The organism is Empedobacter sp. GD03865, assembly GCF_029840775.1.
GTDB lineage: Bacteria > Bacteroidota > Bacteroidia > Flavobacteriales > Weeksellaceae > Empedobacter > Empedobacter falsenii_B.
On the sequence record NZ_JAOCDF010000006.1, the window covers coordinates 1 to 57671 of the forward strand.

At 32.6% G+C, this 57671-nt stretch carries 55 protein-coding genes, 4 tRNA genes and 1 riboswitch (1 of these 60 running past the window's edge); of the genes, 28 read left to right on the forward strand and 31 right to left on the reverse strand.

Annotation, left to right across the window (positions count from 1 at the left end):
- Positions 1–292 (forward strand): hypothetical protein (locus N5D46_RS03595; protein WP_280038177.1); only part of this gene is annotated, 292 nt, incomplete at its 5' end.
- 58 nt (positions 293–350) lie between these two features.
- Here N5D46_RS03595 and N5D46_RS03600 read toward each other — a convergent pair.
- Entirely contained in the window at positions 351–620 is a 270-nt protein-coding gene (locus N5D46_RS03600) for a hypothetical protein (RefSeq protein WP_038334819.1), read from the reverse strand.
- A gap of 222 nt (positions 621–842) precedes the next feature.
- Between N5D46_RS03600 and era the strand changes: the two genes are divergently transcribed.
- The 3 genes from era to N5D46_RS03615 all read left to right on the forward strand — a co-directional run bounded on the left by era (position 843) and on the right by N5D46_RS03615 (position 3955).
- On the forward strand, positions 843–1730 hold the full coding sequence (gene era / locus N5D46_RS03605) for a GTPase Era (RefSeq protein ID WP_038334822.1): 888 nt from the start codon (positions 843–845) through the stop codon (positions 1728–1730).
- A 108-nt stretch (positions 1731–1838) separates the two neighbouring features.
- Positions 1839–2627 carry a universal stress protein gene (locus tag N5D46_RS03610; protein ID WP_125350660.1) on the forward strand — a complete coding sequence of 263 codons (789 nt, stop codon included), beginning with the start codon at positions 1839–1841 and terminating at the stop codon, positions 2625–2627.
- An 83-nt stretch (positions 2628–2710) separates the two neighbouring features.
- Entirely contained in the window at positions 2711–3955 is a 1245-nt protein-coding gene (locus N5D46_RS03615; RefSeq protein ID WP_280038174.1) for a DUF445 domain-containing protein, read from the forward strand.
- A 52-nt stretch (positions 3956–4007) separates the two neighbouring features.
- Here the strand turns inward: N5D46_RS03615 and N5D46_RS03620 are convergent, their stop codons facing one another.
- Positions 4008–4478 carry an ecotin family protein gene (locus N5D46_RS03620; protein ID WP_221854429.1) on the reverse strand — a complete coding sequence of 157 codons (471 nt, stop codon included), beginning with the start codon at positions 4476–4478 and terminating at the stop codon, positions 4008–4010.
- Positions 4479–4522: 44 nt separating this feature from the next.
- Here N5D46_RS03620 and N5D46_RS03625 point away from each other — a divergent pair, with 44 nt between their 5' ends.
- The 6 genes from N5D46_RS03625 to N5D46_RS03650 all read left to right on the forward strand — a co-directional run bounded on the left by N5D46_RS03625 (position 4523) and on the right by N5D46_RS03650 (position 11414).
- Complete coding sequence (locus tag N5D46_RS03625; protein ID WP_280038173.1) at positions 4523–4942, forward strand: hypothetical protein; 420 nt, start codon at positions 4523–4525, stop codon at positions 4940–4942.
- Between the two features lie 445 nt (positions 4943–5387).
- Positions 5388–7061: a helix-turn-helix domain-containing protein gene (locus tag N5D46_RS03630; protein WP_125350657.1), complete on the forward strand. Its 1674-nt coding sequence runs from the start codon at positions 5388–5390 to the stop codon at positions 7059–7061.
- 280 nt (positions 7062–7341) lie between these two features.
- Complete coding sequence (locus tag N5D46_RS03635) at positions 7342–7857, forward strand: hypothetical protein (protein ID WP_280038171.1); 516 nt, start codon at positions 7342–7344, stop codon at positions 7855–7857.
- Positions 7858–8192: 335 nt separating this feature from the next.
- Entirely contained in the window at positions 8193–10625 is a 2433-nt protein-coding gene (locus N5D46_RS03640; protein ID WP_280049207.1) for a hypothetical protein, read from the forward strand.
- 58 nt (positions 10626–10683) lie between these two features.
- Entirely contained in the window at positions 10684–11109 is a 426-nt protein-coding gene (locus N5D46_RS03645; RefSeq protein ID WP_125349900.1) for a transposase, read from the forward strand.
- Complete coding sequence (locus N5D46_RS03650; RefSeq protein ID WP_280049208.1) at positions 11088–11414, forward strand: helix-turn-helix domain-containing protein; 327 nt, start codon at positions 11088–11090, stop codon at positions 11412–11414. Before N5D46_RS03645 ends, N5D46_RS03650 begins: the two co-directional genes overlap by 22 nt.
- Positions 11415–11893: 479 nt before the next feature.
- Here N5D46_RS03650 and N5D46_RS03655 read toward each other — a convergent pair.
- The 6 genes from N5D46_RS03655 to mutY form a co-directional block, all read right to left on the reverse strand.
- Positions 11894–11967: transfer RNA gene (locus N5D46_RS03655), tRNA-Asn, on the reverse strand.
- Positions 11968–12025: 58 nt separating this feature from the next.
- A tRNA-Asn gene (locus N5D46_RS03660) sits at positions 12026–12099 on the reverse strand.
- 65 nt (positions 12100–12164) lie between these two features.
- Complete coding sequence (gene rseP / locus N5D46_RS03665; RefSeq protein ID WP_280049209.1) at positions 12165–13475, reverse strand: RIP metalloprotease RseP; 1311 nt, start codon at positions 13473–13475, stop codon at positions 12165–12167.
- 75 nt (positions 13476–13550) lie between these two features.
- Positions 13551–14159, reverse strand: a complete 609-nt coding sequence (locus N5D46_RS03670) for a gliding motility lipoprotein GldD (protein ID WP_280049210.1) — start codon at positions 14157–14159, stop codon at positions 13551–13553.
- A gap of 15 nt (positions 14160–14174) precedes the next feature.
- Complete coding sequence (gene ssb / locus N5D46_RS03675; RefSeq protein ID WP_038334855.1) at positions 14175–14627, reverse strand: single-stranded DNA-binding protein; 453 nt, start codon at positions 14625–14627, stop codon at positions 14175–14177.
- A 38-nt stretch (positions 14628–14665) separates the two neighbouring features.
- Positions 14666–15685 carry an A/G-specific adenine glycosylase gene (gene mutY, locus N5D46_RS03680; RefSeq protein ID WP_280049211.1) on the reverse strand — a complete coding sequence of 340 codons (1020 nt, stop codon included), beginning with the start codon at positions 15683–15685 and terminating at the stop codon, positions 14666–14668.
- A 104-nt stretch (positions 15686–15789) separates the two neighbouring features.
- Between mutY and N5D46_RS03685 the strand changes: the two genes are divergently transcribed.
- On the forward strand, positions 15790–16086 hold the full coding sequence (locus N5D46_RS03685) for an integration host factor subunit beta (protein WP_280049212.1): 297 nt from the start codon (positions 15790–15792) through the stop codon (positions 16084–16086).
- A 213-nt stretch (positions 16087–16299) separates the two neighbouring features.
- Entirely contained in the window at positions 16300–17871 is a 1572-nt protein-coding gene (locus N5D46_RS03690) for an Rne/Rng family ribonuclease (protein ID WP_280037955.1), read from the forward strand.
- A gap of 35 nt (positions 17872–17906) precedes the next feature.
- On the opposite strand, the gene N5D46_RS03695 is transcribed toward N5D46_RS03690, so the two are convergent.
- Positions 17907–18305, reverse strand: coding sequence for a GLPGLI family protein (locus N5D46_RS03695; protein WP_280049213.1), 399 nt, complete (start codon positions 18303–18305; stop codon positions 17907–17909).
- A 3-nt stretch (positions 18306–18308) separates the two neighbouring features.
- Entirely contained in the window at positions 18309–18629 is a 321-nt protein-coding gene (locus N5D46_RS03700) for a hypothetical protein (RefSeq protein ID WP_280049214.1), read from the reverse strand.
- 98 nt (positions 18630–18727) lie between these two features.
- On the opposite strand from N5D46_RS03700, the gene N5D46_RS03705 reads away from it, so the two are divergent.
- From N5D46_RS03705 to N5D46_RS03715, 3 genes are all read left to right on the forward strand, one after another.
- Positions 18728–19402: a TIGR02117 family protein gene (locus tag N5D46_RS03705; RefSeq protein ID WP_280049215.1), complete on the forward strand. Its 675-nt coding sequence runs from the start codon at positions 18728–18730 to the stop codon at positions 19400–19402.
- Between the two features lie 136 nt (positions 19403–19538).
- Positions 19539–19612 (forward strand) — tRNA-Asn (locus N5D46_RS03710).
- 247 nt (positions 19613–19859) lie between these two features.
- Positions 19860–20285, forward strand: a complete 426-nt coding sequence (locus tag N5D46_RS03715) for a lipocalin family protein (RefSeq protein ID WP_125349906.1) — start codon at positions 19860–19862, stop codon at positions 20283–20285.
- Positions 20286–20341: 56 nt separating this feature from the next.
- Here N5D46_RS03715 and recA read toward each other — a convergent pair whose 3' ends face one another.
- Complete coding sequence (recA, locus tag N5D46_RS03720) at positions 20342–21403, reverse strand: recombinase RecA (RefSeq protein WP_038333157.1); 1062 nt, start codon at positions 21401–21403, stop codon at positions 20342–20344.
- A gap of 11 nt (positions 21404–21414) precedes the next feature.
- Positions 21415–21870 carry a thioredoxin-dependent thiol peroxidase gene (gene bcp / locus N5D46_RS03725; RefSeq protein WP_125349907.1) on the reverse strand — a complete coding sequence of 152 codons (456 nt, stop codon included), beginning with the start codon at positions 21868–21870 and terminating at the stop codon, positions 21415–21417.
- 221 nt (positions 21871–22091) lie between these two features.
- Between bcp and nth the strand changes: the two genes are divergently transcribed.
- On the forward strand, positions 22092–22712 hold the full coding sequence (nth, locus tag N5D46_RS03730) for an endonuclease III (RefSeq protein ID WP_038333161.1): 621 nt from the start codon (positions 22092–22094) through the stop codon (positions 22710–22712).
- A gap of 34 nt (positions 22713–22746) precedes the next feature.
- Here the strand turns inward: nth and N5D46_RS03735 are convergent, their stop codons facing one another.
- Positions 22747–23199, reverse strand: a complete 453-nt coding sequence (locus N5D46_RS03735) for a lipocalin family protein (protein ID WP_219034255.1) — start codon at positions 23197–23199, stop codon at positions 22747–22749.
- 88 nt (positions 23200–23287) lie between these two features.
- The gene (locus N5D46_RS03740) at positions 23288–23734 is read right to left on the reverse strand and encodes a lipocalin family protein (RefSeq protein ID WP_219034256.1); all 447 of its coding nucleotides are present in this window, start codon (positions 23732–23734) and stop codon (positions 23288–23290) included.
- Between the two features lie 52 nt (positions 23735–23786).
- Here N5D46_RS03740 and N5D46_RS03745 point away from each other — a divergent pair, with 52 nt between their 5' ends.
- Positions 23787–24632: an alpha/beta fold hydrolase gene (locus N5D46_RS03745; RefSeq protein ID WP_280049216.1), complete on the forward strand. Its 846-nt coding sequence runs from the start codon at positions 23787–23789 to the stop codon at positions 24630–24632.
- 35 nt (positions 24633–24667) lie between these two features.
- Here N5D46_RS03745 and N5D46_RS03750 read toward each other — a convergent pair whose 3' ends face one another.
- A complete protein-coding gene (locus N5D46_RS03750) occupies positions 24668–26806 on the reverse strand; it encodes a TonB-dependent receptor (protein ID WP_115002157.1) in 2139 nt (712 codons plus the stop codon).
- Between the two features lie 66 nt (positions 26807–26872).
- A riboswitch (TPP riboswitch) is annotated at positions 26873–26967 on the reverse strand.
- A 47-nt stretch (positions 26968–27014) separates the two neighbouring features.
- Positions 27015–27956, reverse strand: a complete 942-nt coding sequence (locus N5D46_RS03755) for an endonuclease/exonuclease/phosphatase family protein (RefSeq protein ID WP_280049217.1) — start codon at positions 27954–27956, stop codon at positions 27015–27017.
- Between the two features lie 62 nt (positions 27957–28018).
- Here N5D46_RS03755 and N5D46_RS03760 point away from each other — a divergent pair, with 62 nt between their 5' ends.
- The 3 genes from N5D46_RS03760 to N5D46_RS03770 are packed head-to-tail and all read left to right on the forward strand — an operon-like array spanning position 28019 to position 29973.
- Complete coding sequence (locus N5D46_RS03760; RefSeq protein ID WP_280049218.1) at positions 28019–29149, forward strand: 5-(carboxyamino)imidazole ribonucleotide synthase; 1131 nt, start codon at positions 28019–28021, stop codon at positions 29147–29149.
- A 5-nt stretch (positions 29150–29154) separates the two neighbouring features.
- Complete coding sequence (gene purE, locus N5D46_RS03765) at positions 29155–29658, forward strand: 5-(carboxyamino)imidazole ribonucleotide mutase (RefSeq protein ID WP_280049219.1); 504 nt, start codon at positions 29155–29157, stop codon at positions 29656–29658.
- A 12-nt stretch (positions 29659–29670) separates the two neighbouring features.
- Entirely contained in the window at positions 29671–29973 is a 303-nt protein-coding gene (locus N5D46_RS03770) for a hypothetical protein (protein ID WP_280049220.1), read from the forward strand.
- 164 nt (positions 29974–30137) lie between these two features.
- On the opposite strand, the gene N5D46_RS03775 is transcribed toward N5D46_RS03770, so the two are convergent.
- From N5D46_RS03775 to N5D46_RS03790, 4 genes are all read right to left on the reverse strand, one after another.
- A complete protein-coding gene (locus N5D46_RS03775) occupies positions 30138–30578 on the reverse strand; it encodes a hypothetical protein (RefSeq protein WP_280049221.1) in 441 nt (146 codons plus the stop codon).
- A 90-nt stretch (positions 30579–30668) separates the two neighbouring features.
- The gene (locus N5D46_RS03780) at positions 30669–32828 is read right to left on the reverse strand and encodes a SurA N-terminal domain-containing protein (RefSeq protein ID WP_280049222.1); all 2160 of its coding nucleotides are present in this window, start codon (positions 32826–32828) and stop codon (positions 30669–30671) included.
- A 114-nt stretch (positions 32829–32942) separates the two neighbouring features.
- Complete coding sequence (lptC, locus tag N5D46_RS03785; RefSeq protein ID WP_115002176.1) at positions 32943–33542, reverse strand: LPS export ABC transporter periplasmic protein LptC; 600 nt, start codon at positions 33540–33542, stop codon at positions 32943–32945.
- A 2-nt stretch (positions 33543–33544) separates the two neighbouring features.
- On the reverse strand, positions 33545–34828 hold the full coding sequence (locus N5D46_RS03790; protein WP_257468088.1) for an aromatic hydrocarbon degradation protein: 1284 nt from the start codon (positions 34826–34828) through the stop codon (positions 33545–33547).
- Positions 34829–35075: 247 nt separating this feature from the next.
- Between N5D46_RS03790 and N5D46_RS03795 the strand changes: the two genes are divergently transcribed.
- A tRNA-Phe gene (locus N5D46_RS03795) sits at positions 35076–35148 on the forward strand.
- Between the two features lie 142 nt (positions 35149–35290).
- On the opposite strand, the gene N5D46_RS03800 is transcribed toward N5D46_RS03795, so the two are convergent.
- Positions 35291–37555, reverse strand: a complete 2265-nt coding sequence (locus N5D46_RS03800) for an aconitate hydratase (RefSeq protein WP_280049224.1) — start codon at positions 37553–37555, stop codon at positions 35291–35293.
- A gap of 204 nt (positions 37556–37759) precedes the next feature.
- The gene (locus tag N5D46_RS03805; protein ID WP_280049225.1) at positions 37760–40522 is read right to left on the reverse strand and encodes a bifunctional aconitate hydratase 2/2-methylisocitrate dehydratase; all 2763 of its coding nucleotides are present in this window, start codon (positions 40520–40522) and stop codon (positions 37760–37762) included.
- 718 nt (positions 40523–41240) lie between these two features.
- Here N5D46_RS03805 and argH point away from each other — a divergent pair.
- The gene (argH, locus tag N5D46_RS03810) at positions 41241–42542 is read left to right on the forward strand and encodes an argininosuccinate lyase (RefSeq protein WP_219034266.1); all 1302 of its coding nucleotides are present in this window, start codon (positions 41241–41243) and stop codon (positions 42540–42542) included.
- A 225-nt stretch (positions 42543–42767) separates the two neighbouring features.
- Complete coding sequence (locus N5D46_RS03815) at positions 42768–42986, forward strand: hypothetical protein (protein ID WP_219034267.1); 219 nt, start codon at positions 42768–42770, stop codon at positions 42984–42986.
- A 76-nt stretch (positions 42987–43062) separates the two neighbouring features.
- On the opposite strand, the gene N5D46_RS03820 is transcribed toward N5D46_RS03815, so the two are convergent.
- Both N5D46_RS03820 and N5D46_RS03825 read right to left on the reverse strand, forming a co-directional pair.
- Positions 43063–44928 carry a lysophospholipid acyltransferase family protein gene (locus N5D46_RS03820; protein WP_280049226.1) on the reverse strand — a complete coding sequence of 622 codons (1866 nt, stop codon included), beginning with the start codon at positions 44926–44928 and terminating at the stop codon, positions 43063–43065.
- Positions 44929–46170 (reverse strand): aspartate kinase, encoded by a 1242-nt coding sequence (locus N5D46_RS03825; protein WP_114998303.1) that lies wholly within the window; start codon positions 46168–46170, stop codon positions 44929–44931.
- Between the two features lie 193 nt (positions 46171–46363).
- On the opposite strand from N5D46_RS03825, the gene fbp reads away from it, so the two are divergent.
- On the forward strand, positions 46364–47380 hold the full coding sequence (fbp, locus tag N5D46_RS03830) for a class 1 fructose-bisphosphatase (protein WP_038334934.1): 1017 nt from the start codon (positions 46364–46366) through the stop codon (positions 47378–47380).
- 71 nt (positions 47381–47451) lie between these two features.
- On the opposite strand, the gene N5D46_RS03835 is transcribed toward fbp, so the two are convergent.
- The 5 genes from N5D46_RS03835 to N5D46_RS03855 all read right to left on the reverse strand — a co-directional run bounded on the left by N5D46_RS03835 (position 47452) and on the right by N5D46_RS03855 (position 53453).
- Positions 47452–49020, reverse strand: coding sequence for a G-D-S-L family lipolytic protein (locus N5D46_RS03835; protein WP_280049227.1), 1569 nt, complete (start codon positions 49018–49020; stop codon positions 47452–47454).
- A 9-nt stretch (positions 49021–49029) separates the two neighbouring features.
- Positions 49030–50262, reverse strand: coding sequence for an outer membrane protein transport protein (locus tag N5D46_RS03840; protein WP_280049228.1), 1233 nt, complete (start codon positions 50260–50262; stop codon positions 49030–49032).
- A gap of 138 nt (positions 50263–50400) precedes the next feature.
- The gene (locus N5D46_RS03845; protein ID WP_125349925.1) at positions 50401–51612 is read right to left on the reverse strand and encodes an NAD(P)/FAD-dependent oxidoreductase; all 1212 of its coding nucleotides are present in this window, start codon (positions 51610–51612) and stop codon (positions 50401–50403) included.
- A 69-nt stretch (positions 51613–51681) separates the two neighbouring features.
- On the reverse strand, positions 51682–52518 hold the full coding sequence (locus N5D46_RS03850) for a universal stress protein (protein WP_125349926.1): 837 nt from the start codon (positions 52516–52518) through the stop codon (positions 51682–51684).
- 107 nt (positions 52519–52625) lie between these two features.
- Positions 52626–53453: a universal stress protein gene (locus N5D46_RS03855; RefSeq protein WP_114998314.1), complete on the reverse strand. Its 828-nt coding sequence runs from the start codon at positions 53451–53453 to the stop codon at positions 52626–52628.
- A 165-nt stretch (positions 53454–53618) separates the two neighbouring features.
- Between N5D46_RS03855 and N5D46_RS03860 the strand changes: the two genes are divergently transcribed.
- A complete protein-coding gene (locus tag N5D46_RS03860; protein ID WP_114998316.1) occupies positions 53619–54125 on the forward strand; it encodes an acyl-CoA thioesterase in 507 nt (168 codons plus the stop codon).
- A gap of 4 nt (positions 54126–54129) precedes the next feature.
- Complete coding sequence (gene thiL / locus N5D46_RS03865; protein WP_280049229.1) at positions 54130–55200, forward strand: thiamine-phosphate kinase; 1071 nt, start codon at positions 54130–54132, stop codon at positions 55198–55200.
- A gap of 394 nt (positions 55201–55594) precedes the next feature.
- Here thiL and rpmA read toward each other — a convergent pair whose 3' ends face one another.
- Together rpmA and rplU are read right to left on the reverse strand one after the other, a co-directional pair.
- A complete protein-coding gene (rpmA, locus tag N5D46_RS03870; protein ID WP_038334883.1) occupies positions 55595–55852 on the reverse strand; it encodes a 50S ribosomal protein L27 in 258 nt (85 codons plus the stop codon).
- Between the two features lie 43 nt (positions 55853–55895).
- Complete coding sequence (rplU, locus tag N5D46_RS03875) at positions 55896–56201, reverse strand: 50S ribosomal protein L21 (RefSeq protein ID WP_019975660.1); 306 nt, start codon at positions 56199–56201, stop codon at positions 55896–55898.
- A 177-nt stretch (positions 56202–56378) separates the two neighbouring features.
- Here rplU and N5D46_RS03880 point away from each other — a divergent pair, with 177 nt between their 5' ends.
- The gene (locus N5D46_RS03880; RefSeq protein ID WP_114998322.1) at positions 56379–56618 is read left to right on the forward strand and encodes a FeoA family protein; all 240 of its coding nucleotides are present in this window, start codon (positions 56379–56381) and stop codon (positions 56616–56618) included.
- Positions 56618–57671, forward strand: partial view of a ferrous iron transport protein B gene (gene feoB, locus N5D46_RS03885; RefSeq protein ID WP_280049230.1) — the 5' portion only. Its footprint extends 1046 nt past the window's final position; 1054 of the gene's 2100 nt are visible here — the first part of the coding sequence; it begins with the start codon at positions 56618–56620; its stop codon lies beyond the right edge, outside the window. Before N5D46_RS03880 ends, feoB begins: the two co-directional genes overlap by 1 nt.

A 57671-nucleotide genomic window follows, 5' to 3' on the forward strand; every position in this document is an offset into this window, starting at 1 on the left:
GAATGGGAAAGATGTGGTGAATTTAGAATTGATTGAAGAAAAATTAAAACCATATATCGATTATAACTTTATTGTGATTGCTTTTCCGAAAAAAGGATCTACAGAAGATGTAATTTCTTTGGTAATAGAAAGTCGATTTGCTGAACATGTTGATATTCCAAAAAGTGAATTAGAACCTTATGAAGTTCCGCAACAAACATTTTTTATAGGAGATTTCCCGAAAAGTAATGATAAAGCTGCTATACGTGCAGAGTTAATTAGATTGTTGAAAGAATCCAACAAAAATAATTAATTAAAAAAGGGATACGACATCGTCGTATCCCTTTTTTAATTTAAGCAATAAACAATTTTTAGTATTGAATATCAATTAAAGATTTTAACGGAATCAAAACTCCATTCTTAATTTGTAAAAATTTATCCGTAACAGACCAAACAGTCGTCTCAATTTTCTTAGGACCTTGATCTGTTTGAAATGTAATATATGCTTTAGATTTGAATTCGTTTCCTAATCTTACTGCACCATTCAATTTGTTTGCCTCTACCGTTACTTCGTCTTTTGGCGCGTCTAAAAATTTATAGTTTCTTACTTCTTCTTTTTCGATAAGTTCTGCTTTCATCATTTTTTTAAATTTTGGTTAATTTAATCTTCCATAACACATGTATGAAATTAATCATATTTTTCAATAAACCATAACTTTCGTCATATTTTTTTGAACTTAATTAGAATTATTCAAAATACAGACCAAAATCAATTTTATGAAATTAAAATTGGATTAGAATATTAATCTTTTCTTCAACATATTAATCTGAAATAATATTATAGAAATCACTAAATTTGCAGAATGTCAGACGAAAAGAAATTTAAATCCGGTTTTGTAAATATCATAGGAAATCCAAATGTTGGAAAATCTACTTTGATGAATATGTTGATGAAAGAGCGTTTGGTTATCGCAACACACAAAGCGCAAACTACACGTCATCGTATCAAAGGTATTTTAACAGGAGAAGATTATCAGATTGTATTTTCGGATACGCCTGGTGTTTTGGATCCTGCTTATGAACTGCAAACAAAAATGATGGATGCAGTAAATGAATCGTTGGTGGATGCTGATGTGATTCTTTATGTTGTAGAAATTGGAGAAAAACGATTGAAAAATGAACAAGTTTTCGAACGTCTGCAAAAAACATCTACACCAATTATTTTATTATTGAATAAAATTGATACAGCTACGCCAGATCGATTAAATGAAGCAGTAGAATATTGGCACGAATTATTACCAAAAGCAGAGATTTTACCTATTTCGGCAAAAGAAAACGTGAATGTAGATTTGTTGATTAATAAGATCAAAGCAATTATTCCAGAAGGTCCGCAATATTATCCAGAAGATCAATTAACAGACCGTTCGGAGCGTTTTATTGTAAATGAAGTAATTCGCGAAAAGATTTTATTAAACTATCAAAAAGAGATTCCATATTCTGTTGAGGTAGTAACAGAACGTTTCAAAGAAGATTTGAATTTAATTTCTATCGAAGCTGAAATTTTTGTTGAGCGTGACTCTCAGAAAGGAATTATTATTGGACATAAAGGAGAGTCTTTATCGAAAGTAGGAAAAGAAGCAAGAGAAGAGTTAGAGAAATTCTTTGATAAAAAAGTATTCTTGAAACTTTTCGTGAAAGTGCGAAAAGACTGGAGAAGCAAAGAGAATGATTTGCGTCGTTTTGGTTATTAAAAACGGTTAAAAAATAGATAAGTCTTGAGAAATCAAGACTTTTTTTGTGGCTTTACCTAAATTTTAGTTGTAAATTTATAGAACAATCTATTCTAGAATTTAATTATTATGGCTAAAATATTATTTCCAACCGATTTTTCGGAAACAGCGAACAATGCTTTTTTGTATGCGTTAAACCTTGCAAAAGTTCTCAAAACTAATATTAAGTTAGTCTCGGTACAATCAAATCTTAAAAATTATCTTGAAGTTACAGAAGAAAACTTCGAAAATTATATCAATAAACTTAAAAATATTGCAAAAGAAAATAATCTTGAACACGTTAAAATAGAGAGTTCTTTGGTTGTTGGCGATTTGTTGTTGATGATTTTGGATATTATCAACAAAGAAGATATACAATACGTGGTGATGGGAACGAATGGACAAAATAGTTTAGGCAAAAAGTTTTTTGGTTCTAACACGGTAAATGTCATTAACAATTCGCCTGCACCTGTGTTGGTTGTTCCAAATAATGTGAAATTTAAAGAAGAAAGAAATTTTGCTTACGCTACATTGTTCAATCAAAAAGAAGCAAAAGCTTTATCGCAAATGGAAGAAGTGACAAAACGTTACGATAAATTGTTGAACATTGTACATGTTGATGATAAATCGATTACTCCACAAATGTTAAGCGTGAAAAAAGAATGGGAAGAAGAATATCCTGAAGCGATGATTACAATTGAACCGAGTAAAGATGTAGAAGATGGTTTAATCAATTATTGTACAAAAAACAACATCGATGTTTTAGGTGTTGTTCACCGTGAATTATCGTCTTTCGAAAGATTATTTACAATCAATCATAGCCAACGATTATTATCGAGTGCAAATGTTGCATTATTGGTTTTTCAGGAAAGTAAATAAATCAAAAACACAAAAATTTGAGCGGAGAATTCTCCGCTTTTTTGATTGGCTAAATTTTTGCAACAAATTTTCAAAACACTTTTATGACGGAACTTCAGAAAATACAAAACCTCAAAAAACATAAAGCTATTGCGACAGGATTATTCATTTTGATGGCTTTTATTTACTTTTTGATGGTTTATCTAAGTCAACATTCACCTGTGAAATGGATCGGATATGTGGAAGCATTTGCCGAAGCAGCGATGGTTGGTGCGCTTGCCGATTGGTTTGCGGTTACAGCTTTGTTCAAATATCCGCTTGGACTTAAAATTCCGCATACAAATCTGATTGAAAATAGTAAAAATGCAATCGGAGATAATTTGGGACAGTTTGTAACTGAGAATTTTTTGACGCCATCTACAATTCGTCCATATATCGAGAAATTAGAAGTTGTAAAATACGCAGCAGATTGGTTGAATAAACCTACGAATCAAGAAATGTTGCAAGAAGAGTTGATTAATTTCTCCAAGAAAATTGTCAAAGACTTAGATGATAAAGATGTCGTTGATTTTATAACCTTGAAAGGTGATGAAATTTTAAAACAATTTGATTTACCTGAATTAGTATCATCAAGTTTAGAGTATATTTTAGAAAAGGAAAAACACGACGAAATTTTAGAAGCAATTATTCCAAAAGCAAAAGAATATATCTTAGAAAGTGATTTGATTATTAAAGATAAATTAAACGAAAAACATCCTGTGATTTCATTTTTTGCTGGTAAAAAAATATCGAAAGGAGTAGTAGAAGGCGTGGTGAGTTTTTTGGATGAGGTTGAAGAAGATAAAGAACATCCAGTTCGTCATAATATCGAACGAATTATCCGAGAAAACATTCAGAATATAAAAGAATCTCCCGATTGGAAATTTAGGTTAGAATCGCTTCGAGATGATTTTATCACAAAAGAACGATTGAATGATTATGCTTTGGATTTGTGGTTGGCGATTAAACAAAATCTGACCGAAAGTTTTGATGATGAAAATTCTGCAATGCAAGTTTACATTAAGAAAAACATTAAAAAGTTAACCGAAAATTTGAACGATAACCAAGAAATGATTGATAAGATTAATGGTTGGGTGCGTCATTTTATTTACCGTATGATTTTACGAAATGTCAAAGAAGTGGAAAGCTTGATTAGTAATACGGTTGATAAATGGGAAGGAAAAGAATTGAGCGAAAAGCTAGAATTGGAAGTTGGAAAAGATTTGCAATTTATTCGGATTAACGGGACGTTGGTTGGTGGACTTGTTGGTTTGGTTATTTACACGATTACGCAATTAGTATTTCATTAAAATATAAAAGCTCGAGAATTTCTCGAGCTTTTTCAATTAACAACTATAAATATTACTTAACTATGTTAAGTTTTTCATCTGCTTTCCAAATTCTATATTCTAATGTATAGCCTTTTGGTACGTAAACTACGATTGGTAATTTGCTATTGTAACGCGTCTGCAAAGATTGAGCGTGTACAATTTTTTCGACAGATTTATTGTCAAAACATCCCATTAAAGTTCCTGCTATATTTCCATCAGTTTCGAAATTAAAATAATCATAACCCCAACTATCAACAGTTTTTTGATCAAAACTTCCACTTAAGAAAAATTGATTACAAGAATCAACCTTTGTTTTTTTCCCAGCAAATATTTCAACTAAATAGTTTTCTTCATTGGCTTGTGGTTTTAAAGTGATAATTTTCTGTTCATATCCATCTTTTGCTTTTGGATACATTGAATAATCTATTTTCATATTTTTTTGTGCGAATGTTACCATAACCATTAATAATGCTAAAACGCTAAATACTTTTCTAAGTTTCATACTAATTTGATTTTATTTGTTTTTCTATTAGTAAGATGCGAAAGTTGGGTGAATGGTTGTGTGAGGGAATGTTAAATATTTGTGAAATAAAAAAAGAGGATTATTTAAGAAACCGTTTAGTTGATGATTATCTTGAAAATGAGCTTTGTTTGTTTGAACATGAAACAGATCATTTTACAGTTAATAAGGAAGTTTCTGAGGAGTACAGGGGTTTGGTAGATGATAAATTACATAATGATCCTATTGATATTCATATCATAGATAAAGCACAAAAAAATTCGTGGGGTAAAAACACCAAACCATATTTTGCAATTGAATGCAAAAGATTAACATCTTCATCAGTTACGGAATATGTTACAGACACAAAAAAATTTACTGAAAGGAATTATACAAAATCCTTCTTTAACTCATATAATGCTATTCGGAAAAATAAATCAAAAACTTTCTTCAAATTCGGATATTGAAACTATTAAACAGCTAGAAAATCTAATGATTAAAAATGGTTTTGATGCATCGTATTTATCAGAACACAAGAAAAAAGATCGTTCTTTATTTTCTATTTTTCATTTGTTTTTTGATTATTCCAAAATAATACAAAACTAGCAGTAACTACAGATTATTGAAGGAGTAATCTTAAAGAATTGTAAGTTTTCAATAAAACATGGACATCTAATACCTAAATTTGAATTGTGAAACAGAAACTTTTAGATTTGAAAAAGAACCCAAGCATCATGTATATTTAATGCTGAGACTTTCCAAATAAGAATTCTCTCACTAAAATTCATTCTTTTTCCAACCGCTTTTTTCCAATACACATTCAGTACACTTGCAAAAAAAACTGATTTTCCTGCTTCTTTTAATTCACACTATATTTTCGTATTTTCGTTTTATATATAACCTAAACTAAATATGACAAAATGCTACTATTCATTTAAAACTTCTAAACTCGGAAAATTTAAAAATTTATTTTCTGGAGTTTTCGGAATATTGAAAAAAAAGCAATTAAATGCCTGCGCATTTCTATTATTATTTAGTTTAGGTTTTGGGCAGTTCAATTATAAAAATTATTCTAATTTATTTAAAGATAACCCCAATGAAATCCTCAATCGTTGGCAAAAAGATTACAAAATAGAAAAAGATGCAAGCAATAGAGCCGATCTATTAATATTTGTTTCTGAAGTGTACAGAATACAGGGAGATTACAACAATATGATTGTTTTTATAGACAAGGCTGCAGAAGAAGCAGAAAATGTAGATGATAAGCTCTTACACGCAGACCTTAATTCGTATCGTGCTTATGCCTATTTTCTTATTGATGCACTTACAAAATCGGAGGAACTTACACTCAAACAGATTGAATTAGCCAAAGGTTTGAATAACGAAAAAGATCGTAATTTATTGATTTTAGATGCTTACAACCAATTGGGGAGCATAAAAAAGAAACAGAAAAAATATCCGGAAGCTATAGAAAATTATAAAAAAGGGTTATCCATTTTAAAAAGGATTGAAAATCTAGATACTTATAATTATGCTGATCGGTATGGTGGACTCAATAACAATATTTCTGCAACATTTACACAACAAGGAAACCTTGATTCGGCAAAATTTTATATAAAGAAAGTAGAAGCCATTCCCAATCTCCATAATGAAATACCTAGATTATATGGTATTTCCCAACTTGCATTAGGCGAATTGTCATATCAAAATAACAAATTGGAAGAAGCTCAAATGTATTTTCAGAACGCTTTACCTATTTTTGAGAAAGACAAATATTCAGACAAGTTATTAAAACTCTATCGTATATTAAATAATCTTTACACCAAACGAGGAGATCGAGAGAAAGCTTTGAAATATGAAAAACTGCAAATGCTGCAAACCCAGCAGTTGGACTATAACAAAGTGGAAGCGGTAGACGTAATTGTAAACAATCTGGAAAAAGACAGAGAAAAAGCAGAGAAAAAAGCAGAAACAAGAATTGCTGTCATTTGGTGTTTAATTGCTTTTTCTCTATCTGCTTTAGTTGGATTATACGTTTATCTAAAAAGAAAAAAAGAAAAACAGAAACTGCTTTACCAACAGATCATTTCCAAACTCGAATTACAATTAAATGAAAAAAATACCATTACCGATATTAATTTTCTGAAGGAAAATCAATACCAAAAATCCAATAAGCAACCCATTTATCAAAATGATGAAGCCCCAAAAACCAGTTTTATATCTGACACTACGGAGCAGGAACTCATCAAAAAACTTCAAAAATTTGAAAAGTCTGAGAAATTCACCAACAAAGAGCTCAGCATTTCCCTGTTGGCAATTCAATTAGGAACCAATACCAAATATCTTTCCGAGGTTATCAGTAAACACTATAATAAAAATTATAATACCTATATCAATGAGCTAAGGATTGACTATATCTGTAAAAAAATTGCTACTGACCCCAAGTTTCGTAAATACAAAATAACCTATTTGGCAGAAGTATGTGGGTTTTCTTCTTACAATACTTTTACTACAATATTTAAAAATACTACAGGGATGTCGCCCTCATCTTTCCTGAAAGAAGCCATTTTACAAGACTTAAAATGATAATACAGTGATGATTTTATTCTCATTTTTCTGATTAAAAACTTACACAAACACTCTCACAAAACAATAGCTAATTAACTATAAAACAACAATATAAATCATTTAAAACACCTTGGAAATTCAGAATTCCCAAGGTGTTTGTCTTTCATACAGGCATTTGCGTACCTACTTTAGCAGAGCAAAATTTAACCAACCTAAATTTATTTGCTCACGATTTTGAAAACACAAATACCTTAACCGGAAACCACAAAAGTTTTCTCCATTTTGGGGAAAGCTTTTTGTGTGTTTTCTTTGGGTAATTTCCAATTCCGTTTCAGCACAAATTTACGTTTCAGGAAATACTACGTTAAGTATAAGTGAAAACACCTATATCTATACGGAAAAAGAAATTGTAGGAAATCATAATGCAGTAACCGTTTACAAAGAGAACAGCATTATACTCGTTGCAAATTCAACTCCATCTCCTAAAGAAAAACCTGTACACCACAAGCAAAACGTTTTAGATGTAGATAGTACACATAAACATGTAACAAAAAACGAAAAAGCAAAAACAGGAAAACCCGCTTACAAAATCACAAGCCAACCCATTTCCGAAAAATTCTCCTCTACAGGAGCTGAAAGCACTTTGGCAGTTGTTATCTATCAATACAAAGAATTGGGGATTACAGCACAAACTTTTTTTATAGAAAAAAATATATACAATACAGAAAAACCTGATTTCGACAACACTATTCATTACGAAAACAACCATTTCAGCACAACTCACAAAACCCGACCACCACCCTTGTCATGCTGAGCTTGTCGAAACATCTCACTGTCATTCAGAGCATAACGAAACGAGGAATCTCAATGTCATGCTGACAAAGGAAGCGTCTCACTGTCATTCAGAGTGTAACGAAGCGAAGAATCTGAGATTCCTCCTTTGTCGGAATGACAAGAGTGTCATTTAGAGCGTCGCAACGCAAAGCGAGGAATCTCAATGTCATGCTGACGAAGGAAGCATCTCACTGTCATTCAGAGTGTAGCGAAATGAAGAATTTGAGATTCCTCCTTTGTCGGAATGACACACAAGTAATCCAATCCAAAACATTTAAACAAAACAATTATTAAACAACTTTAAACAATAAAAAAATGAAAAAACATATAATTCTTTTAGGAGCATTAACCATCAGCTCCCTTGCCTACTCACAAGTCGGTATCAATACAGAAACACCAAAAGCCACACTTGATGTGGTTGCTTCGCCCGATATGCCCGAGCGCATCGACGGCTTCATCGCACCACGATTAGAAGGTAACGAACTTTCTGCTAAAGATGCACTCTACACCGCAGACCAATTAGGTGCGATTGTGTATGCAAAATCTGCAGCCTCTCCAACTACTGCTAAAACCGTTAACGTAACCCAAGCCGGCTACTACTATTTTGACGGTACCGTTTGGGTGAAAGTTGGAAAAGAAGATGGTATAGAACCTTGGTATGTAGAAAATACGACCACAAAAGCCAATGACAACAATCAGAACATTTACCAAAACGGAAACGTAGGTGTGGGAGATTTTGCGGGATCTGCAACACAGGCAAATTTACATGTCAAAGGTAATGTTCTCGGTGTTTGGAATATGGGAGATTATTACAGTACCATTGCCACAGCTGACCAAACACTCGGAATCAATCACATATCAATGACAGAAGGTGGACAATTACCCATAACATTAGGTGGGACAGCTACTAAATTTTCAACATTTAACCAATGGCTGGGCTCTACATATATACAGGAAGGAGATGGAGACGACATCACAAATATTCAATTGCAGCCAAACCAAATGGAACTTCGTTCACAAGACGGGTCAAGTGTGAGCCGGATTAGAAACAGTCATGTAGGTGGGGGTATAGCTTTTTTATTTGATGATACATTAACAGGAATAAGTAGTGGCTATAAATTTCCGACAAAGCAAGGTATGGCAGGACAAGTCTTGACTACAGACGGAGCATCATCCGATACAGCACAGCTGTATTGGTCAACTCCGGTTTCTGGAGGTAGTACAGAACCTTGGTACAATGCTGCTAATAACCAACCCGCTACAGAAAATACACAGGATATTTATCAAATGGGACGTGTAGGAATCGGTGCTAAAAATCCGATAACTGCTTTACATATTATAAATGATGATAAAGGAGGAAACGACGACGATATCTATATACAATCCTATAACAATGGAACTTACGCAAGTGCACCTAGTCTATATCTCCAAAGAGGTAGAGGTACAGTTGCTACCCCAGCTGCTACACAAAATGGAGATTTTCTTTCCCAAATAGGTTTTAGAGGAATGAAAGCAGATGGCAGTATTCTTGAAGGTTCTTACATTCGGTCAATTTATAGAGGTGATGGAACAAACGCGGCTGCTGATTTGACATTTGGAACTTGTGATCCTAATGCTACGACATGTGCAAACAGAATGCTTATTGATCAGAACGGTGATGTGCTTATAGCCAGTAGAATTCCTAATGACTTAACAACAAAACCTATCACAAAATTAGATGTAAGAGGTTCCATTCGTGGAGGTATTCCAAGTGCATTAGAAGTTGATGGCACGTCTCCAGTTGGTGCTAATTCTATTGCTGTAGGGACTAATAATATTGTACAAGGTCCCAATTCTGCCGTATTTGGTAGTTCAAATAAAGTGAACAGCTCAACAGGTAGTATTAGCAACGACAATTTGATTTATGGTTCGACAAACATCATTGAAAAAACCGCATTTTCTATTGTTGGCGGATATAATAATCAAGTTAATGCTTCTTCAGGATGGGCTGTAGGTGGACAGGGAAATATAATTAGTGGTGGAGGAACAGGTACTGTTTTTGGACAATCAAACACTACTAATGCAAGCCATGTCTTTATGGCAGGTTTTGGAAATAAAATCGATGGCACTACAACCAGCGTAAGTTCAGTGGCATTAGGTATCAATAATACGATAAATAGCGGTGGAAGATATAGTGTCATAGCCGGTAGTACCAATACTTCAAATGGTGAATCAGCTGCTGTCTTTGGTACATTAAATACCAATGCTGCAAATTTCTCCCTAATAGTAGGAAAAGAAAATACAACTACAGCTACATCCATAGGAGCTTTTGCCACAGGTACCCTCAACGATATTGCAAGTACAAGAGGTGGTGTAGCGTTTGGTTATGATAATAACATTACCACTGGTTATGACCATTTTGTAAGTGGTGCGCAAAATAATGTATCTGGTTATTCTTATAATGCGGTAATTGGATACCGCAATGATATGTCAGGAAATATGGCACAAGCTTTTGGTAGCTTCAATAACGTATCGGGAGACTTCTCATTTGCCGCAGGTAGAAACAATACGGCTTCGCACAGGGATGCCATGGCGATTGGTAATGGTGCTACTAGCACTAAAGAACAGCAATTGGTATTAAGTTTTGCAGGCGGTATCAAAGTGCAAGGCGGTGTACCAGAATATGCAGATAATGCAGCTGCAATTGCAGGAGGATTAGAAGCAGGAACCATCTACCGTACTGGAGATATTATGAAGATTGTACACTAATAGAAAACACAAATGATTCCGCAGCAGCTACGCTGTTGCGGTTTTTTTATATAAAAAAATGAATTTCAAAAACATCCATATCGGACAAATGATTGAAAAAAGAGTTACAGAAAGCGGAATAGAACTATCCCGTATATGTAATTTCCTGAAATGCACTGAAGCAGAAATACAGGAAATGTATCAAGCAAAAAGCTTGGACTCAGAGACTTTATTGAGATGGAGTAAAATTTTAGAATACGATTTTTTCCGTCTTTACTCCCAACACCTTATTTTGTATTCACCACCTTCAAGAGAACCAAGTAAAAAACTACAAGCAAATAAAAAAACAATATTACCTCAATTTCGCAAAAACATTTATACCAAAGAAGTCATAGACTTTATTTTGGAACAGATTTCATCAGGAGAAATGACAAAAATTCAAGTAATAGAACAATACAATATACCCAAAACAACGCTATACAAATGGATCAAAAAATACACATAACAATACCCAACTACAAACGTATTTATTCAGATATTCTTACAAAGAAATATCCTGAGAAAAAAGAGGTATGTAGCCAAATAAACAAGAAAGAAAATTTATCAGTATTAGATATCATTTCACTCAATGAAAAAATATTCGGTACAAATCCATCTCACAACCAAAAGCTTCGTTCTTACTTCAAATCCGATATCATTAAAATATTGGATTATCAGAAAAAACATAATTTAAATAATAGTCAATTGGCAAGCCATTTTAATTTGAGTAGGAATACGGTTGCCAAATGGAAGAAAAAATTTCTAGTGTGACTTCATTATGCATTCTTCGTGTTCATCATAAGCCTTTTTCCACTTATAAAACGTGCCCTCTTCTCTAATTTGGTTTACGATGAAGTGGAGATTCACACAATTAATATACAATGAACCTAAATGCCTAAAGCTAAAATTTCAAACATTAGCAGAATAATGTGGAATATAGGTTTATACCAAAATTTTTCTGAGCTCATTCAGGAAATCAACTTTATCCGTCCAACAGATTCATAAAGAAAAGATGAGTGTGATAAACTTAGAGAAAAAGGGTTGAATACAAACCACACTCGACCAGATAGATAAAAAGGAATAAGTATTGTGAAAAGTAAAACAACGATAAAAATGACAGTATAAAAATCTTTCATATAATCTTCTAGTTAAGAAAACATCTACTAATACAACAATAAATAAGGAAACTTATATTCGTGATAAAGAAAGAAAAAGCCACTTACAAATCTGTAAGTGGCTGATTTACACCGCTCCTCCTCTTGGGCTCGAACCAAGGACCCTCTGATTAACAGTCAGATGCTCTAACCAACTGAGCTAAGGAGGAAAATCCGATATTTTAAAATTTTATTTTTAAGTCTTTGTTTGACGTTTCACTAAAAAAGCTCCTCCTCTTGGGCTCGAACCAAGGACCCTCTGATTAACAGTCAGATGCTCTAACCAACTGAGCTAAGGAGGAATGTTGCTTAATTGTGGGTGCAAATATAGAAGTATTTTTTACACCCACAAAAAATATTTTAAAATTTATTTAAAAATCATATTCACAATATCGTTCCCGAAGATGAATACCATTAATCCTAAGATAATTACAACTCCAACCATTTGTGCTTTTTCTAAAACTTTTTCACTTGGTTTTTTACCTGTCACCATTTCATAGATAGCAAAAACGGCATGTCCACCGTCCAAACCTGGGATTGGTAATAAGTTTATGAATGCTAACCAAGCAGAAATCATTGCCGTGAATGACCAGAAAAATAACCAGTTCCATTCTTTTGGCATTTGTTTTACCATTCCAATTGGTCCAGCAACTTGTTTACGACCGTCTTTTACTTGGAACAATGTTCCAATTCCACGAACTTGTGTTGCAATCGCTTCAAATGGCTCTACAATCCCTTTTGCGATTCCTTCACCAATTGTATAATCTTCTTTTGATATTAATGAATCTAAATATGCTGTTGATCTAATGAATCCAATTTCGCCATTTTTGTTCACACTTACCATCAATTCTACTGGCTCGCCTTTTCTTTCAACACTTAAAGAAACAGTTTTTCCTTTGTATTCTTTTAATTTATTTTTTACATCTGAATACAATAGTGTTGTAAAACCATCAACAGCAACTACTTTATCATCCTTTAATAAACCTGCTTTTTGTGCTGCACTATTCTCAACAACAGAATCAACAACAGTTGGCATTTGAGGTACAAAGAAAGCACCTTTAGCGTTTAAAATTTCAGTTCTGAAATCTTCTGTAATTGGTAAAGAAACTTCTTTTCCTTGACGTTTTACATCTAAAGTTTCACCACCTAACAAGGCTTCTTTTCCTATTTCGTTTAAAGCTTGATATTTTACCCCATTTACTCCAATTGGAATATCACCTTTTTGTAAGCCAAATTTAGTTTGAGTTGCATTCGCTTCAATTCCATATTGCATTTTGTTTACATCAACAAAGCTTTTTCCTTGAGAAATGAATAAAATAGTATAAATAATCATCGCTAAAATGATATTCACAATAATACCTCCTAACATAATGATTAATCGTTGCCAAGCTGGTTTTACGCGGAATTCCCATGGTTTTGGTTCTTGTTTCATTTGTTCCAAATCCATACTTTCGTCAATCATTCCCGAAAGTTTTACGTATCCTCCAAGAGGCAACCAACCGATACCGTAAACAGTATCACCAATTTTCTTTTTCCAAATGGCAAATTTCACATCGAAAAAACAAAAGAAACGTTCGACACGAACGCCAAACCATCGCGCTGTTACATAATGTCCTAGCTCGTGCAACATTACTAAAAGCATCAAACTAAGCATTAAGGTAGCTATCTGTATTAACATATTCTTTTAAATTTATTTATGTTCTAATTTTATTAAACGATTACAAAATTAATCGAATTTATTTATCAAAGCTGTTTATTTTTTCCATTCTAAGGTTTCTAACAATTTTTTTACATCTTTTTTGATGTAATCAACTGCTGGAGCTAAAGAATCGGGTTTTGGTTGAGTTTTGAAATAAACCGAACCTGCTAAAAAATTCTTCACACTATCCGTCGCATGAAACTGAATATTAATCGCTGATTCTCCTCCTAATTCATACATAGTACCAAAAACCTTTTTTTCTGGAAAAGAAAATTCTTGTGGCGAGATAAAACTGGCTTTAACCGTCTGTTCTTGCACAAAACTCTCACTTTCTTTTATTTGAACGATTAAATCTTGTGGAGACTGAACTGGAAAATATGTCAGGTAAATTGTCGCTTTCATTCGTGGATAAACAATATTGAAAGAGTTTGGTTTTTTCCCCGCAATCACCTTCCCAAAATTTGAATATTGGAAAGTATAAGGCACATTTTCTTTGAATGATATATAAGTTTGCTGCGGATATTCCAGACGAACTTGCCCTAAAGGTTTGGCAACTTCTTCGCTTTTATTGCACGACACAAAAAAAATAGCACTACTACATAATGCTATTATAGTTTTAAAATTCATTGTATAACGTAAAACGTTAAGTTTTGTAAAATTCATTTAATTTTTTAATTTCTAAAAAGGCAAATCGTCTTCTCCTTCGTCTATAAAAGGTGGCTCGACAACTGTTGTGTTTTGTTGACTTTGCTGAACTTTGTTCTGATCATTTTGCATGGCTTGACGTTGTTCATTGTCAATTTTTGGTGTCAAAAACTCGATTGAATTTGCTACGATTTCTGTTGTATAACGAGTTTGTCCGTTATCGTCCCATTTGCGCGTTTTAATGCGTCCTTCGACAAAAACTTTATCTCCTTTTTTCAGATAACGATCACATAATTCTGCCAATTTATTGCGTGTCACAATATTGTGCCATTCTGTTTCTGTAATTCGTTCTCCCGTTCTAGAGATGTAAGATTCTGTCGTTGCAATAGGAAATCGTCCAATACAATTTTGTTCGTCAAAATGATGCAATTTTACATCATCACCCAAATTTCCGATCAAAAGTACTTTATTCGTTGTTCCATTCATAGTTGTAATAGGTTTTTAGTGGCTTGTTACTTACAAAGTTAATCCAAATAATGTTTATTTATAAATTTTTCTATTGGTTTTGGAAGCGGATAATGTTCGAGATCGTTTAAAGCAATCATTTCAAAATCATTTTCGGCTTGCAAATTTGTTATATCTCCTAAAGATACATTTAATTTCCAATATTTTATAAATAAATTTTGATGCGACAAAATGTGTTTCTCTTCTTCAATAAAAGTTAAATTATTTTCAAGATTATGATCTAAAATCCAACCTTTATCTAATAAATCAGTTTCAGTTTCGATTTTTGGAAAAGTGAATAAATTTTTCCAAACATCATTTCCAATTCGTTTAGACAAGGCAATTTTATCTTCATTTTCGATGAGAATAAAGTGTAAAAAACGATTCGAAACTTTTGTCTTTTTCAATTTTATTGGCAATTCGTTGACTTTATTTAATCGAAGCGCTTCACAAGACTCATTAAGCGGACAAATTTCACACTTTGGTTGTTTTGGTGTACAAATCGTTGCACCCAAATCCATCACCGCCTGATTAAAATCACCTGGACGTTTTTTATCAATGATTTCTAAACCCAAATCCCAGAAAATCTTCTTTGTTTTTGGCGAACTTATATCATCTGTAATATTAAAATATCGCGCAAAAACTCGAAACATATTTCCGTCTACAGCAGGCACAGATTCATTATATACAATAGATGCAATTGCAGCCGCAGTGTAATCTCCTACGCCTTTTAGCTTTTTTAGATCCTTGAAATTATTCGGAAATTGTCCATTTAATTCATCAGCAATCGCCTTTGCAGTGAAGTGTAAATTTCTGGCACGGGAATAATAACCCAGTCCTTGCCAGAGTTTTAGGACTTTTTGTTCGTCGGCATTTGCCAAATCGAAAATAGTCTCAAATTCTTGTATGAAATTATTGTAAAATTTCATACCTTGGTCAACCCTTGTTTGTTGGAGAATAATTTCCGACAACCAAATATGAAATGGGTCTTTTGTATGACGCCAAGGTAAATCTCGTTTATTTTTGTCAAAATATGACAAAATCAGATAGTTGAAGTTCATAAAAACTGAAAAAATCTTTTTTTGTTGGGATACTATCGTTATATTTGCACCCGCTTTCAAATTTAAGAATAATAAGAGGAATTATGACAAAGGCAGAAATAGTAAATAACATTTCAGGTAAATTAGGACTTGAAAAAAGCGATACTCAAAGAGTGGTAGAATCGTTTATGGAGGAGGTGATTAAATCATTAGTAGAAGGAGAAAATGTATACTTAAGAGGATTTGGTTCTTTTACTATTAAAACTAGAGCTGAAAAAACAGGTAGAAACATTACAAAAGGTACTTCTATCATTATCCCAGCACACAACGTTCCTACATTTAAACCAGCTAAAACTTTCATCGAAGATGTAAAGACTAGCGACGCAAACGTAATCAAATAACAATAAAATAATTGTATCATGCCAAGCGGAAAAAAACGTAAAAGACATAAGGTAGCGACGCACAAACGCAAAAAACGTCGTCGTCTTAACAGACACAAAAAGAAAAAATAATTAGTAGCTAAGCTATTAATAATTTAGTCTTTTTACAAGATAGCACTTTTCAATGGAAATTTTGGAAAGTGCTTTTATCATTTTTAAAAACATAATTTTTTGATGAGTAAAGAATTAGTGATTTCAGCCTTAGCTGATCAAGTACGCATCGCAGTTTTAGATGAAGGTCGCTTGATGGAATTTCATCAAGATACTGCAAATGATGGCTTTGCAGTTGGCGACATTTACTTGGGTAAAATCAAAAAATTAGCTCCTAGTTTAAATGCAACCTTTGTTGACATTGGTTATTCGAAAGATGCATTTTTACATTATCATGACTTAGGTCCACAAATACGTTCGTCAAATGCGTACAACAAAATTGTAGCAAATGGCACGTACAAAACCGAAAAATTGAAAAACTTCCGTATGGAAGAACCGATTGACAAAGATGGACAAATTACAGAAATCTTTGCTCCAGGTGATTCCGTTTTGGTTCAAATTACAAAAGAACCAATTCATACGAAAGGACCAAGAATTACTTCTGAAATTTCAATTGCTGGTCGATATTTAGTTTTAGTTCCATTTTCGGAACGTGTTTCGATTTCGCAAAAAATCAAACAAAAACCAGAACGCGATCGTTTAATCAAAATTTTAGAAGGTTTAACACCAGAAGGCTTCGGAGTTATTATCAGAACAGTTGCCGAAGAGAAGAATGCAGAAGAATTACAAGCAGATTTGGCTTATTTGTTAAACAAATGGTCTCAAATCTTCAAAAATCTTCAAAAAAAGAAAGCGCCAGCTAAAATTCTTAGCGAAATGGACAGAGCTTCTTCTATTTTGAGAGATAATTTTAATGATGATTTTATTAAAATTTCTGTTGATGATGATGAATTAGCTGACGAAATGCGCGAATATTTGGAAGTTATTGCACCAGATAAAATTAATTTGGTAAAAGAATACGACGATCCATTTGTTCCAATTTTTGAGAAGTTTAATGTCGAAAGACAAATTAAACAAGCTTTTGGTAAAACGGTAACTATTCCACAATCTAAAGGTGCATATCTTGTGATTGAACATACAGAAGCGTTACACGTAATTGATGTGAATTCGGGAAATATTTCTCGTAATTCTAAAAATCAGGAAGATTCAGCTTTTGCCGTAAACAAAATTGCTGCTTCTGAAATTGCACGTCAGTTGCGATTACGTGATATGGGAGGAATTGTTGTGGTCGATTTTATTGACATGACGGATGTAGAACATAAAAAAGAATTGTTCGAGCATCTGAGAGCTGAAATGGCGAAAGATAAAGCAAAACATAAGATTTTGCCACCAAGTAAATTTGGATTAATTCAGATTACAAGACAACGCGTTCGCCCAGAGGTGAATTTTGTTACAACTGAAGAAAATCCTAACCAAGAATCGAATGAAGTTGAAGCACCTATCGTTACAATTGATAAAATTGAACAAGTGCTCTTGAATATCCTTGATAGAAAAGATAAGGATTTACGAAAAATGTCGTTGCACGTGCATCCTTTCGTAGCTGCTTATTTACAACATGGATTGCCAAGCATTCAGATGAAATGGTTTTTTAAGCATAAAAAGTGGATTAAGATTGTACCAAGAGATGCGTACAAATACTTACAATTTAATTTCTTGGACAAGGATCATAATACACTTTACAACGAATCAAATTAAGAAAAACCTCGCAATTGCGAGGTTTTTGTTTTTAATTAATCTTTTTCAACTCCTCCGCTAGAGTTTTCTGCGTCGACCATCATTTGTACTCTTTTTTTATATTCACTTTCAAGTTTTTTAAACTCTTCTTGATTGATTAATTTTCCTTTATTAGGTTCAGTAAATTTTAATGAATTATCCAATTGAATAGATTCTAATTTATATGTCATATATTGATCAGGAACGGTTTTAAATGATTTTCTCATCTCCAATATTAATCCAGGAAGATTATTATAATTATTAGGTCCACATTTCGATTTTATTTCTGTAGCATACCAAGCTTCGAGTAATAAATCACCTTCTTCGTATATTGCTTTCTTAACATTAAATCCTTTTATAACCTTAGTTTCTCGAGTCAAATTCCAATTTATTTTAGTGAAATCTACTTTTATCAAGTACTATTTATTATCCATTTCTCTTGAAACCTTTAAATAATTTTTATCAAAATCATAATAACTTTCTAAGTCTTTGTAGCCGCCAATGTAATTTAAATTGCTTGTAGCTCCTTGAGAATTATCAAGTTTTACAATTTGTTTTTGAGAACAACGATTATTATCACCAGTTAATTCTATATATAATGGTCGAGAATAACGTTTTTCAGTTTCTAAATCTTGTTCTGTTTTTCCGAAATTCATGAACTTACGAACTTCATATTCAACCTTGAATTTTTCTTGACCAAAACTAAATATTGGAAAAAAAATTAACAATAAATATTTCATATGTAATCGGTTTGAAGATAAATATACCTAAATTATATAAAAAAATCCGTTCAACTATTTGAACAGATCTTTTTATATTCGTTATTCAACTTAATACTATGAAAAAAATCTTCCGAATTCTACTCAAAATATTAGGCCTTTTAGTTTTACTAATTGTGGTGTATCTGCTTGCGGTAGTTTTGTTACCAATGATTCCAGTGAACAAAGAAAAACAAAAACTTAACGATCAAATTACTGCGTATATTTTGACAAATGGTGTACACACAGACATTGTAGTTCCTGTAAAATCTGAAGCGATTGATTGGTCTACTTTTGTGCTTTTTTCGGATACAAAATCGAAAAAAGAATACAAATATATTGCCTTTGGTTGGGGAGATAAAGGCTTTTATTTGGATACACCAGAATGGAAAGATCTTAAATTTTCTACAGCTTTCAACGCTGCATTTTGGTTAGGAGATTCGGCGATGCATACTACTTTTTATGATAAAATGACTGAGAGTGAAGATTGTAAAAGAGTTGATTTGAGTGTAGAAGAGTATCAAAAATTAATTGTTTACATCAAGCAATCATTTAATTTGGATCAAAATAACAAAGTCGAATTAATAAAAACAGATGCTGTTTATGGAGATAGTGATTCGTTTTACGAAGCAAAAAGAAGTTATAGCTTATTTTTTACGTGTAATACGTGGGCAGCAAACGCACTAAAAGCAGCAAATAAAGAAGGACCATTGTGGACGGCAACACAACAAGGAATTTTTCGTCATTATGAATAATTTTTTTTAAATTATTTCTAATTCATTTTCAAAGAGTTGCCTATTGATGCGACTTGTAGAACGAAAAAAAATACTTTTAAGATTTGGAAGTAATAAAATTTGCTCTATATTTGCAACACAATATCGATAACGATACTCCTCCTTAGCTCAGTTGGTTAGAGCATCTGACTGTTAATCAGAGGGTCCTTGGTTCGAGCCCAAGAGGAGGAGCAAAAAAGACAATCAATCTGATTGTCTTTTTTTTTATTAATACCTCCCTACTTAAAAGCTTTACTATTTAACTAATAAATATGAATATTCTGAATTCGTTTCATTCTCATCATAAACAATATGCGATGTTGAAATAAATTCAACATGACAAACCACTTCTACAGAAATGGTTTTTTATTATAAATACTTAAAAACGTTTAATTAATATCATTTTTCATAGCTTTATTACCAATCAAAAAAATAACTTATGAAAAAACTATTATTATTTGCTACACTTTCAGCGACTACATTTTTCGCATCTTGTAATAACGATGATGATTCTAATGTAGAATCGCATGAAGAATTATTAATTGGTAAATGGCAGATTAAAAACTCTGGATATTATTTGAATGGAAAAGAAATAATTGAAGAATACAATGAATGTGATTCTAAAACAAGTATAACTTTTAATAAAAATTTTACTTATTATAATGATTTTTATGAAGGTGGAGGAAATGACCCTTGTTATCATAGCCCGTCTGAAGGAAAATGGAGTTTAAAAAACAAACAAATTACCTTAACAGAAAATAACACTAATGATACTGAAATAGAAAATATCGAAATATTAACAAAAAATAGTTTAAGAATTTCATTTGGAGATGAGGACGGCTTTTTTATTAATTATACAAAATAACAAAAAAACCTCTCAAAATTGAGAGGTTTTTATCATTATATAAAAATTCTTTCGAATTAATCTTCAGCAAATAATTCTGCTTCGTCAGCTGGATTATCAACTGATGGTTTTCCATCTACTGGCTCACCTTTGATTAATGCGACAATTTTAGCTTCAATTTCTTCTGCCAATTCAGGATTATCTTTCAATACTTCTTTTACAGCATCGCGACCTTGTCCTAATTTGCTATCGTTGTATGAATACCAAGAACCAGATTTGTTTACAATTCCTTTCTCAACACCCATATCCAAAATTTCTCCAACTTTAGAAATTCCTTCACCATACATAATATCAAATTCTGCTTGACGGAATGGAGGAGCAACTTTATTTTTAACCACTTTTACTTTCGAATGATTTCCGATTACCTCATCTCCATTTTTGATTTGAGTAGAACGACGAATATCCAAACGTACAGATGCATAGAATTTTAAGGCATTACCACCAGTTGTTGTTTCTGGATTACCAAACATAACACCAATTTTTTCACGTAATTGGTTAATGAAAATCGCTGTACATTTCGTTTTATTAATTGTTCCTGTCAATTTACGTAAAGCTTGAGACATCAAACGCGCTTGTAATCCCATACGAGAATCTCCCATTTCACCTTCAATCTCCGCTTTTGGAGTAAGTGCCGCAACAGAGTCAATTACGATAATATCTATCGCTCCCGAACGAATTAAGTTATCTGCAATTTCTAATGCTTGCTCACCATTATCTGGTTGAGAAATAATTAAGTTTTCTACATCAACACCCAATTTCGCTGCATAATAACGGTCAAAAGCATGCTCAGCATCAATAAAAGCAGCGATACCACCAGCTTTTTGCGCTTCAGCAATAGCGTGTAATGTCAATGTTGTTTTACCAGAAGATTCTGGCCCATAGATTTCGATAACACGTCCGCGAGGATAACCTCCTACTCCTAACGCTAAATCTAATCCCAAAGATCCAGAAGGAATTACTTCTATTTTATCATCAACAGCCGAATCTCCCATACGCATTACAGTTCCTTTTCCGTAAGCTTTGTCCATCTTATCTAAGATTAGCTGTAACGCTTTCTTTTTATTGTCTAAATCGCTCATTATATTATTTTTTATTTTTCTAAAATTTGTTTTGCGTGTTCTTTTGTTTTCACTTTTTCAATTACATCCGTAATCATTCCTTTTTCATCAATAATGAACGTTGTACGATGAATTCCATCAAATTCGCGTCCCATAAATTTCTTTGGTCCCCAAACACCGAAAGCATTCAGAATTTCATGATTTTCATCTGCAAGCAAAGGAAAACGTAAATTGTTTTTCTCAGCAAAATTCTTTTGTCTTTTCACAGAATCTGCACTTACTCCAACCAAATGATAACCTTGCGCCTTCAACGCATTTTCGTTATCGCGTAAATCACATGCTTCGGCTGTACAACCTGGTGTACTTGCTTTTGGATAAAAGAAAACGACTAATTTTTTTCCTGCAAAATCTTGGTACGAAACTTCGTTTCCATCTTGATCAATTCCTTTAAAATCTGGAACTTTATCTCCTATTTTTAACATCTTGATTTGTCTTTAGAACTTCTCGTAAAAATAATGATTAAATCTTGAATCGTAACTGATTTAACTAATTAATCTTTTATTTATACTACAAATGTAATGTTATACAACGCCAAAATAAGTCGCTAAATATTTACTTTTATTTTTTTGTAAGAAAGCTTGTGGCTGATTATTTAAAGCATAATTAAAGATGTTTCATTATTTTTACACAAAAAGTTTCAGAACTTATGATGTTAAAGAAAGAGCGTATCCAATTTGTGATTGATGAATTGGAAAAATTATATCCAGTTCCACCAATTCCATTAGACCATCAAGATGCTTTTACATTATTGATCGCCGTTTTATTATCTGCCCAAACAACAGATAAAAAAGTGAATCAAGTAACACCCGAATTATTTGCGAAAGCTGCTAACGCAAAAGCAATGTCGTTATTAGAAGTAGATGAAATAAAATATTATATCCGCGAAATTGGTTTATCAAACACAAAAGCCAAAAATATCAAACGATTATCTGAAATTTTAATCGAAAAATACGATGGCGAAGTTCCAGAAGGTTTTGAAGAATTAGAAGAATTACCTGGTGTTGGACACAAAACCGCTTCGGTTGTGATGTCTCAATGGTTTGGTCATCCTGCTTTTCCTGTCGACACACATATTCATCGTTTGATGAAATTATGGAAATTGACAAAAGGTAAAAATGTTGAGGAAACAGAAAAAGATGCGAAGAAAATCTTTCCAAAAGAGTTGTGGAACAAATTACATATTCAAATCATTTATTATGGACGTGAATATTCTCCTGCACGCGCTTGGAGTTTAGACAAAGATTTTATTACACGAAAAATGTTCGAATAAAAAATACCTTCCAAAATGGAAGGTATTTTCATTATTATTTTACAATTTCAAAAACTTGCAAACGAAGCTTTATCGTATCTACTTTACTCAACGTATCTTGCAAAATCAAATATTTTGGATCTAACTGCTTCACATAATAATTGTACGTTGTATCATTCAGAGACATCGTTAACAAACGTTTTGTTTTAGACGTATTATACACATACGTTCCTGTCGTTTGTTCTTGTACACAATTTCCTTTTTCGGTTTTATACATGTTAGAATTATAATTCGTAACATCCGAAAAATCTAATGTAGACTGTCGCTCACAAGACAACAACTTGTCTGTTTCCGTTATATTCCCTTTCGTTTTTCTAATTTCTTTCAATTGCCATTTTCCAGATCGCAACAATTGATCTTGCGATATTGCCAACGAATCGTCTTCTTTGCACGAAAAAACTGAAAGCAATAAAATTGATGCTAAAAATAGGCTGAATATATTTTTCATTCGGTTCAATAATTATGTGGTAAAAATAAAGATTTTGAATGACGTAAAGTGAATATAAAAAATAAACCTGAAAACTTATTTTCTTTATTTATTGTTTACGTAAAATATCATAACTGATTGTATTTGCTATTTTCTCAAATTTCTTATCAGAATCTACAATTTTTTTATCAATATATGTTTCAAAAGTTATCGTTTTATCTTGATTAATTTTCACAATTCTATCCTCAAAAATATAATCATCAATGTAAAATTGAATTCTATTATCAACAATTCGCCACAATGTTAATCGAGGCTCACTAGGAAAACAATTGCCATTACTTCCTTCTACATAGTTATAAATAGCATATCCATTATCCCAAATTGTATAATTTCTCATTAACCGGCAATCATCAAATTCTTTAGACACTTTTTTGCCATTTTCATAAAAGCCCGATTCTTGTAATTTCCAAAAACCAATCACATTATCAGGTTTTAATTGTTGAGAAAACATTTTTGAAGAGAATAAGATTAATAGAATTAAAATATTTTTTTTCATAAGATTGATTTACCTTGTAAAGGTATATTTTTTACCTTATCAAATAAAAAGAATGAAAAAATTCATACTAGAAGCTTCCGACAAATATCCAATTGCCGTAACCTCTTTTGGCGAAAACAACGCAACCAAAAAAATCATTGTCATTTCGTCTGCAATTGGTGTTAAACAAACTTTTTATGCCAAATATGCAACGTATTTAGCTAATAAGGGATATTTGGTTTTTACGTATGATTATCGCGGAATCGGCGATTCTAAACCCAAAAAGTTAAAAGATTTTAAAGCGCATTTTACAGATTGGGCCGATAAAGATTTTTTAGGTTTGACACAATATATCGAAGAATTTTATCCCAATCACGAAAAATTTTTAATTGGTCATAGTATCGGTGGAATTATGATTGGTTTGACACGCGCTTACAAAGTTTATGATAAAATTGTAACGATTGGTTCTCAATATGGCTATATCAAAAATTTTCATCAAAAGGATAAACCAAAAGTGAATTTCTTTTTTCGCATTGCGATTCCTATTTTATCTGCTTTTTACGGGTTTTTTCCTTCTCAAAAAGTTGGAATGGGGGAACCAATTCCAATCGGGATCGCAAAAGATTGGCGAAAATTAATTCTGAATGAAACTTCAATTCTAGGTTACGCTGATGAAACGCAAAATTTGTATGAAGAGATTACAAAACCTGTTTTAATCATTAGTTTGGATGATGATTTTATGGCAACGCCAAAATCTGTAGATTTATTTGGGAAATTAGTTTTGAAAAATGCGAAGAAAAAACGTTTGAATATCATTCCAAAAGAATATGGATTAGATGAAATTGGACATTTAGATTTCTTTCGAGAAAAAAATAAAACCGAAATTTGGCATATTCCTCTTGAATATATTGAAGAATAAAAAAAGCTCGAGATAAATCTCGAGCTTTTGACTTTTTACAAACGAATTCCAACTCCGCCCAAAACATTAATTCCGGCTTGAGGGAAATAATATCCACCTTCGTAATAGTAACCATTCGATTCGTATTTCACATCAAATAAATTATTAATCAAAAACGAAAATTCAAGGTTTTTAATTCCTTTTACTTTGGGCGAATATCGAATCAAAAGATCCGAAACCAAATAACTATCTAATTTTCCATCTGCGGGTTCTGTATTTGATAAATATTGTTCACCAACATATTTATTCGTCAAATTAATCAACAGGTTTTTGAAAGGAATAACTTCAAAACCAAAAGCCGAAATCACATCTGGTGAAAGCGCAATTTTTGTCTTTCCGTACTCTTTGACAGAAGAATTTCCATCAGTATCCCAAACTTCTTCTTTATAATTATCGTGTTTATTTTCGCTAAACGTAATATTTCCAAAAACATTCAAACGATTTGGAATAATCTTATAGTTTGCATCAAATTCGACTCCTCGTCTGTAACTTTTTCCAGAATTTTCGCGAATTGGCGTTCCTACATCATTCAATTTCCCAGTTGGAACCAATTGATTTTTGTAGGCCATGTAATACAAATTCGCACTCAAAGAAAGTTGTCCAGACTTTTTATAACCCAATTCATAATCTTGCAAAAACTCAGCTGTAGGACGTTTACCATTATTCTCATAATCTACGCGAAGCGGCTCACGATGGGAAATTCCGTACGAAGCATACATTACATTTGAAGAATTAATTTTAAAATTTAACCCAGCTTTTGGATTCACAAAATTGAATTTATCCGAAAAAGGTCTAAAATCTTCCAAATCATTTTCTCCATTTGGCAAATATTTCGCATCATAATCAACATAACGATATTGCAAATCACCAAACAATTCAAATTTATTCAATTGATACAACACTTTGGCATAAGCAGCCAATTGTTTTTTCACAGAACGATTGTTGTAATATTTGAAATCCTTATCTTTAAAATCTGTGCCTTTTACCCATAAGACATTTCCATAATGATCGCCATCATATTCGTTTGCAGATAATCCGAAAAATACTTTGAAATCGTTTAATTTTTGATTTTCAACTTCAAGATTAAAACCATAAAAATCATTATCAAGATATTCTCGATTGATTAAATTTCTTTTTTCTGACGATAAATAATCCAATTTATAACGTTTCAAATTGCGATTATTTTTATAGCTCTCGTAATATCCTTTACCTTTTGTATAATGAAATGTTAAATTTGATTTCCAATTATTCCCAAAATCTTGTAACCACGAAAGAAAATAATGATTTTGACGATAATTATCGGTGTGATTTTTATAAAAACCTTCAACCTTTCCATTTTCGTCTAAAATCTCTCCTTCAAAATTATATGTTCTATCATTTTTTAAAGTTTCAGCATCTACACCACTCCATGCTTGATATGTTTGCTCTTTTCCAAACATATTCTGAAATCTAAACTTTGTTTTTTCATTTAATTCATATAGAGCTGTAAAATCATAAGAGATTAAATCTGACCAAGATCTGTCTACATAGCCATCCGAATTTATCTTAGAAAAACGTCCATCAATACTCAATTTATTGTTTAGTATTTTTCCAGTACTAGCCTGAATTGTATACTTTTGCGTTTTATAATTTCCGAAAGAAATATTTGCTTCTGCAAAAGGAATAGTAGACGGATTTTGAGATTCGATGTTAACACTTGCTCCAAAAGAAGCCATTCCATTTGATGAAGTTCCAACTCCTCTCTGAATCATCATAGAACTTGTAGACGAAGCCAAATCTGGCATATTCACCCAGAAAACACCTTGAGACTCAGGATTATTAAGCGGAATTCCATTTAATGTAACATTGATTGATTGCTCATTAAGTCCACGAATTTTAATCGATGAATAACCAATTCCCGTTCCTGTATCGGAAGTTATAGAAACAGACGTAGCAGAATTTAACAAAGTTGGAACATCTTGCCCCAAATTCTTCTTTTGTAACATTTTATCAGTTACCTTTTCAACTGTAATTGGAAGTTTTTCGACAATTGAAACTTCTCCTAATTGAATTTCTTCTTTTTGAATAGAATCTTTTTCTTGTGCATAAAGAATAGATGCACCAAATAATGACAATAAAAAAATCGACCTTTTCATAATTAATTTTAAAAAATATTATGAAAGGAGCCATCTTACACTTTTATAATTTACGCGCGAATGTAATTTGGTGAAGTACCAGTTCCCTTAGCAGCATTACCTGCCCAGGTTCTTTGGGTGTAATCTCAGCCTCTTGTAAAGAAGCACCCCTTTCGATTGAATTTCAAAGGTAATCTTTTTTTTGAAATTTAAAAATTAACCCAAATTCTTAATCTATTTTCAGTTCTGCAACAATCGGAAAATGATCTGATTTTATATCATCTCCACGATAAAAATTGGTCACTTTTATTTTCTTCGAAACCCAACATTGGTCAATATTTGTGCGGAAAATTGGAATAAAAGCATTCCAAGAATTATTCAATCCAAAACCAGAACGAGCATCTTTCATTTTATCCGATTGCACCAATTTGAAGTTCGGAGAATAAACTGTTGAATTCAAATCGCCAACTAAAATGATATTTTCATTCGGTAAAGCATCAATTTCTTGCTTCATCAATTCGTATTGTTTATTTCGTCTTTCAAAACGAGCCTGATTTGGTAAAGGCGGAACAGGATGTGTTGCTAAAATGCTTACCAGCTTAGCGTCTACAATAATTTCCGCTAAAATAGACGGATGCATTTCATCAATATAATTTTTTGTAGATACTTTAGAGAATGGAATTTTAGAATAAATCGCAATTCCAAAATTGTTACTTCTCACCTCTTCTTTATAATATGGATATTCTTTTCGGATAAACTCTACATGTTTTTGCCAAGCAGGCGTTAATTCTTGTAAAACAATTACATCACTTTTATCTTTAGCTAAATAATCTTTTAGATGTTGAAATTCTTCATTTTGAGAAAAAATATTGATCGACGTAATTTTAAAATTCGATTTTTCTCCTTTTGCATTTTCTCCAAAATAGAAATTTCCTATGTTTTTGTACGTAATAATCGGAATCGCAACCAAAGGAATCAACCATAAAATATTTTTCTTTTCTTCTTTTCGAATTGAATAATTGTAAATCAAACACAAGAAAAAAGCAATAATCAGCGCATAAATAGAATATTGCACCAACATATCGAATACAAAATATTGATAAAAACTCTTGCTCGTTAAATAAATTCCAGCAAATACAAAAAATAAAATTCTACTCCATTTTGTTAACATCTCGTCAATACTTTTTTAATTCTCGTAAAAATAGAAATTATATTATTCATTAACTTCGCAATATGATAAAAATCGGAATTTTAGGAGGAGGACAATTGGGATATATGTTTTTGCAAAATGCATTGCAATATCCTTGCGAGATTAGTATTTTAGATCCAGCTGCTGATGCACCTTGCGCACCACATGCACATCATTTTGTACAAGGCGATTTCAAAGATTATGAAACGGTTGTTGCATTTGGAAAAGGTTTAGATGCTATCGGAATAGAAATTGAGCATGTAAATGTTGAGGCGTTACGTTATCTAAAATCAATTGGAAAACGCGTTGTTCCAGATCCTGAAGCTTTAGCGATTATTCAAGACAAAGGAGTTCAGAAAGAATTTTATGTCAAAAATAATATTCCGACTGCGCCTTATTTTGGATTAGATGATTGGAAAGATTTAAAATCGAAACAAGATATCAATTATCCGATTTTTCAAAAATCTCGAAAAGATGGTTATGATGGAAAAGGTGTTCAGTTCCTAAAATCTGAAGTTGATTTAGACAAAATGCTTCAAGCTCCTTCAATTTTCGAAACGCCAGCCGATTTAGATCGTGAAATTGCGGTTGTTACGGTTGCCGATCATTTAGGAAATATTGTCACTTATCCAACGGTAGAATTTGTCATCAACGAAGAATATAATTTGTTAGATTATTTATTGATGCCTTCTACACTTCCGAAAGAAATCACTGATAAAGCGGAACAAATTGCGCGAGATGTTGTAAAAGCATTGAAATCTCCAGGAGTTTTCGCAGTTGAATTATTCTTAAACAAAGATCAATCGATTTGGGTAAACGAAACCGCTTCTCGTGTTCACAATTCTGGGCATTCAACAATTGAAGCGGCTTATTCATCACAATTCGATCAAATGTTAAGAACCTTAATGCAATTGCCACTTGGTTCTACAAAATTGTTTACAACTTCTGCAATGGTCAATTTGATTGGAGCCGAAGGACAAACTGGACAAGCCGAAATCGAAAATATTGAAGAATTATTGGCGATTCCAGGAACGTTTTTACATTGGTATGCGAAAACAATCACCAAACCAGGTCGAAAAATGGGGCATGTGACATTGGTGAACGATGATTTAGAACAATTAAAACAAAACATAAAACAAGTGAATGCAACGGTGAAAGTCGTGGCAAAAAAGTAACAACTATGGTAGGAATTATAATGGGAAGTGATAGCGATTTGCCTATCATGAAACAAGCTGCTGATCTATTAACAGAATTAAATATCCCTTTCGAATTAACAATTGTTTCGGCACATCGTACACCACAACGTATGTTTGATTATGCAAAAACAGCACATGAACGTGGAATAAATGTTATTATAGCTGGGGCTGGTGGCGCTGCACATTTACCAGGAATGGTTGCGTCTATTACACCACTTCCTGTGGTTGGTGTTCCAATTAAATCATCAAATTCGATTGATGGTTGGGATTCGATTTTATCTATTTTGCAAATGCCAAATGGAATTCCAGTTGCAACAGTTGCTGTAAATGCAGCGAAGAATGCAGGAATTTTGGCAGCGCGTATTTTAGGTGCTACTAATCCAACTTTACAAGAAAGATTAATCAAATATCAAGAAGATTTACAAAAAGCTGTAGAAGCGAAAATAGAGCTTGTAAAAGGCGAATATCCAAATGGGTTTGATCAATAATAACTAATTTGTATGATTGAAAACTATATCCAATACTTAGGAGGTTATAATAAAGATAATATTACATTTTCTGATATTGAGAAAGCTATAATTGAAATTAATGAAACAGATGATGAACATAGCGTATTTTGGGTTTCTGTAATTTCTGATGATGATTTTGAAAATGTTATAGAAACTTCAAAATCATTAGATTTAATTATAACATTTGATGAAATAGGTACTAAGTATAAAGCTAAAGACTGGAATGAAGTTAAAGAATTATACAAACTACTTTTAGAAGAAAAGTTTGACTTAATAAAAGCTCAAATTAAATAAACCAAAAACTCCCAAACTTTATAGCTTGGGAGTTTTTTATGGTAATTTATTTATATGAGTAAAAATTGTATCGAGAATTAAGAAGAATTTTATCTTATAAATCCTTATTCTCGATACAAAATTCTAAACGAATTTCACTCGAATTGACGGTTTTATTGATAAAATTAATCTAAAATAATATTCATACTGTCACGCTTAAGTTTATTATCCAGTAGAATAACTTTTTTATTATTTTCTTTCTCTACAATCAAATTCACTTTAGGACATTTAAAACCACAAGGTATTAATATTGTCCTAGTATTGAAAAAGCCGTTTTTATCTGTAAATAATACTTTTGGTTTATAGTATTCTCCCATTGCATTAATATAGAAATCGTCTTTAATACCCTTTTTTCTTAATTTCTCTCTTTCTTCTGATAAAATTGTATCCAACTCAAATCCTACTTTTTTTATAGTATCATTTTTTCTCAATAATACGGTTATCTTAGCATCAGAAATAGGTTCATTTTCGGAATTATAAACATTACCATTAAATCTTATAAATGATTCACAAGAAATTAATGATATTAATCCAAAGAAATATAGAATATATTTTGCGTTTATCATAAATCTAATTTATCCTTAAATATAAAACAAAAACCGCCCGAAGAATTCTTCGAGCGGTTTTTTTATTTATTATAAGAAATTTTTTAAATCTTAACGTAAAGCTCTGTCACGGTTATCTACCACTTCAGCAGCTTGAATCAATGATTGTAACAATGTTTGTTGGAAACGTCCTTGTAATTGACGGTTTAAATTATCCAAAATCATTGAACCTTTTTGATTCTTTTGAATTTGTTGATTTGAAGGAATAATGTAGAAAACTCCAGCATTACCTGCAATCGCTTTAGAAGATTGATTTGGTTTTACACCAAACGCAGCTCCTACAACTTTAGGCTCTAAACCAATTCCAGTTAAATTAGAATTAGAGAAGTTAACCGTAGCATTTCCTTTTTTCGCTCCAAATTTAGAAGCAAAAGCATTCAATCCACCATTCGCAACTTGCTCGTCAACCAATTTAGCAACTTTTTCGTGCATCAAAACTGGCTCTACATATTGACGAACAACACTTGGATGCGCCAAACCTTTGTCAAATTTTTCAACTAAATGAACAACGATGTAATCTCCTGTAGAAGATGTAAACAAGTTTGTTGCCCCTTTATCTGTTTTCTTGCCAAAAGCCCATTTTAAGATATCTCCGTCCTGATCGTTTGGAATATCTTGACCAATCGCAGCATAACGCTCAATACCTTCTGTTGTATTATTTAAATAACCACCTTTTTTCGCAGTATTTTTGAAATCATTCAATGATTTTCCTTCAACATTCTGAACATATGTTCTAGCATTTGTAAATGCTTTTTCTGTTGTTGCTTTAGAAGGCTCGATCGTTTTTACAATGTTTGCAACTTGATAAGCTGTTTTGTTTTTCGCGTCATCAACTTTGATAATGTGAAATCCGAATTGAGATTCTACCAAATCAACTGTTCCAACTGGTTTTGTAAAAATAAATCCATTGTAAGTTTGATCTAATTGATTGTTTTTTCCAACCCAACCAATGCTTCCTTTTTGTACAGCAGATGATTTATCATCAGATTTTGTTGAAGCAACTTCTCCAAAAGAAGCTGGATTAGCTTTTACTTCAGCTAAAATTTGCTCAGCTAATTTTTTTGCTTCGTCTTTTGTACGTTTTACTCCGTTTCCAGCAGCACTTCCTGTATAAGAAACTAAGATGTGACTAGATTTTACAGAATCTTTTACTTCTTTCGATTTCGAAAGTTTGTATAATTGGTATGTATTTCCAATTTTGAAAGGTCCACCAATTTGTCCAACTGTAGCAGTTTTCAAGAAGTTTGTAGCTTCTGGTCCTAATTGAGCTTGTTCCAATTCTGCTTTTGTAAAATAATTTGGAATAAATGGTTTCTCAGAATTTTGAGTCACATAAACCGAATCACTTTTTGCAGAACCAAATGCTGCAATTGTATCTGTAACATTGTTTACTTCGTCATGAACAATTTGAGTTGACAGATACTTTTTGATGTTTGCTAAAGCAACAGCGTCATCAGCAGTCGAAGCTCCAGCAGGGAAATAAGTGTAACTTAATTTTACTAAACCTTCTGCTTTGAACAATTTTGGATATTTCGCTTCGTAAGCAGAAATTTCTTCGTCTGTTACTTTTACATTTAATTTTTTAGCCAAAGTTGCATAATCAACAAATGCATACTGAATATTTGCATTCGAAATATTGTATCCTTGTTGAATATCCGCTTCTTTACCTGTAACCGCTGTACCAGCCATTACATAACCAAAATATTTTTGAGATAAAATCTGTAATTTTATTTGTTCAGCAGTTTGCAACCAACCTCTATATTGTTGTTGCGCTTCTGGGCTTGATGCCGCATTCGCTTCTAATTGAGCAATCTGTTGTTGTGCTTCTGCACCAGATGCCATTCCGAAGTTTTGAGCTGTATAGCTCCAAAATTCATCATCAGAAACTTTTAAACCTAATTTTTCAGCATGTTGTTTCAACACTTTCTGACTAACTAAGCTGTTCCAAGTTTGTTGAGCAATTTGATTTGGAGTTGCAGTTTGACCTTGATTTTCGTACATCTTTTGTGTTTGATCGTACGCACTCTGATATTCTGCAATACCAATAGGTTCTCCGTTCACTGTACCAACTACAGACGGATCTCCAGTAAATAATTGTTTTATTTTTGAATTCTCTCCGAATAAATCTCCTGCAACGAAAGCTAACATTGCAACTCCGATTACCACGAAGATCAGCCAAGTTTTTTTACGAATTTCTCCTAAAACTGCCATTGTTTTATTTTAATGTTATTTCTATAATAGGTGGCGAAAATACGACAATACATTGAATAATAAAATAGAAGAAGCGACAAGTATGCGCTTTTTTGTTAATTTTTTTAACGCTCTTTAGAATTTTTGATTATCATCAACATACTTAAATCCTTGATTATTGAATAAAGTATAGGTTTCTAAATCGTCAGTAGCTTGCAAACCGTTTTTCGCTGTTAACGAATCGCCTTCCTTGCTAATTAAGTAAACTTCTTTCGATGTATAAACTGTTTTATTTTTCTTATTCCAAAATAATTGCTCGCTTTTCAACGAATCACCTTTCTCATTTACGATAATTACATTTCCTCTACATTCGTAGATTCCTGTTACATCACTTAATCTTCCCCAATCTGCCTGAAAATAACCTGGTTTCACACTTCCTTTTTGATAAAAGTCAAGGTTTAAACCTTTTCTAAAAATCGTGTAAGGAGAATCTACGGTTGTATATTCTTCGATTAATGGTGAACGCAAATTACCCGAAATTCTTCCAGAATCTTTGTTGATAATATTTGCATTGATAAGTGTGCGTGTTGGGAATTCTACCTTCTTTTTACTGATAGGAGGAAGTTCTTTTTTACAAGAAAAAAGCAAAACGAAAACGCTAATCAGACCAAATACAATACTCGGTTTAATTAAAACTTTTTCGTTTGCTTTTTTATACAATTTTTGTTTGTCCAAAATTAGTCAATAACTCTTTTTCTAAACCAAATATCGTTAATATCAAATCCAACTTTAACTCCTAAATAATTTTCTTTGATTAAGTTGTTTGTTGTTTTTCCTTTTTGTCCGTACTCTAACGAAATATTCATCATAGAGCCATCATTTTGTTTTCCAATTGGAAATCCAAAACCTAAAGTTGCTCCATAAGCATCAATATCTGTTCCGTGAATAGAATACTGAGCTGATTGATAATACATCCCAGCGCGATACGTTACACGATTAAAATAACTTTTGTAACTGTTATAATCTGGAATCCAATATCCTCCAACTGCCAAACGTACATTGTTTTTGTAATCTACTGCAGAAGACATTGTAGTATTTTGACCTTCTAATGGTTGAGAGAAATCTTTCCAATTATTATATTTCGCTTCTACAGCTAACGACCACGTATTATCTTTAGAATATGATGCTCCTAAAGTAAATTGTTGTGGAATCTTAGTTTTTCCATTATCAATTCTAATAATAGAAATTGTATCTACAGAATATTGTGTTGTTCCGATATATGTGTAAGAAGTTGTAAGATCTGTCACATCTGTTCTTAACTTAGTTCCTAATGTATAAGTAGCACCAATGTTTAAATTGTTATTTTTTCCAATTTTCTTCGTATACATAGATCCTAACGTAAATTGAGCACCACGATAGTTCGATTTATCGCTATAATCTACAGCTAAACTTGCTCCATCTACAGCTAAAATCTCGTTACGTTGCAACTCTCCGAAAAGATAATTAACACGCAAACCTAAAGAAAATCCTTTTGAAAGATTTCTTGAATAAAAAGCATGAAGACTATTTAACCCTCCATCACCTTTCATCTGTACAGTTTGTTTGATATTATTTTTCTCAGAAGTATTCATAATATCATATCCCAACGCTGTGTAAGGTTGAAAACCAACTCCGAAACTTCCTTTTTCACCAACTGGAAAAGCCAATGAAATATTAGAAACATTGAAACGACCTGCATTTTCTTTATCTGTTCCAGATTTGAAATTATAATTAGTTCCACTTCCACTTGCATTGAAAGTTGTCATACGCAAGTTTTGGTTTGCTGCAGGATTCGAAAAATTCGCACTTTGTCCAAAAGGATTCGTAGGAACCGTTGAGATACCGCCCATACCAGCTTGTTCAGTATTATTATCAAACAATTGCTCCCCTACTCCGTATGCCGAATAAGGTGAAACTGATATTGACTGAGCTTTTATTGTTACCACGCTAAATAGTGATAAACTACAAATAATCCACTTCATTATGAATGTATAATAGAATTCTAAGACGCAAATATGATGATTTGTTGCGAATTGTAAAAATTAGATTGCAAAAATGAGTTGTTAAATCTCTATTAAAATATTAAAACCACTCATTTTTTGCAAAGATAAAAATATTTTAAAATTTATTTCTCGGTAAATGAACAAGATAGCTTTTTCGTCTAAAAAATATTTTAAATAATGTTTGGTAGAACGGATTTTCGCTCTATATTTGCATCACAATTAAGGCGGTGCCTTAGCTCAGTTGGTAGAGCAAAGGACTGAAAATCCTTGTGTCCCTGGTTCGATTCCTGGAGGCACCACTGCTTAAAACCTCAATCAAATGATTGAGGTTTTTTTTGTTTTAGTATTTCAAATGTTAATAATATCTTAAAAAAATATTTTCAATTAAAAAAAGCCGATGTAGAAATACATCGGCTTTTACTTTTTATGTTGAAATAATTATTACGCTTGTTGCGCTTTAATTAAATTTAATGCTGAACCAGCTTTGAACCATTCAATTTGTTGTGTATTGTATGTATGATTTGCTACAACTAAATCTTTAGATCCATCTGCATGAACAAACTCGATTGTTAAAGGTTTTTCTGGCGCAAATTCCGTTAAATCAATAAAGTTGATTGTATCATCTTCTTGTACTTTATCATAATCTGCTTTGTCAGCAAATGTCAACGCTAACATTCCTTGCTTTTTAAGATTTGTTTCGTGGATACGTGCAAAAGAACGTACTAAAACTGCAACAGCTCCTAAATGACGTGGTTGCATCGCCGCATGCTCACGAGAAGAACCTTCTCCATAGTTTTCGTCACCAACAATTACAGAAGGTACACCTGCCGCTTTATATGCACGTGCAGTATCTGGAACTGGTCCGTATTCTCCTGTTAATTGATTTTTAACTGAATTTGTTTCTTGGTTGAATGCATTTACGGCACCAATCAATGTATTATTCGAAATATTATCTAAGTGTCCACGGAAACGTAACCAAGGTCCAGCCATAGAAATATGGTCAGTTGTACATTTACCAAATGCTTTGATTAATAATTTAGCTCCAGTAATATTTTCACCATTCCAAGGTTTGAAACCTTCTAATAATTGTAAACGCTCAGAATTTGGATTTACGATCACTTCTACACGAGAACCGTCTTCAACTGGTGCTTGATATCCATTATCTTCGTAAGCATAACCTTTTGTTGGTAATTCCTCTCCTTTTGGAGCATCTAACATTACTTCTTCACCAAATTTATTGATTAATTTATCTGTTAATGGATTAAAATCTAAACGTCCAGAAATTGCAATAGCCGCAACCATTTCAGGTGATGTTACGAAAGCATATGTATTTGGATTTCCGTCCGCACGTTTTTTGAAGTTACGGTTGAATGAGTGAACGATTGTATTTTTTTCTTCTTTATCCGCTCCTTCACGATCCCATTGACCAATACAAGGTCCACAAGCATTTGTAAAGATAACCGCATCTAAATCCTCGAAAGTTTTTAATAAACCATCACGATCCGCAGTATAACGAACTACCTCAGAACCAGGATTAATTCCAAAAGATGATTTCACTTCTAAACCTTTATCTAAAGCTTGTTGCGCAATCGAAGCTGCACGTGTTAAATCTTCGTAAGAAGAGTTTGTACAAGACCCTATTAATCCCCATTCTACATCTAAAGGCCAACCATTAGCTGCAGCAGTTTCTTTCATTTTAGAAACTGGTGTCATTAAATCTGGCGTAAAAGGACCATTCAAACGAGGCTCTAATTCAGATAAGTTAATTTCAATTAATTGATCATAGAAGTTTTCTGGATTTGCATAAACTTCATCATCAGAACGTAAATAAGATTTGTGAGCATTTGCAGCATCAGCAACATCATTACGATCAGTCGCTCTTAAATATCTTTCTGAAGCATCATCATAAGCGAAGATTGAAGTTGTTGCTCCAATTTCTGCACCCATATTACAAATTGTTCCTTTACCTGTTGCAGATAAAGACTCTGCTCCTTCTCCAAAATACTCTACAATTGCTCCTGTTCCACCTTTTACAGTTAAACGTCCAGCAACTTCTAAAATAACGTCTTTTGGAGCAGCCCAACCAGATAATTTACCCGTTAATTTAACTCCGATTAATTTTGGCATTTTTAATTCCCAAGCCATTCCAGACATTACATCAACAGCATCAGCACCACCAACACCAATTGCTACCATTCCTAATCCACCTGCATTTGGCGTGTGAGAATCGGTACCAATCATCATTCCTCCTGGAAATGCATAGTTTTCTAAAACTACTTGGTGAATAATTCCTGCTCCTGGTTTCCAGAATCCAATTCCATATTTATTAGAAACTGATTCTAAGAAATTAAATACTTCTGAAGATTTATTGATTGCCTCTTGTAGATCGGTTTTTGCACCAACTTTAGCTTGAATCAAGTGATCACAGTGAACCGTAGAAGGAACAGCCGTTTTGGTTTTTCCAGCTTGCATAAATTGCAACAAAGCCATTTGAGCAGTTGCATCTTGCATTGCTACACGATCTGGCGCAAAATCTACATAAGATTCTCCTCTTGTATACGCTTGTGTAGGTTTTCCGTCAAACAAGTGAGCATATAAAATTTTCTCTGAATAAGTCAAAGGGCGACCTACGATGGCTTTCGCAGCATCTACATGTTCTTGCATTTTTGCATAAACGCCTTTAATCATATTTATATCAAATGCCATAATAATTGATTTATTTAATTGGTTTTAATTTATCAAAAAACATACCCCAATATACTGAATTATTTGTAAACTACTAACTCTTTACCGTGCTAATAATCTTATTTAAAACAATTCTAACTTATTTATTTGCAATATTATATATTTATCACAAAAAAAGGCTAACACCGAAATGTTAGCCTTTATTATATCATTTTCTACAAACAATTAGTTCATTGAAATTGGTTTAAACTTTGTTAAGTTAATACCTTCAACTGCAGTTTTGTACTCTTCGATAGAAGGAATACGTCCTAAAATCGCTGATAAAACAACTACTGGAGTTGATGCTAATAAAGATTCTCCTTTTTTACCATCACGGTCTTCAACCACACGACCTTGGAATAAACGTGTAGATGTCGCCATTACTGTATCTCCTTTTGCTGCTTTTTCTTGGTTACCCATACATAAGTTACAACCAGGACGCTCTAAGTACATAATGTTTTCGTATTCTGTACGTGCAGTAGATTTTGGTAATAAATCGCTAAACTCAAATCCTGAGTATTTTTGTAACATTTCCCAATCACCTTCCGCTTTCAATTCGTCGATAATGTTGTAAGTAGGTGCAGCAACAACTAAAGGAGCTTTAAACTCAACTTTACCATTCGCTTTTTCTACGTTACGTAACATTTGAGAAACGATTTTTAAATCGTCTTTGTGAACCATACAAGAACCTACGAAACCTAAATCTACGTGTTTATCACCTCCATAGTAAGTTAAATCGCGGATGGTGTCGTGTGTATAACGTTTAGAAACGTCAGCATTGTTTACGTCTGGATCGGCAATCATTGGCTCTTCGATAATATCTAAGTCAATTACAACTTCCGCATAATATTTAGCATTTACATCTGGAGTTAAAGCAGGTTTAGCACCCGATTTAATTTCTTCGATACGTTTGTTAGCTTTGTTAATTAATCCTTGTAATACTTGGTTTTTGTTATCCATTCCTTTCTCGATCATGATTTGGATACGAGATTTTGCAATTTCTAACGATTGGATTAATGTATCATCTTGAGAAATACAGATAGATGCTTTCGCTTTCATTTCTGCAGTCCAGTCTGTAAATGTAAACGCTTGATCCGCTAATAATGTACCGATGTGTACCTCGATGATACGACCTTGGAATACATTCTCACCATCAAATTGTTTCAACATTTGAGCTTGAGTAGCGTGAACCACATCACGGAAATCCATGTGTTGTTTCATCTCTCCTTTGAATGTTACTTTTACAGATTCCGGAATTGGCATAGACGCTTCACCAGTTGCTAAAGCTAAAGCTACCGTACCTGAATCGGCACCGAAAGCAACACCTTTAGACATACGTGTGTGTGAGTCACCACCAATAATGATTGCCCATTCGTCAATCGTGATATCATTCAATACTTTGTGGATAACGTCAGTCATTGCATGATATTCACCTTTAGGGTCACGCGCTGTAATTACACCGAAATCATTCATAAATTTCATCAATTTAGGAATATTTGCTTGTGCTTTTTTATCCCAAACTGAAGCTGTGTGACATCCTGATTGATAAGCACCATCTACTGTTGGAGCAATCACTGTAGCAGCCATTGCTTCTAACTCTTGCGATGTCATCAAACCAGTTGTATCCTGAGAACCTACGATGTTTACTTTAACACGAACGTCAGAACCAGCATGTAAAACTTTTCCTGGAGTAGATCCAACCGCATTGTTATTGAAGATTTTTTCAACCGCAGTTAAACCTTGACCATCATTTGAAATCTCTTTTGAAGGAGCGAAAACTGTTGGAGCTTCGATACCTAAAGTTTGAGCAGCAAATGTTTGGATTTTTTTACCAAAAACGATTGCGTAAGAACCACCCGCTTTGATAAATTCCATTTTTTGAGGAGTCAATGATCTTGAAATATCAATTAACTCTTGGTCTCCGTTGTATAATTTTTGAGTTTTTGTATTGATTGTTAAAACAGTACCTGTAGCAACTGAATAAACTTCTTCTAAAACAGGATCACCAGCTTCGTTACGTACTACATCACCATTTGCATCAACTTGTTTTTTCCAGTTTTTCAAATCGATTCCGATACCACCTGTTACATCAACAGTTGTTAAGAAAATTGGAGAAATTCCGTTTGTACCAGCAACAATTGGTGCAATATTTACGAAAGGAACGTAAGGCGACGCTTGTTTTCCTGTCCATAAAGCCACGTTGTTAACACCTGACATACGAGAAGAACCAACTCCCATTGTACCTTTTTCAGCGATTAACATCACAGAAGCATCTGGATGTTGTGCTTGTAATGCTTTGATTTCCGCTTGAGCAGCTGGCGTAATCATACATTGACCGTGCAATTCTCTATCAGAACGAGAGTGCGCTTGGTTACCTGGAGACAATAAATCCGTAGAAATATCACCTTCAGCAGCAATGTAAGTCACTACTTTAATTTCTTCTGCAACCGCTGGCAATTCAGTAAAGAACTCCGCTTTTGCATAACTTTCTAAAATATCTTTTGCGATTGCATTTCCTGCTTTGAAAGCATCACCTAAACGAGCTGTATCTGCATCGTATAAGAAAACTTGAGTTTTAAGAACTTCAGCAGCTTGTTTTGCAATTGCTTCGTCGTTTCCTAAAGCTAAGTCTAAAAGAACCTCGATAGATGGCCCTCCTTTCATGTGAGATAACAATTCGAAAGCATAAGCTGGTGTAATTTCAGCAACTGTAGCTTCTCCTAAAATAATCTCTTTTAAAAATTTTGCTTTTACACCTGCAGCAGAAGTTGTTCCTGGCAACGTGTTATAGATAAAGAATTTAACAGAATCCTCGCGGTATTCGTTGTTAACATCTTTAATTTGATTAATGATTTCACTTAGTAATTCTGCACCATCAATTGGTTTTGGATGTAAACCTTGACCTTTTCTTTCTTCAATCTCGTTAAGATACTCTTGGTAAAGACTCATAATTATCTATCTTTTCTTTTTAATATTAAAGATTGTTTAAAACCAAGCTACTTACACCTGATTTCATCCAATCAAAATGAATTATATAATAACACTTCGCTGTATCGTCACATCTTATGCAAAAATTATTTTCAACAAAAATCATTTTTGGCATAGGTAACCACTGTTATCAGAATACAAACTAAGTATGTAATTTTTTCGAAGGGTAATTTTTAATAATTTAACTCACACAAACTCAACACTCATAAGCATTTGAGTCAGAGTTTTATTCTAAAACTTACATTAACAATCATCTAAACAAATACGCGTTTAGCTATAAATTGGTACACAAAATTACGTTTATAGTAAAGATTTTTCATCAAAGAATGATATATTTTAGTTATATTTCAATAATTTAGAATTATTATAAAAAAGGTCTAAATTTCACTTTAACAATGTTTTAAACGTAAATAAATAGAAGTTAAAAATTAAAAGGTTCTTAAAATATCAACTCCATAATTTTTGGGTCATTTTTTTACGAAATTGAATTATTTCGAAATATTAATAAACATTCAATAATCAATCTTTCAAAATGCTATCAATCGTCTAAACATTCTCAAAAAACAATCAAAAATATTCAATATGAATAAATATTTATGATTATTAATAATTATACAAGTTTAATGAGATATTATGCAACTTTTTACTAACTTTGCGCCCTTAATTCATTATTATAGATATGAAACTTTGGGATAAAGGTTTTACCATTAATGATAAAATCGAAAAATTTACTGTTGGAAAAGACAGAGAATTAGATGCTCATCTTGCGAAATACGATGCATTAGCGTCGAAAGCGCAGGCAAATATGCTGGCAAAAACAGGTTTGATTACCAATGAAGAAAATGATGCGTTGCAAATTGCTTTGGATGAAGTTTTGGTTCTGATTGCGGAAAATAATTTCGAAGTCGACGAAAATTTCGAAGATATACATTCAAAAATTGAAGCTTATTTAATTGAAAAAACTGGCGATGCTGGAAAAAAAATTCACGTTGCACGTTCTCGAAATGATCAAGTTTTGGTTGCAATTCAACTTTTTAAGAAAGAGTATTTAAAACATACAACTGAAAAAATTGTCAATTTAATTGAGATTTTCTTACAAAAAGCAGACGAATTCAAGAATCATCAATTACCAGGATACACACATTTTCAGGCGGCAATGCCAAGTAGTTTTGGAATGTGGTTTTCGGCATATGCAGAAAGTTTATTGACGGATTTATACTTTTTTGAGGCTGCATATAAAATTTCTGATCAAAATCCTTTGGGTTCTGGTGCAGGTTTCGGAACAAGTTTCCCAATTGATCGTTTGCAAACAACACAAGAATTAGGTTTTTCAGAAATCTTAGTTTCTTCTGTTGGTGCACAAATGCTTCGTGGAAAAACAGAAAAATCTGTCGCAACAGCTTTGGCAATGATTTGTGGAACGTTGTCTAAAATGTCGTACGATTTGGTTTTATACAATTCACAAGATTTAGCTTTTGTGAAGTTGCCAAACGAAATGACAACAGGTTCATCGATTATGCCGCACAAGAAAAACCCAGATGTGTTTGAGTTAACTCGTGCGCATTGCAATAGAATTCAGGCGTTGCCGAATGATATTATGATGACGATCAATAATCTTCCAAGTGGATATCACCGTGATTATCAAATATTGAAAGAAATATTATTCGAACCAATGATGCAATTTGATAATATTATTGACATCTTAACATTTGCGATTCCTCAACTTCAGATTAAAGATAACTATATGAATCAGGATAAATATGATCCGATTTATACCGTTGAAAATATTAATGAAGCGATTAAGAATGGAACACCTTTCCGTGATGCTTACAAAGAAGTTGGTTTATCTGTAGAAAATGGAACATATATACCACACAAAGAATTTCAGACTTCGCATATCGGAAGTATTCATAATTTGAGATTGGATTTAATTTCAAATAAAATCGAAAAATTCAAATTAGAAGCACAAGTTTTAAAATAAACACTTGTAATAAGTCAAAAATCATCCTCAAAATTATAGAATTTGAGGATTTTTTTGTCTTATAAATTTTATAATTTCGGAAAATATAAACGTTTAAATAATTGTAATTCTATATTTTGTAAAATAAAAAATGTTTTACAAAATAATTACAATCATTTTTTATTATATCAGGTCAAAATCATTCTAACTTTGACATATCAAATTAATCGATTAAAATTTAAAAAGATGAAAAAATTTTTCGCAGTAGTTGCAGTAGCAGCTTTATCATTAGGAGCAGTATCTTGTGGAGAGAAAACTGAAGAAGCACCAGTAGAAGAAGCACCAGCAGTTGATTCTTTAGCTACAGCAGCTAACGATTCTACAGCAGTTGATTCTACAGCAGTTGCTCCAACTGATTCTACAGCAGTTGCTCCAGTAGCTGATTCTACAGCAGTTGCTAAATAATTTATAGCGAAGCTAAAATATAAATGCGCTCAACTAGGTTGAGCGCATTTTTTATGTTATAAATTCATCATGAATCTTAAAGTAGATTTCCGTCAAATTTTCCTGATTGTATTTTTTTATCAAGTTCTGCTTGAATATCCTCTAAAACAGGGCGAACAGTAGATTCTGGAATATCAGAAACTCTAATATACATTAAGCCATCAATTGCATCATTAAATTTTGGATCAACATTGAAAGCAATCACTTTTGCGTTTTGTTTGATGTATTTCTTAATCAAAACAGGTAATCTCAACATATTGGGCTCAAGCTCATCAATTAACTTATCAAATTTATTCAAATCAGCTTCAGATTCATCGAAAATAAATTCTTTATCTTCCTCTTTCAGCTTAACCTTAAACTCATTTTTTGCTCTCACATACTGCGCTACAGTAGAATCGTAATAATGAGATTTCATAAATTCGATCATCAAAGATTTTGAGAAATCAGAAAACTGATTACTAATACTCACTCCTCCAATAATAAATTTCTGATTTGGATTTCTCAACGTTACATGCACAATTCCTCTCCATAATAAGAACAATGGCATCGGCTTTTGTTGATATTCAGCTGAAACGAAAGCACGTCCCATTTCGATACATTTCTTGAAAAATGGATGAATTTCTGGATCAAAATTGAATAATTCATGAACATAAAATCCATTAATTCCATATTTTTCATACACTTCCGAACCAATCGCCATACGATATGCTCCAACAATTTTATTCGTATCCTTATCCCACAAAAATAAATGGTGATAATGATTATCAAATCGATCAAGGTCAATTTCATCATTTGTACCTTCACCTATCGCACGGAATGTTATCTCGCGTAAACGACCAATTTCTCTTAATATATTTGGAATTTGTTGAGCTGTAGAAAAGAAACATTCGTAATTATTATTCGTAAATAATAATGCTTGTTCATCTTTTCGTAAAGTTTCAATATCTTGAATTAATAAGTCTAAAGCAGTTTCCAAAATAATCGGCTTAACCTTTTTGTTAGAAGAAGATAAGCTTGGTAAATTCGGAATTTTCAACTCAATATTCGAAGGATTTTTCAAGACTTGAGTTAGACTTCTTTTTTGTTTGTAATATGACGAAAGCATGTATGTTTTCTTTCTCAAAAACTCAGAATAATCTTCTATAGACACATGCTCGTCTTGTTGTTTTTGTAAAATTGGTTTTCCAATACGAATTTGAATTGGACGTGTTCTTTTCTTCATCATTTCAGCTGGTAACATCGCCGTTTGAAAATCTGGATGAATCTTCGCTACACGGTAAAAAATATTACTATTTCGTGCTCTAAAAAACATTGGTACAACAGGAACTTTCGCTTTTTTGATCAATTTCATCGCTGATTCTTGCCATTCTCTGTCGATAATTTTACTTTCGTCATCACGATAAGAAACTTCTCCCGCAGGAAAAATCCCTAAGCAACCTCCAGCTCTCAACAATTTTAATGCATCGCGCATTCCTGAAAGACTACTGTAAGCATCTTTACGAGTTTCGAAAGGATTAACTGGAATAATCATCGGTTCTAATGGTTTAATTTTTTGCAATAAAAAATTACCCATTACCTTGAAATCAGGACGAATTTTTGACATAAAATGCATCAAAATAATTCCATCCAACGCTCCAAGCGGATGATTAGAAATAATAATAAAAGGTCCTTCTTTTGGAATACGTTTTAAATCTTCTTCATGGATTTCGTAATCCATTCCCAAATCATCAATCAAATAATCCAAAAAAGGTTCGCATTGCAAATGCTTTCCACGATTGTACAAATCGTTTAACTGATCTATACTGAAAATTTTTTTCAATGCCCAAGCCACAGGTTTTCCTAAAACACCAATTTTAGAAAGACCCGAAGCTGAATAGATATCTTGTGTCGTGATTAAACTCATTTAAGCTTTAACAACTATTTGTAATGTTTCGCGCACTGTTTGTCGCAATAATTCTTTTTCTTTTGAAACAACTTTGTCAGAATCTGCATCGAAATGGCGAATTGTGTACAATAAAACATTGTTTTCTTCCTGCACTTTATACTCTTCGTTCATATCTGCAACAAACTTTTCTAAGTTGTCATATTTATCCTCCAAACATAAAGATAATGAAATTGCTGAATTTTGCATCAAATTTACTTTGATTTGATAATCATATAGTTTATTGAAAATTCCGCTCAATTTATCTTCTGTAATAAAAGAGAAATCTTTACTTGATAAACGAATCAAATGTTGCTCTCTTTTTAGGATAAAACAAGGTACTTTTGGATCTAATGGTTGACCTTTCGCTACCTCTGTTCCTGCTTCTGTAGGATTAATAAATGATTTTACGAAGAAAGGAATTTCTTTTTGTTGAAGCGGCTGTAACGTTTTCGGGTGAATAACAGATGCACCATAATACGCCAATTCTATCGCTTCTTCATAAGAAATATGATTTAACAACTCTGCATTCTCGAAATAACGAGGATCAGCATTCAAAACTCCTGGAACATCTTTCCAAATCGTCATGCTATCTGCATTTAAACAATAAGCAAAAATCGCCGCAGAATAATCTGAACCCTCGCGTCCTAAAGTTGTCGTGAAAAAGTTAGGATCAGAACCTAAGAAACCTTGTGTAATAAACAAACCTGTATTTGGTAAACGTTTAATACTTTCTTCTGTTAACGCCCAATTTACTTTTCCTTCGCGGTATGTATTATCTGTTTTGATATAATCGCGAACATCTAACCATTCATTATTAATTTGTATAGAATTAAGATACATACTAATAATTTTTGTCGAGATTAATTCTCCACAACAAACCACTTGATCGTATACATAGCTATAATTTGGTGATTTGTTACGTCTTAAAAACGAGACGATATCATCAAAAAATTGTGAAATTTCGTTCGAAACCTCAGCTGGATTATCAAATAATTCTGTCGCTAAAGCAATGTGCTGTTCTTTTACTTCGTTAATTGTTTTTTCGAAATCTTGTTTTTCAAAATAGCGTTTGACTACCTCTTCCAATGCATTTGTTGTCTTGCCCATAGCAGAAACAATGATACATGTATTTTCGTAACCAACAGATTGCAATAAACTCGCAACATTTCTAACGCCGGCTGCATCTTTCACCGAAGCACCACCGAATTTGAAAACTTTCATTTCTATAAAAACTTTTTTTTGTAAATATTTAACTTGCAAATATAACCAAACTACACTTTATATGTTGACCGATTTTAATTAAAATAAAAAATAAATTTGAATAATGATTTTCACGTATTTAGATTAATTTCAAACGTTTGAAATGATATAAAATTGAGTTATTATTCCGATATTTGACCAGCAAAACATAATTATGAATACTAATTCTCATCAAACTCTTGGAGAGTTTATCATAGAAAATCAAGCAGATTTTATTTACTCATCTGGAGAATTATCTAGATTACTGAGTTCTATTAAATTAGCGACAAAAGTTGTTAATTATAAAGTAAACAAAGCAGGACTTGTAAATATTTTAGGCGAATTCGGAAATGAAAATGTCCAAGGAGAAAAACAACAAAAATTAGATGTTTTCGCAAACGATACGTTTATTGAAACGTTATCGCAACGCGAAGTTGTTTGTGGTATTGCTTCGGAAGAAAACGAAGATTTTATTGCAATTCAACCTTCAATAAATTCAAAAAACAGTAAATATGTTGTGTTGATTGATCCACTTGATGGTTCATCAAACATCGACGTAAATGTTTCTGTTGGAACAATTTTCTCTATCTACCACCGTGTTTCTGAACCTGGAACACCTGTTACAAAAGAAGATTTTTTACAACCAGGTAACAAGCAAGTTGCTGCAGGATATGTAATTTATGGAACATCTACAATGTTAGTTTACACAACAGGAAATGGTGTAAATGGATTTACCTTGAACCCAGGAATTGGAACGTTTTATTTGTCTCATCCAAATATGTGTATTCCAGAAGATGGACACATTTATTCAGTTAACGAAGGTAATTACGTGAAATTCCCTCAAGGAGTTAAAAATTACATCAAATACTGTCAGGCAGATGAAGAAGATCGTCCGTACACTTCTCGTTACATCGGTTCTTTATGTTCAGATTTTCACCGAAACATGTTGAAAGGAGGAATTTATATTTATCCTTCTGGAACAAATAATCCGAACGGAAAATTACGTTTATTGTACGAATGTAATCCAATGGCTTTTATTGCAGAACAAGCTGGAGGAAAAGCTTCTGACGGTTTCCAACGCATTATGGATATTGAACCTACAGAATTACACCAGCGCATTCCTTTCTTTTGTGGATCGAAAAATATGGTCGAAAAAGCAGAAGAATTTATGCGAAATGAAGAATTGAAATAATTATTTCTAAAAAAATAATCAAATAAAAAAATCCGCTCGATGAGCGGATTTTTTATTATCTAAACATCCAATTAAGGAATTGCAATACCTGGATAATTCCCTGGGTAAACATGTCTTAAAGTTGAATGATATTTTTTATTGATTGCATCAGCAAACATATTTGCGACAATTGCATATCCAGTTCCTGTTAAGTGAACTCCATCTAATGAGAACGCTCCACCAGAAACGAAAGTTGTTGTATATGTTTGTCCGTAATATTTAATTCCTGATTGAGAACTTAATTTTTTCATTTCAGAATATGTATCAACTAAAGCTAAATTATAAGCAGTTGCTAATTCAGCAATTGCTGCATTGTATTTAATTACAGCTGCTTCTGCTTTCGCAGTTTCTTTTGCTGTTAATACATAATTATCTGTCATTGGATAACTAACACCTACTACTGCTAATTTACCAGCTTCTTCTTGAGTTAATCCTAATTTCATTAACGCTGCAACTTGATTTGTATCAACTTTTCCAATTACAGAAGAAGAAGTTAAAACCAATAAATCTTTCGCTGTTGCTTGACGAGCTTGACCATAAATCATCCCAAATAAAGTTGCTTTTGCAGCTCCAATTTTAGGAGTAAGTGCAGCAGTGATTGTAGCTGATAAATCTGCTAAATCTTTATCTTTAATTACTACAGCACTTGCAGCATTCTTAGAAAAAAAGATTTTTCTTTCTGAAGCTCCAACCGCATCAAATACTTGATTTAATCCTGCATAAGTTGCATTCAATTCATCAATCATTGATGCAAAACTTGGGTTTGCAGGCGATAATGGTGCGTATGGAACCGTTGTAAAATATGGAATAGATGTTACAGAAGGAATATTTGCGATAACTCCTTTTGCTCCTACCGCTGTTAATGCTTTTAATCCATCATTAATTGTAGATTTTACCACATTTACATTAGAAATATCATTACTTCCATAAGTTCTTGGATCAACATTATTTGTTTCATTATGATCTACTCCAACTCCTCCAGATGTTGCATAACCTAATACATCATTGTTCCCAATCCAATAAGAGAAAAATGTTGGCTTTTGAGCAACTGCATCTGCAACTACAGAAGTTGTCGCACCACTTGCAAAACGTACAAAATAAGGATTCGCTGTTGCTGGATCAGTTTTTAAGCCTGCTGGATTTCCATAACCTGGCGCAACTAAATGATAAGACTTAGCACCTGGAACTCCCATATTTTGAAACTTTCCTTTATCTGCTAAGATATCTAAAGCCCCACCCGCAGCACTTGGAACTGGTGTTAAAGCTCCATTTACAATTTGTAAATTCAATTTACCTGGAAAACCTGGTAAATCAGTAAATCCACCTGTATCATTTGACATATATGGAATTTTAAATTCTCCTCCTCCTGCAGCTTTCATCAATCCAGCTAACATGTTTGGGTAAGAATTTTCTTGTCCAGATTTGTACAATGCATTATCTCTATAACCAGAAGTTAATGAGTTTCCTAATGCGATATATTTTTGAAAATTAGCTTCTCCTGCAGATATTTGAATATCTTCTATTGGATGCTTAAAGTCGTCATCACAACTAAACATCGTAGCAGCTAATGCAACTAATACTATTTTATTTAAATGTTTCATTTTGTAGTCTTATTTAAGGTTGTACGTTAATCCTAAACCAAAGTTGATTGCACGCATTTTAACATCTCCAGAGAAGTTTTGTTCGATATTATTAATGTGTCTCTCATCTCCTTTTACATATGATCCAAATAAATCAACATGAAAACCTGACTCAAATCTAAATCCTAATCCAGCTGAAACTGAATTCAAGTTAGAACTTGGTGTTTCTGATGACCAATAAGCTGATGGAACTGGTGATTTATCATGATAATAACCAACACGTCCAACAATCATCTCGCTGAAAGTATACTCTGCTCCAAAACGGAATAATGTATTGTCTTTCCAGTTTTTCGTAGAAGATGATGTGTAGAAAGTATTAGAAGCATCATTATATAAATTGATATCTAAACTTTTATAACGTGTCCAGTTTTGCCAAACTACATCTCCAAAAAGTTCTAATTGTGGTAAAACTTTGTAAGACATTCCAAATGTAAACTCTGATGGTAATGGTAAAGTTGTATTCCATTTATCTGTATTAAAAGGCACATTAGATGCAATTCCAGAAGGAACATTCGACCATGTAACATCACCTTTGTTTGCAGAAATATCTACATTAGAACGGTACGCAATTCCAACTCCAAATTTATCTGTTGGCTTGAACATTGCTCCAACATTAAATCCTAAACCATGAGCATCTTTATCCTCTAATTTAAGTTTAATATCATTTCCAGCAACTGTTTGTACTTTCTCTAATTTAGCTGTTCCGTGTGTATAAATGAAACCTACACCCAAACTAAACCAATCAGAAAAACGATATGCAACCGTTGGCTGAATATTGAATGCTTTCAAGTCAATATGTGTAATATTTGCTTTGTTTTGCCAATCTTCTGGCCACGTAACCGAACTACCAAAAGGTGTCGTAACACTCAATCCAATTGCTAAATCATCTACAGGCTTGTAACTAACTGCCAAATACATTGGTGTTCCTAATTTATTATCTGTTTCTGCTTTTTGTAACGTCATTGGATCTTGCCATTTTACGTCAGTTTTTACACCAAAACCTCCGACAGCAATACTCAATTTACTATCAACAAAAGCTAAACCTGCAGGATTATAAAACGCAACACTCGCATCGTGAGTTTGTGTTGCAGAAGTTCCCCCCAATGCTGCTTGGCGAACTCCTTGTAAAGCAACTCGGTATCCACCTGCAAATGCAGAAGAAGATAAGCCGATTAATGCTAAGGTTAAGAAAATTTTCTTCATATTTTTTGTTCGTTTTTAATAATTCCTTTAAACAAAAATAACATAATTTTATAATAATGTTATGTTAACATAATAAATTTTGAAAAAATCTTTATTCTTAAGGCTTTCAGCCAGAATAACATTCGTGTAAAATATACACTATTGATAAATTTCTTTGATTTTTTCAGATATAATATAACCTTCAGACCAACACGCCTGAAAATTGAATCCACCTGTTATAGCATCAATATTTAAAACCTCTCCAGCCATAAACAATTGTGGGATTTTTTTTGCTTGCATCGAATGAAAATCAATTTCTTTCAAATCGACACCGCCTGCCGTTACAAACTCATCTTTGAACGTACTTTTTCCATTAATTTGGTATTTTCCTTGCGTCAATTCTCTTGCAATTGCTTCGATGTGTTTTTTCGATAAATCTGCATAAACCTTGTTTTCATCTACATTACAATAGCTCAGAATACTAAACCAAAAACGCTTCGGAAAATCGAATGGATTATTTTTATGCACATTTTTCTTAGCATCAACTTGTTTTTTATCATTCAAAAATGAAATGATTTCGTCTTTAGATTGATTTACAAAATTGATTTCAGTTTCGAATTTATAATTGCTTTCATTCAATTTTAAAGCACCCCAAGCTGATAATCTCAAAATCGCTGGTCCACTAAATCCCCAATGCGTAATTAGTAACGGACCTTCTTCTTCTAATTTTTGTTGATTGATTTTGACTTCAGCATTATCGAAAGAAATTCCCATCAATCCTTCAATTCGAGGATCTTTGCAATTAAACGTGAATAAAGAAGGAACTGGTTGAACGATTTTCAAACCTATATTTTTCAAACTTTTCCAAAATTTAGGCGTACTTCCTGTTGTCACAATCACCGTTTCGAAAAAATGTTTTCCTGATTTTGTTATCAATTCATAACCACCATCAACTTTATTAATTTCTTGCACACCGTCTGAGAAATTAAGCTGAACTTTATTTTTATCAACCGCTTTTGTCAAAGCCTCTATAATCGAAAGTGAAGAATCGCTAACTGGAAAAATACGGTTATCGTCTTCTATTTTCAATTCTACTCCGCGCTCATCAAACCAAGCCATTGTATCACCCGGTTGAAACGTGTAAAAAACACTTAATAATTCCTTTCTTCCACGCGGATAAAACTCGACCAAATCAAGCGGATCAAAACATGCATGCGTAACATTACATCTTCCTCCGCCCGAAATGCGTACTTTTTGAAGCGGTAAATTTGCTTGTTCAAACAATATAGTTTGTTGTCCTACAGTTTTTCCAAGGTTTGCAGCAACAAAATATCCTGCGGCACCACCTCCTACTATGGCTATTCTTTTCACGAGACAAAGGTAAAGTTTTATTTTTAACAGAATTTTTGATAAAAAAAGGAAATGTTTTCACATCTCCTTCTAAACTTTTTGTTCATGAAAAACGAACAAAGGTGTAATATTTTTATTTGCAATTTTCTTTGTAAATCCTGGTGAAAAAATCTTATCAAAAAACCCTTTATTGCGGCTTACAACCGTCAACAAATCTATTTGTTTTTCCTTAATGAAATCCAACACTGCATTTACAGGATCTGCATCATGATAAACTTCGAATACAATTGGATCTCCAGCAAACTGATCTTGCCAATCTTTCATCGCTTGTTCATTAAACTTTCCGTCTTTCGAAACGTGCATACAATGAATTTTTGCATGATGACGATTAGCAATTTCAATCAAATATTTCAACGCATCTTTATCTTTTTGATCAAAAACAGTAGTAAAACCAATATTTTTAAACCCTTTGAAAGACATTCCATGCGGAATACTAAGAATTGGAACTTTCATCGACGTAATCGCATTTATCGTATTCGAACCGAAAAGCATTTTTTCTATTCCTGAATTTCCGTCTGTTCCCATCACTACAAAATCAACGCTTTCTTCTCCAATAATTTCACGTAAAATATATAAGAAATTTCCTTCTTCTAAGATAAATTTGATTGGAATTTCATTCAAATCATTTTCAACAGCTATTTGTCTTAATTGCGGAATATTATCTTTGAAGTTGTCAAAACTTCCTAATTCTACCGTTTCATATACATTCTGAATCAATCCAGCACTCAAACTTCCTGTAATCATTGGCAATTCGTAAACATGCAACACATAAACTTGTGCATCGATACTTTTTGCAAGATTTAGTGCATATAAAAAGGCGTTATTAGCTGTTTCTGAGAAATCTGTCGGGAACAATATTTTTTTCATCTTTTCGTGTTTTGTACTCAAAAGTTACGAATAATTTTATTTCAACACGAAAAAAGCTCAATCTATTTCTACAGATTAAGCTTTTTGTATATTCAGTATAAATTATCTTATTCGTGGAAAACAAACAAAGGCACGTTGTGTTGTGTCAAAATTTTCTTTGTAAAACTTGGTGAAAATAATTTCTCGAAGAAGCCTTTGTTACGGCTAACTACTGTCAACAAATCAATTTTTTCTTCTTTAATAAATTCCAAAACTGCATCTACAGATTCATCCGCAGTATAAATAAAAAAATCTACAGGTTCATCTTTATAATATTCTTTCCAATGATTAAGCGTCGGAATATCGTAATTTCCATCTTTCGAAACGTGTAAGCAATGCACTTTTGCTTTATAGCGATAAGCAATTTCGGTTAAATAATCTAAGGCTTTGCGGTCTTTATCTTGGAAAATTGTCGTAAATCCAATATTATTTATTCCTTTGAATTCGTAACCATTTGGCACGCTCAATACCGGAATTTTAAGATGTTTTATTGCATTCATCGTATTCGAACCAAAAAGGACTTTATCAAATCCTGTATTTCCAGTCGTTCCCATTACTACAAAATCCACTTTTTCATCTTCGATAAATGTTGGCAATACAAACGAAAGCATTCCTTCTTTTACGAAAAATTTCAAATCAACATTTGCAAAACCATTATCCTCAGCCATTTTTCTCAAGAACGGAATATGATCTTTTAAATTCTCGAAATTATTTAATTCAATTGTATTATAAACATCTTGCAAAATACCAGCATCGATTCCTCCACTTACCATTGGATACTGAAAAGCATGCAAAACATATAATTCTGCATTTTGATTTTCGGCTAAATTTAACGCATACAAAAACGCATTATTTGCTGTTTCTGAAAAATCTGTTGGAAATAATATTTTTTTCATAATCTGTCTGTTTAATAGCTTTTTAAAGATACAAATTATTAAATATCTATATTTTAATTTGATGTTAAATCTTATTGTTTTTTATTATTTACGATGATTAAAAATATTATCATTTTCGTATAAATAGTAATCCGTAACTTTGTACCTTAAATAATTTTTCAATTCATGAATAATAAATATTTTCAAAAAACCATTATTCGATGGTCAGATTTGGATGCTAATCGCCATTTAGCGAACGCTTCGTATATGAATTTTACAAGTTTTGCACGTATTGCTTTTTTGAGAGATTATGGCATTTCGATGAAAAATTTGGAGGAATATGGAATTGGACCAGCTATTTTGCACGAACAATTTTCTTTTTTTAAGGAAGCAATGGAAGGTGAAGAAATTTATATTTCGGTAGAAATTGGTGGAATGTCGGAAGATGGAATGATTTATCAATTTATTCATAATTTATATAACCAAGATGGTGTACATCTTTGCCATTCTGAATTGACAGGTGTTTGGTTTTCGATGTCGAAAAGAAAAATGCAAGCACCACCAACAGAAATGTTAGAAAATATTAAAAAATCATTTGAAGGACAAACCGTCAAAACAATGTCGAAACAGGACATTATCAATTTACCTTTTCGTTCAGAAAATATAGATCCTTCAATCTTTACTCAAAAATAAAATCATGTTAGAAGATAAAAACGTTTCAAAAACAAGTTTAGCCGAAATTGGAGAATTTGGTTTAATTAACCAAATCAAAGAAGGTTTTCCAATCAAATTAGAAAGTTCTATCAAAGGAATTGGTGACGATGCGGCTGTTCTTGATTATAAAAAAGAGAAAATTGTGGTTTCTACTGATATGTTAGTAGAAGGCGTAAATTTTAGCTGGTCGTATATGCCTTTACGTCACTTGGGGTACAAAGCGGTTGTGACGGCAATTAGTGATATTTTGGCGATGAATGCTATTCCAAAACAATTGTTGATTTCGATGGCAATTTCGAATCGTTTTACGATAGAAGCTGTGGACGAAATTTACAACGGAATGAAATACGCTTGCGATAAATACAATATCGATATTGTGGGAGGCGATACAACTTCTTCTGTTAGCGGACTTGTTTTGAGTATGACTGCAATTGGCTCGGCTCCAGAAAAAGATTTGACTTATAGAAATGGTGCGAAGGAAAATGATTTGGTTGTTCTTTCTGGAGATTTAGGTGCTTCTTTTCTTGGTTTGCAAGTTTTGGAACGCGAAGCGCAAGTTTCAAAAGTGAATCCTAATAATCAACCAGATTTCGAAAATTATTCATATTTAATTGAACGTCAATTAAAACCTGAAGCGCGTTTGGATATTATCAATCTTTTGAAAGAGTTGAAAGTTAAACCAACTTCTATGATTGATATTTCGGACGGATTATCTTCTGAAATTATTCATCTCTCAAAAGAAAGTGGTGTTGGAATTAATATATACGAAGAAAAAATCCCGTTAGATTCTGTTGTTATTCGCACAGCCGAAGAATTCAAAATCAATCCAATCACATGTGCTTTAAGCGGTGGAGAAGATTACGAATTATTGTTTACAATTGATCAAAAAGATTTTGAAAAAATCAAAGGAAATCCACATTTAACGGTAATTGGTCATGTAACTGGTAAAAACGAAGAAAACTATTTGATTACTCGTGGAAGTGAGCAAATGGTTCCATTAACTGCACAAGGTTGGGGAATTGAAACAGAAGACGAAGAAGTAGTTTTAGACTGAATTTATTTCAGTTTCTCATCAAATATAAAATCAAAAGCATTCAAGGAATTGAGTGCTTTTTTAGTTGAAATAAGTTGTATTTTAGTTTATTTTTTAAATTATGTCTAGAAAATTTTCAATAAAAAATACGTTATTCTCAACAGGAATTGTTTTGATATCATTATCATTCATAATGTTTATTTATGCAATGAGTATGTTTACAGCAAGAGGAAATTTCAGTAAGTTCTCTGTGAAAATTTCTGAAATATGTCTAGTTTTTTGGTTTCCAACTTTAATTATTGGTGTCATTATTTTTATACTTGTTGCTGTATTAAAAAACTATAAAAACAAAAAAAGCTCGAACCAATAAGTTCGAGCTTTTATATTGTTAGCATTTTCGCTGTCGAATTATCAATTAAGATAATGGTTCAACTGAAACGTAAGATCTATCGTTACGTTTTTTAGTGAAAACTACTTTTCCGTCAATTAAAGCGAATAATGTGTGATCTTTACCGATTCCTACATTATCACCAGGATGATGTTGAGTACCTCTTTGACGAACAATAATGTTACCAGCGATTGCTGCTTGTCCACCAAAAATTTTAACACCTAAACGTTTCGAATGTGATTCACGACCATTTTTCGAACTTCCGACCCCTTTCTTATGTGCCATTTCGTTTTGTTTTTAAGAGTTAATAATTAATCTCAGCTCAATCTTAACCGATTGAAGCTACTTCAATTTTAGTGAATTGTTGACGATGACCGTTAGACTTTTGGTAACCTTTTCTTCTTTTCTTTTTGAAAACGATTACTTTGTCTCCTTTCACGTGTTCAACGATTTTAGCTACTACGGTAACTCCGTCTATAACTGGGGCGCCGACAGTGATTGCTCCGTTATCTGTTAATAAAACACGGTCGAATTTTACTTCGTCACCTGCTTCACCAGCTAAACGGTTTACAAACAATTGTTGGTCTTTTTCAACTTTGTATTGAAGCCCTGCTATCTCTACAATTGCGTACATAAATTAATGTTTATAAATGAAAATTGAGTGCAAAGATAATCAAAATTTTGAATTTAGATACTTGAATTCATTGAAATTTAATTAGAAAGATAAAAAAACTATGACATATCTTCTATTTGGATTAATTAAAAATAAGTATCTTTGCCTTTGAGATAATTCATAGATAGATTGGTAGAAATGATTGAAAATTATTCTTTAAAAGATTTAAAAATTGGCGAACAAGCAGTTGTAACAGGGTTTAGTACCGAAGATATTCCTGCAAAGTTTTATGAAATGGGCTTTATTCCTGGAACAAGTTTATTGGTAAAAAATAAGGCTCCGTTTGGTGGTCCTATTTGCATTAGTATCATCTCTAACAAGTCTGTTTTAGCTTTAAGAAGAAACGAAGCCGATAAAATTTTGATAACAAAAAAATAATGAATCATTATAAAATTGCCTTAATTGGTAACCCAAATGTTGGTAAAACTTCGTTATTTAATAAATTAACAAATCTTCGTCAAAAAGTTGGGAATTATCCAGGTGTGACGGTAGAAAAACGCGAAGGTAAAATAGAACGAAATGGAAATAAATTCCAAATTACAGATTTTCCCGGAACGTATACAATTTATCCAAGCTCTTTGGATGAAGAAATTGTTTTCAAAACTTTAGGAGACAAAACCAATAACCATTACCCAAATTTGGCGATTGTTGTTGGTGAACCATCTAATCTAAAACGATCGATTTTGTTGTACCAACAAGTTCGAGATTTAGACGTTCCTGCGATTTTTGTCATCAATATGAAAGATGAAATCAAAAGCAAGGGATTAAATATTGATTTGAAAAAGTTAGAAGATTTTCTTCAAACAAAAATATACTTAACAAACGCGCGTACAAGCGAAGGAATTGATGAATTAGTAGAAGCTTTTACAAAAGAGGCAACTCCATATAATCGTCATTACGAAATTCCGAAAGAGTATCTTTCTATTGTAGAAAAAATCAAGAATGAATTTAATCTTAAATCTGATTATTTAGCTTGGCAATATCTTTCACAGAAAGAAGTTCCGTTCGAATCGAAAGAAAATCTAAGTAAATTAGATACAATTAAAAAAGAAAATTCTATTGTTTCGAAACGATTACAAGTCAAAGAAGCCTTAGATCGAAATAAAATTTTAGAGGAAAAATTAAACGATATTATTTCGTATAATTTTGACGGAAATGAAACCTTAACCGATAAAATTGATAAAACATTGATTCATCCAGTTTTTGGATACATCATCTTTTTAGGAATTTTATTATTAATCTTTCAAGCTGTTTATGCGTGGTCTGCACCATTAATGACAATGGTCGAAGATTTATTTGGTTGGATTGACGAAAAAGCAATTAGTTTAATACCTGAAGGACCTATCAACGAAATCATTGGAGGTGCAATAATCCCAGGTATAGAAGGGATTGCCGTTTTCGTTCCGCAAATTGCCATTTTGTTTTTATTCA

What these genes read in the sequence shown, in the direction of transcription:
- N5D46_RS03600 (WP_038334819.1), bottom strand. Translation starts at nt 620, where the DNA reads ATGATGAAAGCAGAACTTATCGAAAAAGAAGAAGTAAGAAACTATAAA.
- era (WP_038334822.1), top strand. Translation starts at nt 843, where the DNA reads ATGTCAGACGAAAAGAAATTTAAATCCGGTTTTGTAAATATCATAGGA.
- N5D46_RS03610 (WP_125350660.1), top strand. Translation starts at nt 1,839, where the DNA reads ATGGCTAAAATATTATTTCCAACCGATTTTTCGGAAACAGCGAACAAT.
- N5D46_RS03615 (WP_280038174.1), top strand. Translation starts at nt 2,711, where the DNA reads ATGACGGAACTTCAGAAAATACAAAACCTCAAAAAACATAAAGCTATT.
- N5D46_RS03620 (WP_221854429.1), bottom strand. Translation starts at nt 4,478, where the DNA reads ATGAAACTTAGAAAAGTATTTAGCGTTTTAGCATTATTAATGGTTATG.
- N5D46_RS03630 (WP_125350657.1), top strand. Translation starts at nt 5,388, where the DNA reads ATGACAAAATGCTACTATTCATTTAAAACTTCTAAACTCGGAAAATTT.
- N5D46_RS03640 (WP_280049207.1), top strand. Translation starts at nt 8,193, where the DNA reads ATGAAAAAACATATAATTCTTTTAGGAGCATTAACCATCAGCTCCCTT.
- N5D46_RS03645 (WP_125349900.1), top strand. Translation starts at nt 10,684, where the DNA reads ATGAATTTCAAAAACATCCATATCGGACAAATGATTGAAAAAAGAGTT.
- N5D46_RS03650 (WP_280049208.1), top strand. Translation starts at nt 11,088, where the DNA reads ATGGATCAAAAAATACACATAACAATACCCAACTACAAACGTATTTAT.
- rseP (WP_280049209.1), bottom strand. Translation starts at nt 13,475, where the DNA reads ATGTTAATACAGATAGCTACCTTAATGCTTAGTTTGATGCTTTTAGTA.
- N5D46_RS03670 (WP_280049210.1), bottom strand. Translation starts at nt 14,159, where the DNA reads ATGAATTTTACAAAACTTAACGTTTTACGTTATACAATGAATTTTAAA.
- ssb (WP_038334855.1), bottom strand. Translation starts at nt 14,627, where the DNA reads ATGAATGGAACAACGAATAAAGTACTTTTGATCGGAAATTTGGGTGAT.
- N5D46_RS03685 (WP_280049212.1), top strand. Translation starts at nt 15,790, where the DNA reads ATGACAAAGGCAGAAATAGTAAATAACATTTCAGGTAAATTAGGACTT.
- N5D46_RS03690 (WP_280037955.1), top strand. Translation starts at nt 16,300, where the DNA reads ATGAGTAAAGAATTAGTGATTTCAGCCTTAGCTGATCAAGTACGCATC.
- N5D46_RS03700 (WP_280049214.1), bottom strand. Translation starts at nt 18,629, where the DNA reads ATGAAATATTTATTGTTAATTTTTTTTCCAATATTTAGTTTTGGTCAA.
- N5D46_RS03705 (WP_280049215.1), top strand. Translation starts at nt 18,728, where the DNA reads ATGAAAAAAATCTTCCGAATTCTACTCAAAATATTAGGCCTTTTAGTT.
- N5D46_RS03715 (WP_125349906.1), top strand. Translation starts at nt 19,860, where the DNA reads ATGAAAAAACTATTATTATTTGCTACACTTTCAGCGACTACATTTTTC.
- recA (WP_038333157.1), bottom strand. Translation starts at nt 21,403, where the DNA reads ATGAGCGATTTAGACAATAAAAAGAAAGCGTTACAGCTAATCTTAGAT.
- nth (WP_038333161.1), top strand. Translation starts at nt 22,092, where the DNA reads ATGTTAAAGAAAGAGCGTATCCAATTTGTGATTGATGAATTGGAAAAA.
- N5D46_RS03735 (WP_219034255.1), bottom strand. Translation starts at nt 23,199, where the DNA reads ATGAAAAATATATTCAGCCTATTTTTAGCATCAATTTTATTGCTTTCA.
- N5D46_RS03740 (WP_219034256.1), bottom strand. Translation starts at nt 23,734, where the DNA reads ATGAAAAAAAATATTTTAATTCTATTAATCTTATTCTCTTCAAAAATG.
- N5D46_RS03745 (WP_280049216.1), top strand. Translation starts at nt 23,787, where the DNA reads ATGAAAAAATTCATACTAGAAGCTTCCGACAAATATCCAATTGCCGTA.
- N5D46_RS03750 (WP_115002157.1), bottom strand. Translation starts at nt 26,806, where the DNA reads ATGAAAAGGTCGATTTTTTTATTGTCATTATTTGGTGCATCTATTCTT.
- N5D46_RS03755 (WP_280049217.1), bottom strand. Translation starts at nt 27,956, where the DNA reads ATGTTAACAAAATGGAGTAGAATTTTATTTTTTGTATTTGCTGGAATT.
- N5D46_RS03760 (WP_280049218.1), top strand. Translation starts at nt 28,019, where the DNA reads ATGATAAAAATCGGAATTTTAGGAGGAGGACAATTGGGATATATGTTT.
- purE (WP_280049219.1), top strand. Translation starts at nt 29,155, where the DNA reads ATGGTAGGAATTATAATGGGAAGTGATAGCGATTTGCCTATCATGAAA.
- N5D46_RS03770 (WP_280049220.1), top strand. Translation starts at nt 29,671, where the DNA reads ATGATTGAAAACTATATCCAATACTTAGGAGGTTATAATAAAGATAAT.
- N5D46_RS03775 (WP_280049221.1), bottom strand. Translation starts at nt 30,578, where the DNA reads ATGATAAACGCAAAATATATTCTATATTTCTTTGGATTAATATCATTA.
- N5D46_RS03780 (WP_280049222.1), bottom strand. Translation starts at nt 32,828, where the DNA reads ATGGCAGTTTTAGGAGAAATTCGTAAAAAAACTTGGCTGATCTTCGTG.
- N5D46_RS03790 (WP_257468088.1), bottom strand. Translation starts at nt 34,828, where the DNA reads ATGAAGTGGATTATTTGTAGTTTATCACTATTTAGCGTGGTAACAATA.
- N5D46_RS03800 (WP_280049224.1), bottom strand. Translation starts at nt 37,555, where the DNA reads ATGGCATTTGATATAAATATGATTAAAGGCGTTTATGCAAAAATGCAA.
- N5D46_RS03805 (WP_280049225.1), bottom strand. Translation starts at nt 40,522, where the DNA reads ATGAGTCTTTACCAAGAGTATCTTAACGAGATTGAAGAAAGAAAAGGT.
- argH (WP_219034266.1), top strand. Translation starts at nt 41,241, where the DNA reads ATGAAACTTTGGGATAAAGGTTTTACCATTAATGATAAAATCGAAAAA.
- N5D46_RS03815 (WP_219034267.1), top strand. Translation starts at nt 42,768, where the DNA reads ATGAAAAAATTTTTCGCAGTAGTTGCAGTAGCAGCTTTATCATTAGGA.
- N5D46_RS03820 (WP_280049226.1), bottom strand. Translation starts at nt 44,928, where the DNA reads ATGAGTTTAATCACGACACAAGATATCTATTCAGCTTCGGGTCTTTCT.
- N5D46_RS03825 (WP_114998303.1), bottom strand. Translation starts at nt 46,170, where the DNA reads ATGAAAGTTTTCAAATTCGGTGGTGCTTCGGTGAAAGATGCAGCCGGC.
- fbp (WP_038334934.1), top strand. Translation starts at nt 46,364, where the DNA reads ATGAATACTAATTCTCATCAAACTCTTGGAGAGTTTATCATAGAAAAT.
- N5D46_RS03835 (WP_280049227.1), bottom strand. Translation starts at nt 49,020, where the DNA reads ATGAAACATTTAAATAAAATAGTATTAGTTGCATTAGCTGCTACGATG.
- N5D46_RS03840 (WP_280049228.1), bottom strand. Translation starts at nt 50,262, where the DNA reads ATGAAGAAAATTTTCTTAACCTTAGCATTAATCGGCTTATCTTCTTCT.
- N5D46_RS03850 (WP_125349926.1), bottom strand. Translation starts at nt 52,518, where the DNA reads ATGAAAAAAATATTGTTCCCGACAGATTTCTCAGAAACAGCTAATAAC.
- N5D46_RS03855 (WP_114998314.1), bottom strand. Translation starts at nt 53,453, where the DNA reads ATGAAAAAAATATTATTTCCAACAGATTTTTCAGAAACAGCAAATAAT.
- N5D46_RS03860 (WP_114998316.1), top strand. Translation starts at nt 53,619, where the DNA reads ATGAATAATAAATATTTTCAAAAAACCATTATTCGATGGTCAGATTTG.
- thiL (WP_280049229.1), top strand. Translation starts at nt 54,130, where the DNA reads ATGTTAGAAGATAAAAACGTTTCAAAAACAAGTTTAGCCGAAATTGGA.
- rpmA (WP_038334883.1), bottom strand. Translation starts at nt 55,852, where the DNA reads ATGGCACATAAGAAAGGGGTCGGAAGTTCGAAAAATGGTCGTGAATCA.
- rplU (WP_019975660.1), bottom strand. Translation starts at nt 56,201, where the DNA reads ATGTACGCAATTGTAGAGATAGCAGGGCTTCAATACAAAGTTGAAAAA.
- N5D46_RS03880 (WP_114998322.1), top strand. Translation starts at nt 56,379, where the DNA reads ATGATTGAAAATTATTCTTTAAAAGATTTAAAAATTGGCGAACAAGCA.